This window comes from Rhodococcus opacus B4 (genome assembly GCF_000010805.1).
In the GTDB taxonomy this organism is placed as follows: Bacteria; Actinomycetota; Actinomycetes; order Mycobacteriales; family Mycobacteriaceae; genus Rhodococcus_F; species Rhodococcus_F opacus_C.
Genome location: NC_012522.1, coordinates 5,092,051 through 5,149,721, shown reverse-complemented (window position 1 = coordinate 5,149,721; position 57,671 = coordinate 5,092,051). Strand labels below are relative to the sequence as shown.

Annotated in this window: 52 protein-coding genes (2 of these 52 only partly in view); 24 read left to right on the top strand and 28 right to left on the bottom strand. The window is 67.7% G+C overall.

Going from position 1 to position 57,671, the window contains the following annotated elements; genetic code table 11:
* Both ROP_RS23745 and ROP_RS23740 read right to left on the bottom strand, forming a co-directional pair.
* Positions 1 to 94, bottom strand: partial view of an NAD(P)H-dependent flavin oxidoreductase gene (locus ROP_RS23745; RefSeq protein ID WP_015888551.1) — the beginning only. 1,022 nt of this gene lie to the left of the window's left edge; only the first 94 of its 1,116 coding nucleotides appear in the window; its start codon is at positions 92 to 94; its stop codon lies off the left edge, out of view.
* Complete coding sequence (locus ROP_RS23740) at positions 95 to 1,762, bottom strand: acyl-CoA synthetase (protein WP_015888550.1); 1,668 nt, start codon at positions 1,760 to 1,762, stop codon at positions 95 to 97.
* Between the two features lie 79 nt (positions 1,763 to 1,841).
* On the opposite strand from ROP_RS23740, the gene ROP_RS23735 reads away from it, so the two are divergent.
* Positions 1,842 to 2,666: a crotonase/enoyl-CoA hydratase family protein gene (locus ROP_RS23735; protein WP_015888549.1), complete on the top strand. Its 825-nt coding sequence runs from the start codon at positions 1,842 to 1,844 to the stop codon at positions 2,664 to 2,666.
* A 133-nt stretch (positions 2,667 to 2,799) separates the two neighbouring features.
* Here ROP_RS23735 and ROP_RS23730 read toward each other — a convergent pair whose 3' ends face one another.
* Positions 2,800 to 3,747 (bottom strand): hypothetical protein, encoded by a 948-nt coding sequence (locus ROP_RS23730; protein WP_015888548.1) that lies wholly within the window; start codon positions 3,745 to 3,747, stop codon positions 2,800 to 2,802.
* Between the two features lie 260 nt (positions 3,748 to 4,007).
* Positions 4,008 to 5,045: an LLM class F420-dependent oxidoreductase gene (locus tag ROP_RS23725; RefSeq protein WP_015888547.1), complete on the bottom strand. Its 1,038-nt coding sequence runs from the start codon at positions 5,043 to 5,045 to the stop codon at positions 4,008 to 4,010.
* 79 nt (positions 5,046 to 5,124) lie between these two features.
* Here ROP_RS23725 and ROP_RS23720 point away from each other — a divergent pair, with 79 nt between their 5' ends.
* Genes ROP_RS23720 through ROP_RS23700 form a run of 5 tightly spaced genes read left to right on the top strand, consistent with a single transcriptional unit; the run spans position 5,125 to position 9,663 of the window.
* Positions 5,125 to 6,105 (top strand): Zn-ribbon domain-containing OB-fold protein, encoded by a 981-nt coding sequence (locus tag ROP_RS23720; protein WP_043825217.1) that lies wholly within the window; start codon positions 5,125 to 5,127, stop codon positions 6,103 to 6,105.
* A 12-nt stretch (positions 6,106 to 6,117) separates the two neighbouring features.
* Positions 6,118 to 7,182, top strand: coding sequence for a thiolase domain-containing protein (locus ROP_RS23715; protein ID WP_015888545.1), 1,065 nt, complete (start codon positions 6,118 to 6,120; stop codon positions 7,180 to 7,182).
* Positions 7,182 to 8,357 carry a thiolase domain-containing protein gene (locus ROP_RS23710; RefSeq protein ID WP_015888544.1) on the top strand — a complete coding sequence of 392 codons (1,176 nt, stop codon included), beginning with the start codon at positions 7,182 to 7,184 and terminating at the stop codon, positions 8,355 to 8,357. Before ROP_RS23715 ends, ROP_RS23710 begins: the two co-directional genes overlap by 1 nt.
* 17 nt (positions 8,358 to 8,374) lie before the next feature.
* Complete coding sequence (locus ROP_RS23705; RefSeq protein WP_015888543.1) at positions 8,375 to 9,238, top strand: TIGR03619 family F420-dependent LLM class oxidoreductase; 864 nt, start codon at positions 8,375 to 8,377, stop codon at positions 9,236 to 9,238.
* Positions 9,239 to 9,249: 11 nt separating this feature from the next.
* The gene (locus ROP_RS23700; RefSeq protein ID WP_015888542.1) at positions 9,250 to 9,663 is read left to right on the top strand and encodes a nuclear transport factor 2 family protein; all 414 of its coding nucleotides are present in this window, start codon (positions 9,250 to 9,252) and stop codon (positions 9,661 to 9,663) included.
* 52 nt (positions 9,664 to 9,715) lie between these two features.
* Here the strand turns inward: ROP_RS23700 and ROP_RS23695 are convergent, their stop codons facing one another.
* Positions 9,716 to 11,224 carry a protein adenylyltransferase SelO gene (locus ROP_RS23695; protein WP_050785226.1) on the bottom strand — a complete coding sequence of 503 codons (1,509 nt, stop codon included), beginning with the start codon at positions 11,222 to 11,224 and terminating at the stop codon, positions 9,716 to 9,718.
* A 166-nt stretch (positions 11,225 to 11,390) separates the two neighbouring features.
* Positions 11,391 to 12,647, bottom strand: coding sequence for a cytochrome P450 (locus ROP_RS23690; protein ID WP_015888540.1), 1,257 nt, complete (start codon positions 12,645 to 12,647; stop codon positions 11,391 to 11,393).
* Between the two features lie 160 nt (positions 12,648 to 12,807).
* On the opposite strand from ROP_RS23690, the gene ROP_RS23685 reads away from it, so the two are divergent.
* From ROP_RS23685 to ROP_RS23675, 3 genes are all read left to right on the top strand, one after another.
* A complete protein-coding gene (locus ROP_RS23685; protein WP_015888539.1) occupies positions 12,808 to 13,971 on the top strand; it encodes a steroid 3-ketoacyl-CoA thiolase in 1,164 nt (387 codons plus the stop codon).
* 8 nt (positions 13,972 to 13,979) lie between these two features.
* Positions 13,980 to 14,489, top strand: a complete 510-nt coding sequence (locus tag ROP_RS23680) for a nitroreductase family deazaflavin-dependent oxidoreductase (protein WP_015888538.1) — start codon at positions 13,980 to 13,982, stop codon at positions 14,487 to 14,489.
* Between the two features lie 101 nt (positions 14,490 to 14,590).
* Positions 14,591 to 15,256 (top strand): GNAT family N-acetyltransferase, encoded by a 666-nt coding sequence (locus tag ROP_RS23675; RefSeq protein ID WP_015888537.1) that lies wholly within the window; start codon positions 14,591 to 14,593, stop codon positions 15,254 to 15,256.
* A gap of 43 nt (positions 15,257 to 15,299) precedes the next feature.
* Here ROP_RS23675 and ROP_RS23670 read toward each other — a convergent pair whose 3' ends face one another.
* The 9 genes from ROP_RS23670 to ROP_RS23630 form a co-directional block, all read right to left on the bottom strand.
* Complete coding sequence (locus ROP_RS23670) at positions 15,300 to 16,910, bottom strand: acyl-CoA synthetase (protein WP_015888536.1); 1,611 nt, start codon at positions 16,908 to 16,910, stop codon at positions 15,300 to 15,302.
* Positions 16,911 to 16,922: 12 nt separating this feature from the next.
* Positions 16,923 to 18,179: a hypothetical protein gene (locus ROP_RS23665; protein WP_043825214.1), complete on the bottom strand. Its 1,257-nt coding sequence runs from the start codon at positions 18,177 to 18,179 to the stop codon at positions 16,923 to 16,925.
* Positions 18,173 to 18,721, bottom strand: coding sequence for a hypothetical protein (locus ROP_RS23660; protein ID WP_015888534.1), 549 nt, complete (start codon positions 18,719 to 18,721; stop codon positions 18,173 to 18,175). The genes ROP_RS23665 and ROP_RS23660 overlap by 7 nt, the downstream gene beginning before the upstream one ends.
* Positions 18,721 to 18,936 carry a ferredoxin gene (locus tag ROP_RS23655; protein ID WP_015888533.1) on the bottom strand — a complete coding sequence of 72 codons (216 nt, stop codon included), beginning with the start codon at positions 18,934 to 18,936 and terminating at the stop codon, positions 18,721 to 18,723. The genes ROP_RS23660 and ROP_RS23655 overlap by 1 nt, the downstream gene beginning before the upstream one ends.
* Complete coding sequence (locus ROP_RS23650) at positions 18,936 to 20,288, bottom strand: cytochrome P450 (protein ID WP_015888532.1); 1,353 nt, start codon at positions 20,286 to 20,288, stop codon at positions 18,936 to 18,938. The genes ROP_RS23655 and ROP_RS23650 overlap by 1 nt, the downstream gene beginning before the upstream one ends.
* Positions 20,285 to 21,070 carry an SDR family oxidoreductase gene (locus tag ROP_RS23645; RefSeq protein WP_015888531.1) on the bottom strand — a complete coding sequence of 262 codons (786 nt, stop codon included), beginning with the start codon at positions 21,068 to 21,070 and terminating at the stop codon, positions 20,285 to 20,287. Before ROP_RS23645 ends, ROP_RS23650 begins: the two co-directional genes overlap by 4 nt.
* Positions 21,063 to 22,289 (bottom strand): cytochrome P450, encoded by a 1,227-nt coding sequence (locus ROP_RS23640; protein ID WP_015888530.1) that lies wholly within the window; start codon positions 22,287 to 22,289, stop codon positions 21,063 to 21,065. The genes ROP_RS23645 and ROP_RS23640 overlap by 8 nt, the downstream gene beginning before the upstream one ends.
* 5 nt (positions 22,290 to 22,294) lie before the next feature.
* Positions 22,295 to 22,855 (bottom strand): TetR/AcrR family transcriptional regulator, encoded by a 561-nt coding sequence (locus ROP_RS23635; RefSeq protein WP_043825210.1) that lies wholly within the window; start codon positions 22,853 to 22,855, stop codon positions 22,295 to 22,297.
* Positions 22,856 to 22,917: 62 nt separating this feature from the next.
* Positions 22,918 to 24,135, bottom strand: coding sequence for a cytochrome P450 (locus tag ROP_RS23630; RefSeq protein ID WP_015888528.1), 1,218 nt, complete (start codon positions 24,133 to 24,135; stop codon positions 22,918 to 22,920).
* A gap of 84 nt (positions 24,136 to 24,219) precedes the next feature.
* Here ROP_RS23630 and ROP_RS23625 point away from each other — a divergent pair, with 84 nt between their 5' ends.
* From ROP_RS23625 to ROP_RS23615, 3 genes are all read left to right on the top strand, one after another.
* A complete protein-coding gene (locus ROP_RS23625) occupies positions 24,220 to 24,822 on the top strand; it encodes a TetR/AcrR family transcriptional regulator (RefSeq protein ID WP_015888527.1) in 603 nt (200 codons plus the stop codon).
* Positions 24,792 to 25,316, top strand: coding sequence for a hypothetical protein (locus tag ROP_RS23620; RefSeq protein ID WP_015888526.1), 525 nt, complete (start codon positions 24,792 to 24,794; stop codon positions 25,314 to 25,316). Before ROP_RS23625 ends, ROP_RS23620 begins: the two co-directional genes overlap by 31 nt.
* 495 nt (positions 25,317 to 25,811) lie before the next feature.
* Positions 25,812 to 26,747 (top strand): HAD family hydrolase, encoded by a 936-nt coding sequence (locus tag ROP_RS23615; RefSeq protein ID WP_015888525.1) that lies wholly within the window; start codon positions 25,812 to 25,814, stop codon positions 26,745 to 26,747.
* 109 nt (positions 26,748 to 26,856) lie between these two features.
* On the opposite strand, the gene ROP_RS23610 is transcribed toward ROP_RS23615, so the two are convergent.
* Positions 26,857 to 29,097 carry an NADP-dependent isocitrate dehydrogenase gene (locus ROP_RS23610; protein WP_015888524.1) on the bottom strand — a complete coding sequence of 747 codons (2,241 nt, stop codon included), beginning with the start codon at positions 29,095 to 29,097 and terminating at the stop codon, positions 26,857 to 26,859.
* Between the two features lie 466 nt (positions 29,098 to 29,563).
* Between ROP_RS23610 and ROP_RS23605 the strand changes: the two genes are divergently transcribed.
* Genes ROP_RS23605 through ROP_RS23585 form a run of 5 tightly spaced genes read left to right on the top strand, consistent with a single transcriptional unit; the run spans position 29,564 to position 33,721 of the window.
* Positions 29,564 to 31,033 carry an aldehyde dehydrogenase gene (locus tag ROP_RS23605; protein WP_015888523.1) on the top strand — a complete coding sequence of 490 codons (1,470 nt, stop codon included), beginning with the start codon at positions 29,564 to 29,566 and terminating at the stop codon, positions 31,031 to 31,033.
* An 18-nt stretch (positions 31,034 to 31,051) separates the two neighbouring features.
* Positions 31,052 to 31,801 (top strand): SDR family oxidoreductase, encoded by a 750-nt coding sequence (locus tag ROP_RS23600; protein WP_015888522.1) that lies wholly within the window; start codon positions 31,052 to 31,054, stop codon positions 31,799 to 31,801.
* Positions 31,798 to 32,673 (top strand): NAD(P)-dependent oxidoreductase, encoded by an 876-nt coding sequence (locus ROP_RS23595; protein WP_015888521.1) that lies wholly within the window; start codon positions 31,798 to 31,800, stop codon positions 32,671 to 32,673. Before ROP_RS23600 ends, ROP_RS23595 begins: the two co-directional genes overlap by 4 nt.
* Positions 32,670 to 33,062 carry a carboxymuconolactone decarboxylase family protein gene (locus tag ROP_RS23590; protein ID WP_015888520.1) on the top strand — a complete coding sequence of 131 codons (393 nt, stop codon included), beginning with the start codon at positions 32,670 to 32,672 and terminating at the stop codon, positions 33,060 to 33,062. The genes ROP_RS23595 and ROP_RS23590 overlap by 4 nt, the downstream gene beginning before the upstream one ends.
* Positions 33,059 to 33,721: a class I SAM-dependent methyltransferase gene (locus tag ROP_RS23585; protein WP_015888519.1), complete on the top strand. Its 663-nt coding sequence runs from the start codon at positions 33,059 to 33,061 to the stop codon at positions 33,719 to 33,721. The genes ROP_RS23590 and ROP_RS23585 overlap by 4 nt, the downstream gene beginning before the upstream one ends.
* Here the strand turns inward: ROP_RS23585 and ROP_RS23580 are convergent.
* The 6 genes from ROP_RS23580 to ROP_RS23555 all read right to left on the bottom strand — a co-directional run bounded on the left by ROP_RS23580 (position 33,697) and on the right by ROP_RS23555 (position 39,629).
* Positions 33,697 to 34,785 (bottom strand): prenyltransferase, encoded by a 1,089-nt coding sequence (locus ROP_RS23580; protein WP_015888518.1) that lies wholly within the window; start codon positions 34,783 to 34,785, stop codon positions 33,697 to 33,699. The two genes, ROP_RS23585 and ROP_RS23580, sit on opposite strands and share 25 nt — an antisense overlap.
* Positions 34,782 to 35,522, bottom strand: coding sequence for a class I SAM-dependent methyltransferase (locus tag ROP_RS23575; RefSeq protein ID WP_015888517.1), 741 nt, complete (start codon positions 35,520 to 35,522; stop codon positions 34,782 to 34,784). Before ROP_RS23575 ends, ROP_RS23580 begins: the two co-directional genes overlap by 4 nt.
* On the bottom strand, positions 35,516 to 36,763 hold the full coding sequence (locus ROP_RS23570; RefSeq protein WP_015888516.1) for a glycosyltransferase family 4 protein: 1,248 nt from the start codon (positions 36,761 to 36,763) through the stop codon (positions 35,516 to 35,518). The genes ROP_RS23575 and ROP_RS23570 overlap by 7 nt, the downstream gene beginning before the upstream one ends.
* An 89-nt stretch (positions 36,764 to 36,852) precedes the next feature.
* Positions 36,853 to 37,749, bottom strand: coding sequence for an LLM class F420-dependent oxidoreductase (locus ROP_RS23565; RefSeq protein WP_419789305.1), 897 nt, complete (start codon positions 37,747 to 37,749; stop codon positions 36,853 to 36,855).
* A gap of 162 nt (positions 37,750 to 37,911) precedes the next feature.
* Complete coding sequence (locus ROP_RS23560) at positions 37,912 to 38,826, bottom strand: SDR family oxidoreductase (RefSeq protein WP_015888514.1); 915 nt, start codon at positions 38,824 to 38,826, stop codon at positions 37,912 to 37,914.
* Positions 38,823 to 39,629 carry an SDR family oxidoreductase gene (locus ROP_RS23555; RefSeq protein ID WP_015888513.1) on the bottom strand — a complete coding sequence of 269 codons (807 nt, stop codon included), beginning with the start codon at positions 39,627 to 39,629 and terminating at the stop codon, positions 38,823 to 38,825. The genes ROP_RS23560 and ROP_RS23555 overlap by 4 nt, the downstream gene beginning before the upstream one ends.
* 61 nt (positions 39,630 to 39,690) lie before the next feature.
* On the opposite strand from ROP_RS23555, the gene echA20 reads away from it, so the two are divergent.
* The 4 genes from echA20 to ipdC are packed head-to-tail and all read left to right on the top strand — an operon-like array spanning position 39,691 to position 43,182.
* Entirely contained in the window at positions 39,691 to 40,467 is a 777-nt protein-coding gene (echA20, locus tag ROP_RS23550) for a (7aS)-7a-methyl-1,5-dioxo-2,3,5,6,7,7a-hexahydro-1H-indene-carboxyl-CoA hydrolase (protein WP_015888512.1), read from the top strand.
* A gap of 5 nt (positions 40,468 to 40,472) precedes the next feature.
* Positions 40,473 to 41,366: a cholesterol ring-cleaving hydrolase subunit IpdA gene (gene ipdA / locus ROP_RS23545; RefSeq protein ID WP_015888511.1), complete on the top strand. Its 894-nt coding sequence runs from the start codon at positions 40,473 to 40,475 to the stop codon at positions 41,364 to 41,366.
* Positions 41,363 to 42,124, top strand: a complete 762-nt coding sequence (ipdB, locus tag ROP_RS23540) for a cholesterol ring-cleaving hydrolase subunit IpdB (protein WP_015888510.1) — start codon at positions 41,363 to 41,365, stop codon at positions 42,122 to 42,124. Before ipdA ends, ipdB begins: the two co-directional genes overlap by 4 nt.
* Complete coding sequence (gene ipdC, locus ROP_RS23535) at positions 42,121 to 43,182, top strand: (3aS,4S,5R,7aS)-5-hydroxy-7a-methyl-1-oxo-octahydro-1H-indene-4-carboxyl-CoA dehydrogenase (protein WP_015888509.1); 1,062 nt, start codon at positions 42,121 to 42,123, stop codon at positions 43,180 to 43,182. Before ipdB ends, ipdC begins: the two co-directional genes overlap by 4 nt.
* A gap of 48 nt (positions 43,183 to 43,230) precedes the next feature.
* On the opposite strand, the gene ROP_RS23530 is transcribed toward ipdC, so the two are convergent.
* The 6 genes from ROP_RS23530 to ROP_RS23505 all read right to left on the bottom strand — a co-directional run bounded on the left by ROP_RS23530 (position 43,231) and on the right by ROP_RS23505 (position 53,077).
* On the bottom strand, positions 43,231 to 44,409 hold the full coding sequence (locus ROP_RS23530) for a serine hydrolase domain-containing protein (protein WP_015888508.1): 1,179 nt from the start codon (positions 44,407 to 44,409) through the stop codon (positions 43,231 to 43,233).
* A 119-nt stretch (positions 44,410 to 44,528) separates the two neighbouring features.
* On the bottom strand, positions 44,529 to 45,539 hold the full coding sequence (locus tag ROP_RS23525) for an AraC family transcriptional regulator (protein WP_015888507.1): 1,011 nt from the start codon (positions 45,537 to 45,539) through the stop codon (positions 44,529 to 44,531).
* 118 nt (positions 45,540 to 45,657) lie between these two features.
* Positions 45,658 to 45,948 carry a DUF2277 domain-containing protein gene (locus ROP_RS23520; protein WP_015888506.1) on the bottom strand — a complete coding sequence of 97 codons (291 nt, stop codon included), beginning with the start codon at positions 45,946 to 45,948 and terminating at the stop codon, positions 45,658 to 45,660.
* 49 nt (positions 45,949 to 45,997) lie between these two features.
* Positions 45,998 to 47,239 (bottom strand): glycosyltransferase family 87 protein, encoded by a 1,242-nt coding sequence (locus ROP_RS23515; protein ID WP_015888505.1) that lies wholly within the window; start codon positions 47,237 to 47,239, stop codon positions 45,998 to 46,000.
* Between the two features lie 287 nt (positions 47,240 to 47,526).
* The gene (hutC, locus tag ROP_RS23510) at positions 47,527 to 48,294 is read right to left on the bottom strand and encodes a histidine utilization repressor (RefSeq protein WP_043825206.1); all 768 of its coding nucleotides are present in this window, start codon (positions 48,292 to 48,294) and stop codon (positions 47,527 to 47,529) included.
* A gap of 100 nt (positions 48,295 to 48,394) precedes the next feature.
* On the bottom strand, positions 48,395 to 53,077 hold the full coding sequence (locus ROP_RS23505) for an NAD-glutamate dehydrogenase (RefSeq protein WP_043825204.1): 4,683 nt from the start codon (positions 53,075 to 53,077) through the stop codon (positions 48,395 to 48,397).
* 228 nt (positions 53,078 to 53,305) lie between these two features.
* Here ROP_RS23505 and ROP_RS23500 point away from each other — a divergent pair, with 228 nt between their 5' ends.
* The 3 genes in view from ROP_RS23500 to hutI are tightly spaced (at most 59 nt apart) and all read left to right on the top strand, a layout consistent with a single transcriptional unit that may run on beyond the window.
* Positions 53,306 to 54,742, top strand: a complete 1,437-nt coding sequence (locus ROP_RS23500; RefSeq protein WP_015888502.1) for a purine-cytosine permease family protein — start codon at positions 53,306 to 53,308, stop codon at positions 54,740 to 54,742.
* A gap of 59 nt (positions 54,743 to 54,801) precedes the next feature.
* Complete coding sequence (gene hutU / locus ROP_RS23495) at positions 54,802 to 56,478, top strand: urocanate hydratase (RefSeq protein ID WP_015888501.1); 1,677 nt, start codon at positions 54,802 to 54,804, stop codon at positions 56,476 to 56,478.
* Between the two features lie 47 nt (positions 56,479 to 56,525).
* Positions 56,526 to 57,671 carry the 5' portion of an imidazolonepropionase gene (gene hutI, locus ROP_RS23490; RefSeq protein WP_043826767.1) on the top strand. 78 nt of this gene lie beyond the right edge of the window, so 1,146 of the gene's 1,224 nt are visible here — the first part of the coding sequence; it begins with the start codon at positions 56,526 to 56,528; the stop codon falls past the right edge of the window.

The window sequence follows — 57,671 nt, the reverse complement described above, 5'->3', positions numbered from 1 at the left end:
CGGCCCGGGAGATCGCCGCCGCCACGTGTTCGGACGGCGTGAACCCGAAGACCGGGTATTCGATGCCGAACTTCTCGCTCACACTCGTATGCATCTACGCGCCTTTGCTTTCCATGGTGCCGTCTGCGGGCGAGCCGTTGCCGTTGTGGTCGTCGGCCGGCCGGGTCTCGGTCTGTTCCTTGGCCCACCGGTAGTCGGGTTTGCCCGCCGGCGAGCGCTTGATCTCGTCGACGAACCACAGGCTGCGCGGAACCTTGTATCCCGCGATCTCGTTGCGCGCCGCATCGGCGATCTCGTGCAGGCTCGGACGCGCCCCGCCCCGGGTCTGGATGACCGCGGCGACGCGCTGGCCGAAGCGTTCGTCGGGAATGCCGACCACGAGCGCGTCGAAGACGTCGGGATGCGATTTGAGTGCGCCCTCGACCTCCTCGGGGAAGATCTTCTCGCCGCCGCTGTTGATGGACACCGAGCCGCGGCCGAGCATCGTCACCGTGCCGTCCGCCTCCACCTGCGCGAAATCGCCGGGGATGGAGTAGCGGATGCCGTTGATCTCCTTGAACGTAGCCTTCGTCTTCTCTTCGTCCTTGTAGTAGCCGATCGGGATGTGCCCCTTTCGCGCCAGGATCCCGACGACGCCGGAGCCGGGCTCCACCGGGTTGCCGTCCTCGCCGAGGACGGACGTCGATGCGTCGATCTTCACCGTCGGGCCGCCGCCGTGCGAGTCGCCCTTCGCGACCACACTGAGGCCGCCGAACCCTGTCTCGGACGAACCAATGGAGTCGGTGATCATCCGGTTGGGCAGCAGTTCGAGGTACTTCTCCTTGATGCTGGGTGAGAACAACGCCGCCGAACTCGCCATCAGGAACAGCGACGACAGGTCGTAGGGTTCGCCGCTCGCGGTATTGCCTTCCACCAGCGCGTCGAGCATCGGGCGCGCCATCGCGTCACCGGTGATGAAGATCAGGTTGACCTTGTGCTGATCGACGATCCGCCACACGTCGTGGCCGTCGAATTCCGGGTGCATGACGCACTTTCCGCCGCCGAACAGGCTCTGGAACACCGCCCACTGGCTGCCGCCGTGGATCATCGGCGGGATCGGGAAACGGGTCATGCCGGGGCTCTCGGCGCCCAGCTTCGCGAGGTCCCACTCGTCCTCGACGTATTCCCCGGTCATGAAGTTGATGCCGCCGCCGAGCACCCGCCAGACGTCCTCGTGACGCCACATGACGCCCTTCGGCTTTCCGGTGGTGCCGCCGGTGTAGAGCATGTACAGGTCGTCGTTGCTGCGCTCGCCGAAGTCGCGGTCGGGAGAACCCTGCGCCAGTGCCGCCTCGTATTCGACCCCCTCGTAGTCGAGATCGGTGCCGTCCTCGACCACGACGGTGGTCTTCAGGAGCGGCGTCTCGGGGAGTACGTTCGCCACCTTGTCGGCGTATCTGCGTTCGTGAACGAGCGCGACCATGTCCGAATTGTCGAAGATGTATTGCAACTCGTTCTCGATGTACCGGTAGTTGACGTTCACCATCACCGCACGGATCTTGAAGACCGCCACCATGGCTTCGATGGCCTCGATGCGGTTCCGGCAGTAGATGCCCACCTTGTCACCGGGCCGAACACCCTGTTCGCGCAGGTAGTGGCCGAGGCGATTGGCCCTCTCCTCCATCTGCGCGTACGTCACTTCCCGGTCGTCGGACACCAACGCGACGCGGTCCGGAACGAGGTCGATTGCGTGCTCTACGAGGTCTGCGATATTAAGGGCCACGTCAACAAAGTAGAACGTGTTACCGTTTCTGGCAAGACCTAATTTGAGAGCCAGCTCACACACCCTTCGGGAGACTTCAGTGTCCTCTACAACGACCGAGAAATCCGACATTTCGGCACAGTCGCCGCACTGCCTCGTCGAGAAACGCGGGCACGTTCTGATCGTCACCATGAACCGCCCCGAGGCAAAGAACGCGCTGTCCGGCGAAATGATGGCGATCATGAAGGACGCGTGGGATCAGGTCGACTCCGACCCGGACATCCGGGTCGCCATCCTCACCGGCGCCGGCGGTGCCTTCTGCGCGGGCGCCGACCTCAAGGCCATGACGTCGCAGCACCCGGGCGACTCGTTTTCCGGAGGTGGCTGGGACCTGTCGAAGATCGAGGCGCTGCTCAAGGGACGGCGCCTCACCAAACCCCTCATCGCGGCGGTCGAGGGTCCCGCCATCGCCGGCGGCACCGAGATCCTGCAGGGCACCGACATCCGCGTCGCCGGCGAGAGCGCCAAATTCGGTGTGTCCGAAGCAAAATGGGGACTCTTCCCGCTCGGCGGCTCCGCCGTGCGCCTCGTCCGGCAGATCCCGTACACCGTCGCCGCCGACATCCTGCTCACCGGACGCCACATCAAGGCCCGCGAGGCGAAGGAGATCGGCCTCATCGGGCACGTCGTCCCCGACGGTCAGGCCCTCGACAAGGCCCTCGAACTCGCCGACCTCATCGCCGCGAACGGCCCCCTCGCCGTCCAGGCCATCCTGAAGACCATCCGCGACACCGAAGGCATGCACGAGGAGGAGGCCTTCCAGATCGACGCCGCCCTCGGCACCGAGGTCTTCAAGTCCGCCGACGCGAAGGAAGGCCCCCGCGCCTTCTCCGAAAAACGCGCGCCGAAGTTCGAGGGTCGCTGACCCGCCGGCTCCCCTCCGCCCCTCCGCCCCTCCGCCCCTCCGCCCCTCCCCCTCCCCCTCCGTCCGGACGAACGGGACGCTCGTTGCGTTAGATCGAACGAACGTCCCGTTCGTCCCACGGGCGGCGGGGCGGCTAGGGCAACATCCGAACGCCCGGCCGCGGACGCGACGCGGCGAGTTCGAAGTGAGCCCTCAGGTCGGCGATGACCTGCGCGGGCTTGTCGCGGACAGCGCTCGGCAAGGTCGGCAGCACGATGATGCCGGCGTTCTGCATGCGCGTCCGCCGCTCCACGGTGTGCTTGTACTGCTGAGGTGCGAGGTGCCAGTCGAGCGAATCGATGTCCCACGCGAGCGCGACCTCGTCGATCCACCCGTCCGGCATCGCAATGAATCGTCCGTCGGTGTCGACGATCTTCCTGTTGAACACCATCTCGGGAAGTCCACTGCGCAGCCACAACCGGCGGGCGCTGGCCTCGGCGACCGAGTGAACGTTGGCCTTCATTTCCCGCAGGACGATTCGCGGGAGGGCTGATCCACGACCACTTCCTGCGTCGAGTTCGACGGCGAGTTCTTCCGCCGTGACCGCTCCGCGCTGGACGACTTCCGCGATCGTCGCGCGCGCCGCGTCCAGCGTCGTGCACCTCCGCGCGGCGTCGAGTAGGGCCCTCGGCAACGGTGCGCAGGCGATATTTCCGCGCAACTGGGCCTCAGGCATGCGCGACGTGCGCTCGACCTTGACGAAGCCTGTGGATTGCACCCGACGATCGACCGCGACGAGAACATCCACGTCACCGGAATAGCTCCCGAAGCCGTGACATCGCAGGGCCGAACGTCCCGTGACAAGCGAGTTCCTGCCGCAGAACAGAAGCGCTGCGAGCACTCTGTGCTGGAACGACGGCTGCCCGTTCTGGAGAAGCACGATTCCCGGTAGGAGGCGCTGCCACGGTCCACCCGACCGACACCGCGCCGAGATCGTCGATCGAGCCAACCCGAGGCGTTCGAGTTCCGACGTCCGGACGACGCCGGCCACCCCTACCTGATCGAACAACTCCGGCCGCTGACCCCAATTCCCCCGTCGCATCAGCTCATGCTGCCAGCGAAGGGCCAGTCGCAACAGGCCGAATCTGCCCCCTGTGGATAACCCACCTTCCCGGCTGGGACGAACGGGACGTTCGTTCGATCTGACGCAACGAGCGTCCCGTTCGTCCGGAAACGGGGGGCGCGCGACGGGAGGCGGGGTGACGCCCGAGCGCGGGAGGGCGGGGGTAAGGGGGCGGAGGTAAGGGGGCGGGGGTAACGGGGCGGGGGTGAGGGGGCGGGGGTCAGCGGGGTCAGCGGCGGTCAGCCGAGGACCGCCCCGGAGAGTTCGCGGACGTGGCCGGCGTCGCGGCAGGAGACGAGGAGCATGGTGACGCCGGCGTCGGCCCAGCGTTTGACGTCGGCGCGGACTTCGTCGACGTTGCCGATGATCATGGTCTCGGTGACCATCTCGTCGGGAACGACGGCGGCGGCTTCGTCTTTGCGGCCTGCGCGGAAGAGGCGGCCGATTTCTTCGACCTGCTCGCCGTAGCCCATGCGGGTGTAGACCTGGGCGTGGAAGTTGAGTTCGGGGGCGCCCATGCCGCCGACGTAGAGCGCGGTGATCGGTTTGAGTCCGGCGATGGCGGCGTCCCGGTCGTCGGTGACGATGACCTGGCAGGTGGCGGCGACTTCGAAGTCTTCGCGACTGCGCCGGGCGCCGGGGCGGGCGAAGCCTTCGTCGAGCCATTCGTTGTACATGGGTGCGAGTCGGGGTGAGTAGTAGATCGCGAGCCAGCCGTCGGCGATCTCGGCGGTGAGCGCGACATTCTTCGGGCCTTCGGCGCCGAGCCAAATCGGGATGTCGGCGCGGAGTGGATGGGTGATCGGCTTGAGGGGTTTCCCGAGGCCGGTGCTGCCGGGACCGGTGTAGGGCAGCGGGAAGTGCGGGCCGTCGCTGGTGACGGGCCCCTGCCGCGACAGCACCTTGCGGACGATGGAGACGTACTCGCGGGTGCGGGCGAGCGGTTTGGTGAACGGCTGCCCGTACCACCCCTCGACGACCTGCGGTCCGGAGACACCGAGGCCGAGGATCGCGCGGCCGCCGCTGAGGTGGTCGAGGGTGAGGGCGTGCATGGCGGTGCTGGTGGGTGTGCGGGCGGAGATCTGGACGACGGAGGTGCCGAGGCGGACGCGGTCGGTGGCCGACCCCCACCAGGCGAGGGGGGTGAAGGCGTCGGATCCCCACGATTCGGCGGCGAAGACGGCGTCGAATCCTTCGGCCTCGGCCGCGGCGATCAACTCCGGGGCATTCGCCGGCGGCTGTGCGCCCCAGTACCCCAGTTGCAACCCGAGCTTCATGATGTGCCTCCGCATCGACCGTCGTCAGAAGTGACCCTTGCCACAAACACTAGAACCTGTTCTACTCGAAGTTGTGAGCATGGGAAAGAGCGCGGTGGCCGAAAAATTCTCGAACGAACCGTTGAGCGCCCCGCTGAAACTTCAATTCGACTACACCCGATCGGTGGGTCCGACCATCGGAGCGTTCGTGACCGCGCTGCGCGACCGCAAGGTCATCGGCGCCCGCGGCTCGGACGGGCGCGTCTACGTCCCCCCGCCCGAATTCGACCCCACCACCGCCGAACCCCTCACCGACTTCGTCGGGGTGTCCGACGCCGGGACCGTGGTGAGCTGGACGTGGATGCCGGAACCGATTGCCGGACAGCCACTCACCTCCCCGTTCGCGTGGGCGCTGATCAAGCTGGACGGCGCCGACACCTCCATGGTTCACGCCGTGGACGTCCCCTCCCCCGCCGGGATGAGCACGGGCATGCGGGTTCGGGCGCGCTGGGCGCAGGAGCGCGCCGGGCACATCCAGGACATCGTGTGCTTCGAGCCCGGGGAGTCGGCGGGCGCACCCGAACCGTCGACGGAATCGGAACCGGTCACGATGATCACGACGCCGGTCGACCTCGACTACATGCATTCCGCCTCCGCCGAGGAGAGCTACTATCTCCGAGGGCTGAAGGCGGGCAAGCTGATCGGCGGCCGCACCGGGCCGGGCGGCAAGGTGTACATCCCGCCGCGCAGCGCCAACCCCACCGACGGCATCCCGACGAAGGAGCAGGTGGAACTGCCGGACACGGGCATCGTCACGACGTTCTGCATCGTGAACGTTCCGTTCCTCGGGCAGCGGATCAAGCCGCCGTACGTCGCCGCCTACGTGCTGCTCGACGGCGCGGACATCGCGTTTCTGCACCTGATCCTCGACTGCGACGCTGCCGACGTGCGGATGGGCATGCGCGTGGAGGCCAAGTGGAAGCCCCGCGAGGAGTGGGGCTACACCCTCGAGAACATCGAGTACTTCAGGCCGACGGGCGAGCCCGACGCCGAGTACGACACCTACAAACACCACCTGTGAGGGCGCGGAACAATGACAGATATCGCAGTCGTCGGGTTCGCGCACGCACCACACGTGCGTGAGACCACCGGCACCACCAACGGCGTCGAGATGCTGGTTCCCTGTTTCCAGCTGCTGTACGAAGAGCTCGGGATCACCAAGTCCGACATTGGTTTCTGGTGCTCCGGCTCCTCCGACTACCTCGCCGGCCGTGCGTTCTCCTTCATCTCCGCCGTCGACTCGATCGGGGCGGTTCCGCCGATCAACGAGTCGCACGTCGAGATGGACGCGGCCTGGGCGTTCTACGAGGCCTGGATCAAGATCATGACCGGCGAGGTCGACACCGCGCTGGTCTACGGTTTCGGCAAGTCGTCGGCGGGCAACCTGCGCAAGATCCTGTCGATGCAACTCGACCCCTACCTGGTCACGCCACTTGCTCTGGACTCGGTGTCGCTCGCCGGACTGCAGGCCCGCCTCGGGCTGGACGCCGGGAAGTGGACGTCCGAGGAGATGGCGGCCGTGGCCGCGCGCAGCCGGGCCGCGGCGGAGAGCAATCCGAACACGCAGCTGTCGGGACACGTGGACATCAACGAACTCCTCGCCAGCCCGTTCGTCGCGGACCCGTTGCGCGCCCACGACTGCGCACCGATCACCGACGGTGCCGCCGCGGTCGTGCTCGCGTCCGGCGACCGCGCGCGTGAGCTGTGCGAGCGGCCGGCGTGGATCACCGGCATCGAGCATCGGATCGACTCCCCGAACTTCGGCGCCCGCGACCTCACGGTGTCGCCGTCGACGACCGCCTCCGCCCGCGCCGCCACCGGCGGGGACGTCGGCGGAATCGACGTGGCCGAACTGCACGGACCGTTCACCCATCAGGAGCTGATCCTGCGCGAGGCCATCGGACTGTCCGACGCGACGACGATCAACCCGTCGGGCGGCCCGCTGAGCGGGAACCCGATGTTCTCGGCAGGTCTGGAACGCATAGGTTACGCAGCCAAGGCCATCATGGACGGCAACGCCGGGCGCACGCTGGCGCACGCCACGAGTGGAGCTGTGCTGCAACAGAATCTGGTCGCAGTCTTGGAGGGACGCAACTGATGGCGAATCAATTGGCCGCCGTACTGGGCACCGGTCAGACCCATTACGTGGCGAAACGGCACGACGTGTCCATGTCCGGTCTGGTACGCGAGGCGATCGACCGCGCGATGGAAGACGCGCGGGTGGGCTGGGACGACATCGACGCCGTCGTGATCGGGAAGGCCCCCGACCTGTTCGAGGGGTCGATGATGCCGGAGCTCGCGATGTCGGACGCACTGGGCGCCAACGGCAAACCGCTCCTGCGTGTGCACACGGCGGGCTCGGTCGGTGGATCGACCGCGTGCGTGGCGTCGAGCCTCGTGAAGTCGGGGGTGCACAAGCGGGTGCTGACGGTCGCGTGGGAAAAGCAGTCCGAGTCGAACGCCATGTGGGCCCTGTCGACGCCGATTCCGTTCCACATGCCGGTCGGCGCCGGCGCGGGCGGATACTTCGCGCCGCACGTCCGCTCGTACATCCGGCGGTCCGGCGCACCCGATCACATCGGCGCCATGGTGGCCGTGAAGGACCGGCTGAACGGCAGCCTCAACCCGTACGCCCACCTCAGGCAACCCGACATCACCCTCGAATCCGTGCAGGCCTCTCAGATGCTGTGGGATCCCATCCGCTACGACGAGACCTGCCCCTCCTCGGACGGCGCCTGCGCGCTGGTGATCGGCAACGAGGAGGCCGCCGAGCAGGTCGTCGCGGACGGCCGTGAGGTGGCCTGGATTCACGCGACCGCGATGCGCACCGAGCCCACCACCTTCGCCGGACGCGACCAGGTGAATCCGCAGGCCGGCCGGGACGCTTCGGCCGCACTGTGGAAGGCCGCGGGCATCAAGGATCCGCTCGACGAGATCGACGTCGCCGAAATCTACGTCCCCTTCTCCTGGTTCGAACCGATGTGGCTCGAGAATCTGGGCTTCGTCGCCGAGGGCGAGGGCTGGAAGCTGACCGAGGCGGGTGAGACGGCCATCGGCGGCCGGCTCCCGCTCAACGCGTCCGGCGGCGTCCTGTCGTCCAACCCCATCGGCGCCTCCGGGATGATCCGGTTCGCCGAGGCGGCGATGCAGGTGATGCACCGGGCAGGCGACCATCAGGTGAAGGACGCACGCAAGGCACTCGGCCACGCCTACGGCGGCGGATCGCAGTACTTCTCGATGTGGGTGGTCGGATCCGACCGGCCGAACAACTAACAGTAGGGACGTCACCAGTGAAATTCACCGTCGGCATCGCCATGAATCCCCTCGACCAGTTGCCGGCTCTCGCGAAAACAGCCGAGGAGTGCGGTTTCTCGTCCATCGCACTCCCCGACTCGCTGTTCTTCATGGAGAGGCAGAGCGCCGACTACCCGTACACACCGGACGGCTCGCGGATGTGGACCGAGGAGACGCCGTGGGTGGATCCGCTGATCGCGGCGGCCGCGATGGGCGCGGTGACGTCGAAGATCGAGTTCTACACCCAGGTCCTCAAGCTGGGGTCCCGCAACCCGGTGCTCCTGGCCCGCCAGGTGGGATCGGTGGCGAACCTGATCGGGAACCGGTTCGGGTTCGGAGTCGGGATCGGCTGGGCACCGGAGGAATTCGAATGGTGCGGGGTGCCGTACGCGAAGCGCGGTGCGCGCGTGGACGAGATGATCGACGTCATCAAGCTGATTCTCGGCGGCGGGATGGTCGAGTATCACGGGAAGTTCTACGACTTCGATCGCCTGCAGATGAGCCCGGCTCCGACGAAGCCGGTGCCGTTCTACGTCGGCGGGCACACCGATGTGGCCCTGCGCCGTGCTGCCCGGGTGGGCGACGGCTGGACGTCGGCGATGATCAAGTTCGACGATCTCGTCCAGGTCATCGCGCGATTGCGGGAACTCCGCGAGGAGTACGGCCGAGCCGATCTGCCCTACGAGATCCAGACCGTCTGCATCGACCGTTTCGGCACGGACGGCTACGCCGAATTGGCGGACGCCGGGGTGACCGACACGATCGTCGTCCCGTGGGTGTTCGACGGCATCGGCTTCGACGGACCGCTCGAGGCCAAGCAGGAGTCGCTGCGCAAGTTCGCCGACCAGTACATCGGATAGGAGCGAAGAACATGACGACGACCGACCATCCGGCCCGCCTCGCCGGGCAGGCGTCCCGCGAGGCGGCCAGCGGCAGGCGCAAGGACGAGTGGCTGGCCCTGTTTGCCGAGGACGCGTGCGTCGAAGATCCCGTCGGCCCTTCGGGTTTCGACCCCGAAGGAAAGGGTCATCACGGCCTCGACGCCATCTCCCGGTTCTACGACATGACGATCGCCACCACCGAATCGCTCGAATTCCTCATCACCGATTCACTGGTCTGCGGCAACGAGAACGTGAACATCGGGACCATCCGGTCCACGGTGGCAGGATCGCAGATCGACGCCGAGGGCGTGTTCGTCTACCGGGTGAACGACGAAGGCAAGATCACGTCGCTGCGGGCCTTCTGGGAGGTCGAGAGGGCGATGAAGACTTTGCGCAAGGTCTGAGCGGTTCGGACGCAGCGCACTCGACACGGAGTTCCGCCCCGAGCACGCAACACTATGTGCCGCAGAAGGTTTGGAACGTCTCGCTGAACACCCGCGGGGCGGGGGTGGTGTAGTCGGACCACTCGTCGCGGCGGTCGAACGGATGCGTGACAACCTCGAGCAACTTCTCGAACGGTGCGAGCTCCCCGTCGGTCGCGGCGCGTAACGCGGCATCGAGCTGATGATTGCGCGGAATGTACACCGGGTTGACGCAGTCCATCGCGTCCGCAACCTGAACCGCGGCGCGCCCCTGCCGCTCCACGACACCGCGCCACCGCTGCAACCACGGACCGATGTGCTCGCGCGGGACGAGACCGTCGAGCGGAACCGGATTTCCGCGGAGTTCGTCCGCGAGAGCACGGAAGCTGCCCGTCCAATCGGCACCGCGCTCGGTCATCAGCGTCAGCAGATCGTCGACCAACGTGCGATCGACGGGCCCACCCGCCACACCGAGCTTGGCCGCCATACCCGCCGTCCAGTGGGCGTCGTATCGCGCGTCGAAGGTGTCGAGAACTGCCGACACCGCCGCGATCGCGTCATCCGGCGTGGAATCGATCAGCGTCAGCAACGTCTCCGCCAAGCGCGCGAGATTCCACTTCAGCACCGCGGGCTGATTGCCGAACGCATAACGCCCGCCGTGGTCGATCGAACTGAACACCGCGGCCGGATCGAACGCGTCGAGGAAGGCGCACGGACCGTAGTCGATCGTCTCCCCGGAAATGGTCGTGTTGTCGGTGTTCATCACCCCGTGCACGAATCCGGTGAGCATCCACTGCGCCACCAGCGACGCCTGCGCCTCGACCACCGCCTCGAAGAACGCCACGTAGCGTGAGCTCTCCCCCGTCGCCGGCCGGTCGATCAGCTCCGGGTAGTGGCGGGCGATCGCGTAGTCGGCGAGCGGCGCCAACACCGCACCCTGCCGGACCGCGTACTCGAAGGTCCCCACCCGCAGATGGCTGGACCCGACGCGGGCGAGCACGGCACCAGGCTCGGCACCGCCCCGGAGAACCTGCCGACCCGTCGCGACCACCGACAGCGCGCGGGTGGTCGGGATGCCGAGGGCATGCATCGCCTCGCTGACCAGATACTCGCGCAACATCGGCCCGACCACTGCGAACCCGTCGCCACCCCGCGAAAACGGCGTGCGCCCCGAGCCCTTGAGATGCAGATCCACTCGCCGGCCGTCGTCGTTCACCAGCTCGCCGAGCAGCAATGCCCGACCATCCCCGAGCAACGGTACATACCCACCGAACTGATGACCCGCGTACGCCATCGCGACCGGCTTGGCGCCGGCGGGCGTCGCCGATCCGGACAGGACCGCGACCCCGTCCCCGCTGCGCAGTGCCGCCGCGTCCAACCGCATCGACGCCGCAAGCTGATCGTTGAACACGAGCAACCGCGGGTCAGCCACGTCCGCACCTCGCCACGGCACCGTGAGGGCGCCCAGCTCATCGGCGAACGTGCTCTCGAGGCCGGGCAACGTTGTGTTCGTACCCACTGCCGAATCCGGGATTGCCACCATCACTCGAGGATAGCGGCCGCACGAACCCGAGTCGGATCGTGAGACGGCCGGGAAGGCGCCGAGGGCGGTGGGCTGCGCGGTTCCGCCGGCTTGCATTCGCATCCAGAAAGGGAACAGCGGCGTCGGAGAGGATGAGGGTGCCCTCCGACGCCGCTGAATCAGGGGGTCAGTGTCTGACCGGGCAACCGCCTGACGCAGTCTTGTAATCGACCTGAAACTCTTTGATACCGTTGAGCCAGCCCGAGCGCAACCGGCGCGGATCTCCCAGCTTACTGATATCGGGCAGGTGATCCGCAATCGCATTGAAGATCAGGTCGATCTCGAGGCGCGCCAGGTTGGCGCCGAGGCAGAAATGGGCGCCCGTGCCACCGAATCCCACGTGCGGGTTGTTCTCCCGCAGGATGTCGAACGTCTCCGGATTCTCGAACGCGTCCTCGTCGAAATTGGCGGAGCCGTACAGCATTACGACTCGCTGGCCCTTCTTGATCTGCACGCCGCCGAGCTCGGTGTCTTCCAGTGCGGTGCGCTGGAACGAGTTGACCGGGGTCGCCCACCGGACGATCTCGTCGGCCGCCGTCTTGGGACGCTCCTTCTTGTAGAGCTCCCACTGATCGGGATGGTCGAGAAACGCGATCATGCCGTGCGTGATGGCATTGCGGGTGGTCTCGTTGCCGGCGACCGCCAGCAGGATCACGAAGAAGCCGAATTCCTCGGGAGAGAGCTCATTTCCGTCGATGTCCGCTTCGATCAGCGTCGTGACGATGTCTTCGGCGGGGCACTTCTTGCGCTCGTCCGCCATCTGGTACGCGTAGCCGAGAATCTCCATCGATGCGGCCTGCGGGTCGATGTCCAGTTCGGGGTCGTCGTAGCCCGTCATCTGATTCGACCAGTCGAACACCTTCTGTCGATCCTCCTGCGGCACACCCAGCAGTTCGGCGATCGCCTGCAGCGGGAGTTCACACGCCACCTGGGTGACGAAGTCGCCTGCGCCCGATGCCGCTGCGTCCTTGACGATCTTCTCGGCGCGCTCGGTGAGTTCTTCGCGCAGGCTGTTGATCGCGCGGGGTGTGAAGCCGCGGGAGACGAGTTTGCGGAGTTTGGTGTGCTCGGGCGCGTCCTTGTTGATGAGGATGAACCGCTGCATCTCGATGTTCTCACGCGGGATGTCGTCGGCGAAGCGCACGATCGCGGTGTTCTCGTGGGTGGAGAAGACGTCGCTGCGCCGCGACACCTCCTTGACGTCCTCGAGCTTGCTGACGACCCAGTAGCCGTCGTCGTGGTAGCCACCGATCTCCGGCGGCTGCGGGTTCCACCAGATCGGCGCAGTCTTCCGCAGTTCGGCGAACTCCTGGTAGGGGATGCGTTCTGCGTAGATGTCCGGGTCGGTGAAGTCGAAACCCTCTGGAAGATTGGGCTGCGCCACTGCTGTCTCCTGCCCTAGGCCATACACCACTCAGTGATGTGGAACACGTTCTACTAGCATTGAAGCACAAGCCGGGCGACGAGCAAAGGGAAGCTTATTCAGACCTTGCCCAGATAGCAGAACCTGTTCTATTTTCTGAGAACAAGGAAAGGAGCCCGCCGTGGGCACACCCGTCATCGTCGAGGCAGTTCGCACCCCCATCGGAAAGCGCGGTGGCTGGCTGTCCGGATTGCACGCCGCCGAGATCCTCGGCGCCGCTCAGCGGGGCATCCTCGACCGCTCGGGCATCGACCCCGAACTGGTGGAGCAGGTGATCGGCGGTTGCGTCACCCAGGCCGGTGCGCAATCGAACAACATCACCCGCACCGCATGGCTGCACGCCGGACTGCCCTGGCAGGTCGGCGCCACCACGATCGACTGCCAGTGCGGCTCCGCCCAGCAGGCCAACCATCTGATCGCGGGCCTGATCGCCACGGACGCGATCGACGTCGGAATCGCCTGCGGCATCGAGGCCATGAGCCAGGTGCCGCTCGGGGCGAACGTCGGGGAGAACGCCGGCCCCCGCAGGCCCGCCGACTGGGACATCGACATGCCCAATCAGTTCGAGGCCGCCGAGCGTATCGCCCGCCGCCGCGGAATCACCCGCGCCGACGTCGAGGCTCTCGGGGTGCGTTCGCAGGCACGCGCCAAGCAGGCGTGGGACGAAGGACGATTCGACCGGGAGGTGCTGCAGGTGACGGCACCCGTCGTGGACAAGGACGGCAACCTCACCGGGGAAACCCGGGTCGTCAGCCGCGATCAGGGTCTGCGCGACACCACCGCGGAGTCCCTCGCCAGGCTGAAGCCCGTACTCGAGGGCGGCATCCACACCGCGGGCACGTCGTCGCAGATCTCCGACGGCGCCGCCGCCGTCATGCTGATGGACGAGGCCAGGGCGCGCGCCCTCGGCCTGAAACCTCGGGCTCGCATCATCTCCCAGGCGCTCGTCGGTTCCGAACCCGAATTCCACCTCGACGGACCCGTCCAGGCCACCGCACGCGTCCTCGAACGCAGCGGCATGAAGATCGGCGACCTCGACCTGTTCGAGGTGAACGAGGCCTTCGCGTCGGTCCTGCTGTCGTGGGCCTCAGTACACCAGCCCGACATGGACAGGGTCAACGTCAACGGCGGAGCGCTCGCGCTCGGACACCCCGTGGGCAGCACCGGGTCCCGGCTCATCACCACGGCGCTGCACGAACTCGAGCGCACCGACGGGTCGACGGCACTGATCACGATGTGCGCCGGCGGAGCACTCGCCACCGGCACCATCATCGAGCGGATCTAGACCCGCCGATGAATGCCCCCGCTCGACCCGAGCCAGATTCCCCTCGCTCCGCTCGACCGCCGGGCCTCGACTCGAGGTGGACGGTCTCCTTCATCAAGTGGATGTCGAAGATCAACGTCGTCCTGTACCGGCGGACGGGCGGGCGACTGGGCAGCAAGTGGCGGGTCGGCAGCGCGTTCCCTCGCGGTCTGCCCGTCTGCCTGCTCACGACCACCGGACGCAAGAGCGGCGACCCCCGGATCAGCCCGCTGTTGTTCCTCGAGGACGGCGACCGCATCGTCCTCGTCGCGTCGCAGGGCGGCCTCCCGAAGCACCCGATGTGGTACCTCAACCTGCGCGCGAACCCGCAGGTGACCGTCCAGGTGAAGTCGCGGGTCCGCCCGATGACCGCCCAGGTGGCGGATCCCGGGGAACGCGCGCGCCTGTGGCCGCGGCTCGTCGACATGTACGCGGACTTCGACAATTACCAGGCCTGGACGGACCGCACGATCCCCGTCGTCGTCTGCACGCCCCGATAGAACTGTATGTACCGTCGGGTAACGGGTGCCATGCCGGAGCACTTCTTGCAGTATTGACGCGTACGGACTTGTAGGACGGCCGAGGGCGAGGAATTGCAGACATGAGTACACAGGTTCAAGATCGGATCCACGACCGTCGCGAGCTCACCGCGGTCCTGCTGCGCGCACTCGAGCAGCGCCATGCGGTTCTCGACGCCATCGTCGACAGTGAGGACCACGCCGAGGCCCTCACCACCGTCGCCGGACTCCTCGACACCACCGAGGCGTACGCGGAGGCCGTCCTCAACCTGACGTTCCGGCGGCTCACCAAGGTCGAGCGGCTGCGCATCCAGACGGAACTGAAAGACCTCGATGCCACGCTGGAATGGACCGCGAGCGATCGGCCGGCGAGCACCGGCCGGAATTTCCGTCTCCGCCCGTTCACGCAGACCGAGGAGGACGCCGCACTGTTCCGGCGCCGCTGCGTCGAGCAGGTCGACGACGCGGGCGCGCAGTGGTCCGAGGAGCGGGTCGAGAAGGAGCGTGCGGAGGGCCTGAGCCGGGTCGACGACGAGTCCGCGGCGTGGTTCGTGTGTGAGGACACCGAGGCGAACACGGCCGTCGGCATGGTGTTCGGCGAGTTGTCCGGGCGCGAGGTCGACGTCGCGATCTGGATCTCCCCCGACGCCCGGAAGAAGGGCTACGGCACCGCGGCCGTGAAGCACAGTCGTCAGGAACTCGCCGCGGAGTTCCCGGGAACGGTCCTGGTCGTCCGCGCTCCCGCCTGACCCCCAGGTGAGTGGCAAAGCGTGCGCGAGCACACTTTGCCACTCACGTGCGGTGGTCGGGGTCGCGCTGCTTGGTGACGCCCTGGGCCCAGCGGTAGTCGGGTTTGCCACTGGGCGTGCGCTGCACGGTCTCCTCCACCCACAACAGCCGCGGAATCTTGTAGCCGGCCAGACTCTGCCGCACGTGGTCCTCGAGGCCGGCGAAGTCGACGCCCCGGCCGTCGCGCGCCTGCACGACCGCGGAGACCCGGTGCCCCCACCGCTCGTCGGGGACGCCGACCACGATGGCGTCGTAGACGTCGCGGTACGCCTTCATCGCGCTCTCGACTTCTTCGGCGAACACCTTCTCGCCACCGGTGTTGATCACCATGTTGCCGCGACCGAGCAGGGTGATGGATCCGTCGGCCTCGATCCGCGCGCGGTCACCGGTGACGACGACCGATCGACCGTCGACCTCCCGGAAGATCTCCCGGGTCTTCTCCGGGTCGTTGTAGTACCCGAGCGGAACGTACCCGCCCTTGGCGAACCAGCCGTCGATCCCGGAGCCGGGTTCGACGGGACGACCCGCGTCGTCGATCACCAGCGCGTACCGCCCCGCCGGCACCCGGGGACCACCCACCTGCGTCTCCCCCTTGGTCGCGAATCCGATTCCCCCGAAACCGGTCTCGGACGCACCGATCGAATCGGACACCAGCAGCCCCGGGAAGGCGTCGAGGAACGCGTCCTTGATCACCGGGGAGAACAGTGCGGCGCCCGACGCGACGACACCGAGGCTCGACGTGTCGGTCCGGGCCGGGTCGAGGGCCTCGATCAGGGGCCGACCCATCGCGTCGCCGGTGATGATGAGGATCTGCACCCGGTGCCGCTCGACCAGCTCCCACGTCCGGTCGGCGTCGAACTTCGATTCCAGCAGCACCGTGTTTCCGCTGAACAGCGCGGTGAACGTCGGCATCATCGCGGCGGCGTGGATCAGCGGCGGCAGCGCGAACCAGAGCGTCGGCTCACCCTGCGAGCCGACCCGCGACTGCTGGAACTCGTCGTCGATCGCCTCACCGGTGTAGAAGTCCAGACCACCGGCGAGGACGCGCCAGATCGCCTCGTGCGTCCACACCACACCTTTCGGACGTCCGGTGGTGCCGCCGGTGTACATGATGAACAGGTCGTCGGCGCTGCGCTCCCCGAAGTCGCGGTCGCCGCTGCCGGACAGCGCCTCCTCGTACGGGACCGAGTCGCTGGGCAGACCGGCGCCGCCGAGATCGTCCTCGACGACGACGGTGTGCCGGATCCTCGGCAGCGAGGGCAGGACCTCCGCGATGCGCGGGGAGTAGATCCGGTGGTGGACCACCGCGTCGAGTTCCGCGTTGCCGTACACGTAGGCGAGTTCGTCGCTGGTGTACCGGTAATTGATGTTCACCGGCACCGCACGAATCTTGTACGCCGCCAGCAGCGTCTCCATGGTCTCGATGGAGTTGTGCAGGTGGACGCCGACGTGGGAACCGGCGGTCAGCCCCGCGTCCAGGAAGTGGTGGGCCAGCCGGTTGGCGCGGTCCTCCAAATCCCGGTACGTGACGCGGCGAGCGCCGCAGATCAGTGCCACCCGCTCCGGCATCACGTCGACGGAGTGCTCGAACAGGTCTGCCAGGTTGTAGGCCACGGGAGTGTCCTCTCAGACGACTGTGAGTGGGAGGGGAACTCCCCGATCGGTGAAGGCGAAGTCGGCCCCGGTGCTGAACCGGGTGAGCGCGACCTCGGGCGCCTCCTTCGCGGGCGGCTCACCGATCACGACCTCCACCGTCAGCGCCGTGTCCGTCTCCTCGACCACCCGCACGGCGAACCTCGGCGACACCCCGCGGACGAGGGCGGTCAACGGCCCGAGGTGCTCGCCGTCGATCATGGACGGCCACGCCCCGTCTTCCGACGCTCCGCACTCGCGGCCGAAGGTCACCAACAGCCGGTGGTCGAGGGAGATCGTGATGTCCACGTACTGACGGGGATTCAGTGCCGGATGCACGGCGAGGACGACGGCCAGGCCCTCGAGATCCGCGGGCAGGCCCAGCGCGTTCCGAATCCGCTCCGACGTGAGTCCCGAGATGCCGGTGAGTTGCCTACGGGCTATTGCGAGCGCGCCCGCGGCGTCGGTGCGCGCCCGCACCGCGAGCAGAAAGCCGAGGGTCAGCAGGTGCTGCTGCATACACACCTCTTCCGCGATCCGGGTGAGCGCCGAATGGGAGAAATCCGGGAACCGCAGGTCGGCGAGGAGAGCGCCCGCGTAGTCGTGCCGTCCCGGACCGCCGGTGACGATCGGCGACAGCCCGACCGTCGCCGCCCGCGACTTCCCCACCGTCACCAGCCCTTCCGGAACCGGCGGCGGCTGGTGCGCGTCGTCGATGGTGACCGTCCAGAGGCAGTGCGGTGTCCGGTCCGCCGGCCGTCGCGGCGGACGGTGCACGGGACGCACCTGCGCGTGCGGGTTGGTGGCCAGGGCGGTGGCGTCGAACGTCGGGTCCTCGATGTCGTGGCACATGGCCGTGACGTACTCGTCGCCCATCGGTTCGACATCCATCAACGCCCCGCAGTGATCCAGCCAGAACTCGCCGTGGTCGTGATCGGTGACGCGGTACCGGAAGTCCATGAACTGGGGCGGCGCGCCGATGTCGAGTTGCAGGCCCTTGAAGATCGTGACGACACCGTCGCCCTCGAACCCCAGCGCACGTTGCATCCGCCTCGCGTAGATCGGGCTCGACGCCATCCACTCCTCGATCGCGACCTGCGTCATCCCCTCGCGGCCGAACGCCCCGATCAGGTGCGGCATACCCGAGCGGTCGATGAGGTGACCGCACAGCAGCAGTTCCGGCACGAGGATCGCGAGATCCTCGCGGGACAGATTCGCGAACGACGCCGGAACCTTCACGGTGCTCACCACAGCGAGACCGGGGCCTGCCCGACCGGATACCACCCCGGCAGCCGACCGGACGTCGCGCGCTGGATCCGCGCGTTCATGCCGTCGGACATCGCGTTGTTCGTGATCATCTCGAGGAACAGGCTCGAGACGTTGCCGAAGTCGAAGAAGTCACGCTGCCAGGACCATTGGAAGTTGCCGCCGTAGCGGAACCAGCTGCCGCCGATCCCGGTGACCTGGTAGTGGGTGCCGTCGTCGCGGGTGCGTTCGGATACCTGCTTCCAGAATCCGATGACGTCGCCGCTGCGATCGTCTATGACGAACTGCTGGTACGGATACTCCCAGCCCTCGAGGCCGTCCATTTCCTGCCCGAGCGCCAGGTCGCGGATCTCGTCCCGGCCGACGGCCATGAAGTCGTCCTTCGGCCCGTAGTTCCACCCGTATGTAGCGTCCTCGGTGTACATCTCGGCCAGCGGTTTCCAGTCGCCGAGCGACTCGCACCGCTTGTTCTCGTCCACCCAGCGCTGCACCATCTCGTCGAGTTCGGCGCGGTCGAAAGGGGCCATCAGGAATCTCCTTCTGAGTCGTTGTCCGCGAGGATCCGCAGGGCCTGGGTCGGGCAGAAACGCACGGCGCTCTCGACCTCGGCGCGCAGGTGCTCGGGTGGGTCGCTGTGGAGGATTTCGACCTTGCCGTGCTTGGGGACGACGAAGACGTCGGGCGCCTCCATCTCGCACACGGCGTGGCCCTGGCACAGGTCGAGATCGGCTTCGACTTTCATCACGTGCTTCGCTTCCGGTACCTCACCGTGCAGGGCTGCTGCAGCTGCACCACCATCTTGCTGTGATCGTTACGGTACGTCTCGGACGGTTGCGCCATCTCGAACTCCCAGTCCTGCAGGAGGATCGAGAAGATCGCCTTCAGCTGCATCAGCGCGAACGCCGCTCCGACGCAGCGGTGCCTGCCTGCGCCGAACGGGATCCACGTCCAGCGGTTGACGATGTCTTCCTGGTTGGGGTCGATGTACCGTTCCGGGTCGAACGTGTCCGGGTTCGGGAAGTCCTCCGCGATCCGGTTGGAGATCGCCGGCGTCGCCGCGACGAGATCGTTCTCCGCGATCCGGTAGCCGCCGACCTCGAACTCGCCCCGCGCGACGCGTAGCAGGATGATCAGCGGTGGGTGCATCCGCAGCGTCTCCTTCAGTACCGCTTCGAGTTTCGGGATCTGGCGGAGCGCCCCGAAGCTGATGTCGGAGCCGTCCGAATAGAGGTCGTCGAGTTCGGCGACCACCTGCTTCGCGTAGTCCGGGTGGCGCAGCAGTTCGATCAGCGTCCAGGCCGCGGTGCCCGACGTGGTGTGGTGCCCCGCGAACATCATCGAGATGAACATGCCGGTGATCTCGTCGGCGGTGAAGCGCTCGTCGCCGTTCTCGTCCTTGATCGAGACGAGGACGTCGAGCATGTCCCGATCCTCCTTGCCCTGAGGTGGGTTCGCGATGCGCCCGGTCATGATCTCCTGGACGAGCGCCACCAGCTGCACCCGCGCCTCGTCCCGCCGGCGGAAGCTTTCGATGTCGGCGTACGCGTCGACATACGCGATGGGGTCGGTGCCCTGCTCGAGCTCGTGATAGAGGTGCGCGAACCGGCCGTCGAGCTGTTCCCGGAACTTCTTCCCGATCAGGCAGGCCGAGGACGTGTAGATGGTCAGCTCCGCGAAGAATTCGAGCAGATCGATCTCGCCCTCGTCTCCCCACCGCGCCACCACCCGATCCACCTCGTGGGCGATCGTCGCGGCGTGCCCCTTCATCTGCTCACCGCGCAACGCCTGATTGTGCAGCATCTCCTTGCGGCGCTCCGGGCTCGCGTCGAACACGACTCCCTCGCCGAAGATCGGCTTCATGAACGGGTAGGCGGCCTGCTGGTCGAGATCCTCGTCGGTGGAGCGGAAGAAGAACTCGTTGGCCTCGGCGCCGGACAGCAGCACCACCTTCTTGTCGGCGAGCTGGAAGACGCCGACGTTCCCGCATTCCTCCCGGACGCGGCGCATCAGCGCGATCGGGTCGGTACGCAGTTCTTCGAGGTGCCCGTGCTCGTGCTCACCGCCGGACACCCGTTGCGGAGTAACCAGATTCATTCTCCATCCTTTCGCAGGGGCGCCTCGGGCTGCACCTCGATCAGCACCATGTGCGCGCCGCGGGGCGCACCGACGGCAGCGACGACGGCGTCGGCGATCGCGGAGGCGCGCAGGAAGTACGAGTGCCGGGCGAATCCCCATTTCGCCCAGTCTTCGAGGACGGGTCCGATGACCTCCTCGGTGGTGTTCATCCCCATGGATGTCTGGGTGGGGCCGGGACGCACGACCGACGCGCGGACGCCGGTGCCCTCCAATTCCATTCGCATCTGCCGGCCCATCATCTCGACACCGGCCTTGGCGGCGTTGTAGGCGCCCATCCGGGGCCGGGGCATGTCCGCGCAGTCGGATCCGATCAGGACGAAGTCTCCGCGCGTGCGTTCGATCATGCCGGGAACGATGCGGTGCGCGAGGCGCTGCGCCCCGACGAGGTGGACGTCGACCTGCGCGAGGAACTGGTCCGGGTCCATCTCGTGCGCGACGGAGAACTCCAGGTCGCCCGCTCCCGACAGCGCGATCTCGGTGGGGCCGAGGGCTTTCTCCGCCGCGGTGACGAAGTCGTCGACCGACGCGGTGTCGGTGACGTCGAGGAAGTGCGCGAACGCTTCTCCCCCGTTGCTGCGGATCTTCCTCGCGATCTCCTCGCACTCCGCCACCCGGCGGGCACCGAGCGCGACGGGGTGACCGGCCTCGGCCAGCGCGTAGGCCGTCGCCGTACCGATTCCGGACGACGCCCCGGCGACGATCGACGGCCGACGCTGCGGATTGGGCTCGAACCTAGGCATCGCGGACCTGCACTTTCAGCGGGAGGGTGGCGAAACCGCGCACGTTGGTCGAGTGGACCCGCACACTGTTCGCCTCGTCGATGTCGTAATCGTCTATGCGGGACACGAGTTCGGTGAGGGCGATCCGCGCCTCCAGCCGCGCCATGTGGGCGCCGAGGCAGAAGTGGGTGCCGCCGCCGAAGCTCGCCAGCTTGTTGGACGTGTCCCTGCCGATCCGGTATTCGTCGGCGTCGTCGAATACCGCCGAATCGCGGTTCGCGGAGCCGATGAGGATCAGCACTTTGTCGCCGGCCGGAATCGTGCGGTCGTGGAAGTCCAGGTCGACGGACGCCGTCCGCGCGACCATCTGGCTGGACGTGTCGAACCGCAGGGTCTCCTCCACCCAGTCCGGCACCCGGCTCACGTCCTCGAACACGTGCCTGGCCTCGCCCGGATAGCGGAACCCCCAGTACAGCGCGTTGCCGAGCAGTTTGGTGGTGGTCTCGTTGCCCGCCACCACCATCAGGAACATGAAGGCGATGATTTCGTCGTCGGTGAGCCGGTCGCCGTCGATCTCCGCCTCGAGCAGGGCGGACGTGAGATCCTCGGTCGGCTTCCTGCGCCGCTCCGCCAGCATGTCGGCGTAGTAGCCGACGAGGTAGAGCGACGCCTCCATCGCCGCGTGCGGCACGTCGAGGACGCCCTCCTCGCGGTGCACCACCAGATCGGCGAGCCTGCGGAGTTCGCCGCGGTCGGCCTCCGGCACCCCCATCAGTTCCGAGATCACGTCCATCGGCAGTTTGCCCGCGAATTCGGCGATCCAGTCGAATTCGCCCGCATCGAGCGCTGGGTCGAGGTACTGCCGGGTGAGGTCGAGAATCCGGCCCTCGAGTTCGTTCACCCGCCTCGGGGTGAACCCGCGGGACACCAACTGCCGCATCCGCATGTGCCGTGGATCGTCCAGCGCGAGAAAGGACATCGTCTTGTGGGCGTGCGGACCGTAGGCCGCCGGGTCGAGCGACACCCCGTTCGCGCTCGACAGGCGCTGGTTGTCGCGGAAGGCGGCGACGACGTCCTCGTGCCGGGACAACGCCCAGAAGTCGAGTTCCGCGTTGTAGTAGACCGGTGCTTCTTCCCGCAGTCTTCGATACGTGACGTACGGATCTTCGTGGAAGCCATAGTCGTACGGATTGAACGTCACCGGATTGTGTGACACCCCGGGCATCGAGGCTGCGGTCATGGCATCTACTCCAGAATCAGTTTGGCGGAAGTTTCGAGTCGATCGGCGAATTGGGCGTAGGACCCGTATCCCATTCCCGCGCGGACCAGGCCGCCGGCGTACAGCAGCTCGAGCGCCTCGAGGACGTCGGGATCGTGGCCTTCGCCCAGCGCGGTGGCGAGACGATCACGGATCTCCAGCCCGATGCGGGCGCGGAGGTGCTCCACGTCGGGGTCGCGGCCGAGCAGCGCGTTGGTGACGGCACCGGCGAGTTCGGGTTCGTCCGCCACCAGGAGGGCGATGTGGCGGAGCACGGCGACGACGCGTCCGGTGCGATCGAGTCCCTCGTCCGCCGGTTGCGGCGAGGCGGCGAGACGCCGCCAGAAGACCTCGGCGACGAGGTGCTCCTTCGACGAGAAGTACGTGTACGCCGTCGCGGGCGCCACCCCGGCGATCCCGGCCACCGAACGAACAGTGAGCCCGGCGAAGCCCTCTTCGCGCAGTACTTCGACTGCCGCCCGGGTGAGGCGGTCGACGGTGTCGGCCTGCTTCTCGGTCAGACGGCGGCGGGTGGACTCGAAATTCATACTACTGGACACGTGTCTGGACGCTACTACAGTTATCGGCGGCTGGCAACGAAAATGGGGTCTCACACCGGACTGCGCGGGTGAATCCGCACGGGCATCGTCTTGATGCCGCTGATGAAATTCGACCGCAGCCGGGACACCGGCCCAGCGGGTTCCACGCGGTCGATCCGCGCCGCGAGGGTCTCGAACAGGATCCTCAATTCGAGCCGCGCCAGGTGGGCGCCGAGGCAGAAGTGCACCCCGCTGCCACCGAACGCGATCTGCGGGTTGGGACTCCGGCCGATGTCGAACCGGTACGGTTCGTCGAACACCGCCTCGTCCCGGTTCGCGCTCGGGTAGTAGATCACCACCTTGTCGCCGGCCCGCACCAACTGGTTGCCGATGTACGCGTCCCGGGTGGCGGTGCGCCGGAAATCCATCACCGGGGTCACCCACCGCAGGACTTCCTCCACCGCGCGGGGCGCCAGTTCGGGTTCCGACTGCAGCCGCCGCCACTGATCGGGATGATCGATGAACGCCTGCATCCCACCGGCGGTCGCGTTGCGCGTCGTCTCGTTCCCCGCCACCACGAGCAGGACGAAGAACATGTTGAATTCCATCTCGGTGAGCGTGTCGCCGTTCTCGTCCGGCTGCACGAGTTTGGTGACGATGTCATCCCGGGGCTCGATGCGACGTTGCGCGGCAAGCTCGTTCGCATACAGGAAGATCTCGGCCGCGGCCATCTCGCCGTCAGCCTGGGTGGTGCCGTACTCGGGATCGTCGAATCCGATCATCCGGTTGGACCAGTCGTACAGCCTGTCGACGTCCCCGGCAGGCGCACCCAGCAGCGCCGCGATGACCTCCAGCGGTAGCGGCGCCGCCGCCGCGGGGACGAAGTCGACGTCGCGCGCCTCGAGGAGACGATCCACGATCCGGGTGCAGATGTCGCGGATGTGCCCCTCGAGCACCTTCACCGTGCGCGGGGTGAATCCGCGACTGACCAGTTGTCGCAACCGCGTGTGGTCGGGCGGGTCGAGGTTGACGAGCATGGCGGCCTGCTTCGCGCGGGTCTGCTCGTCGAAATCGTCGATCTGGGTGGTGCCCACCGCCGACGAGAACGTCGCGCTGTCGCGGGACACGGCGACGACGTCGGCGTGCCTGGTCACCGCCCAGAATCCGGTGCCGTTCTCCTCGGGTTGCCAATAGACGGGTTCGCTCGACCGCAGGTGGTCGAAGAACGCGTAGGGCACCCCCTCGGCGTAGACGTCGGGGGATTTCAGATCAATCCGAGACGCGGTCATTCACTGCTCCTCGATCGATAAACGAATGGGATGCGTCTTAAACTACACAGTTTCATTTAGAATGGAAGACCGTATGCTGAGGCCATGGCGAAAGGACAGAACGCACCGATCCGACGTCGCACCCTCACCCGCGACAAGGTCGTCGACGCCGCGATCGAGATCATCGACGAGCTCGGCTGGGAGCAACTGTCGATGACGAGCCTCTCGGCCCGGCTGAACGTCGTCACCGCCTCGCTGTACAACCACGTGCGCAACCTCGACGACATCCGCGGCGCCGTTCAGGTACGCACCATGACGGAACTCGGTGCGCACCTGCGCGAGATCGCCATGGGCCGAACCGGTCCCGACGGCCTCCGCGCGCTCGTCGACGCGCACCGCGCCTGGGCGACCGCGCATCCGCACCGGTACCAGACACTCACCACCAGCCCCGTCGACCGCGACGCCTTCATCTCCGCCGCACTCGACGCCAACACGGCACTGCGCACGATGCTGGCGTCGTGCGGACTGCCGCCCGAGGACACCCTCGACGCCGCCGTCAGCGTTTTCGCCGCCATGCACGGCTTCGTGATGCTGGTGAACACCGACTTCCTCGGCGACGAACTGGACCTCGACGCGATCTACGAATCCGTACTGCGCGGAGCACTCGCCAGCGTCGGGTGGCCGGAGCGCACGCCCACACCGTCCTGACCGCAGCGACCATCCCCCTCCCCATTGCCGCCGCGCCGGTATCTGCCGCCGAGGCCACCGACGTCACCTACTCCTTCGGCGTCGACGGATCGACCGTCACCAACACGATCACCAACAACACCGGCGCCACCATCGGCTGCGGAACGTCCCTCGCTCCCGCCCCTGACGGGGTGCTGCCGCCTGTCCGAGACGTCCTGAGCGCCGGTCAATCCCTTTACGAGACAGGCGACATACCACCCGGGACCACCACACAGTCGGTGCTCGACGTCCCCGACGGCTCCTATGTCGCACTGGCCTCCTGCTCTCGACACGACACAGACCCGGCGATGTGGGTATCCGCCTATCCCGGACTCGAGGAATACCTGGCGCAATGGCCTGGCACCAAGTTCACCGTGGAGCAAGCGTCCACGGTCGTCGCCGTGCCCAGCATCGCTCCCGCGCCACCCGCCGCCATCCCCGACGCGAGTGATCTGGGCAAGATCTTCGGCAGCTGAGCGCATTCGTCGTCGAGAGCAAGCACCCGGCTGTGCCTGCTGGGTTTTCGTACCTTCCGCGGCTGTCCTGCCGCCTGTTCGACCTGGTCGACGGCGACGACGTCCTGCTAACGTTCGTGCAGGTCATGCAGGACGCCTGCACGCGCTGGGCCGCTGTCGGCGCCGGCAGCAGGAGGAAAAATGAGCAGCCCCGAAAATCCTGTTGCGCAACAAGACTCGGCGACAGCGACACGTCACCACGGGAGTCGCGACGACAACCTATCTGGACGAGATGCTGGGCGAACCATTCGAGGCGTTACGTTTTCACCCGCCGGAGCTGCGATCGACCAGCTCGGCACGTTCGGGACCGCCCAGAAGGAACTCAGGGATGTGCCGCTGATCCGCTGAGACTTTTCCGCCTGGGCGCGGACATTACCGCCACTAACAACCCTGGTCACGTCCTGGTGACGGTGGTGTAGTGGATGCGGAGGGGCCACCCGGCAGGAGGAGCAGGCTATGGCCGACGATCCACTCCCCGGCTGGCGGGACGGGGCGAGCAAGCAGGCGATACTGGATTTCGTCGGGCGGGTGACGGGCGCCGGCGGGTCGGGCGCCGTACCCGCCGAGGAGCGGATCGCGGTCTTCGACAACGACGGCACGCTCTGGTGCGAGAAGCCGATGCCGATCCAGCTCGACTTCATCCTGCGCCGCCTCGTGGCGATGGCGGAGGAGGATCCGGCTCTGCGTACCCGGCAGCCGTGGCAGGCGGCCTACACCCGCGACTACGACTGGCTCAACGCCGTCATCACCGATCACTATCGCGGCGACGACAGTGGAGTGAAGGTGTTCGCCGTCGGTGTGCTGACGGCGTTCGCCGACATCACCGTCGAAGAGTTCGAGGCGCAGGCGGACCGATTCCTCCGCACCACCGGCCATCCCACCCTGGGCCGCAAGTATCTGACGTGCAGCTATGTGCCCATGCGCGAGCTGCTCGACTACCTCGGAGCAAACGGGTTTCACAACTACATCGTCTCCGGCGGCGGCCGCGATTTCATGCGCCCGATCAGCCTGGACGTGTACGGCGTGCCCCGTCAGCGGGTCATCGGCAGCACCGCGTCGCTGGCGTGGACGAGCGACGGCCCCGGTGGAACGCTCCTGCACAAACCCGAGATGGACGTGCTGGTCGACGGTCCCGAGAAGCCGATCCGGATCTGGAGCCGGGTCGGCCGGAGACCTCTGCTCGCCGCCGGGAACAGCAATGGGGACGTCCCGATGCTGCAGTTCTCCGAAGGACCGGCCCGCCCTTCGTTGCAACTACTGATACGACACGACGACCCCGATCGCGAGTTCGACTATCCGGCCGGCGCCGAGCAGGCCTTCGATCTCGCGGCTACGAGGGGATGGACCACGGTGAGCATCGCGAACGACTGGGCCACCGTGTTCTCGATCTGAACGTCACGGCTACCCGCACCACCGTGCGGTCGTGCGGGTAGCCGTGACACGCGTACATCTCGACCATCAGCCACACCAGTGGCAGACAGCATGAGATCTACGCGGACGCTCAGCGCTGCACAGCCTCCAGCGTGGTGTTCAGCGTCGCGCTCGGACGCATCACGGCGGCTGTCTTCTCGCCGTCCAGCTTGTAGTAGCCGCCGATGTCGACCTGGCTTCCCTGCACCTCGATGAGCTCGCGCACGATGGTGTCTTCGTTCTCGTCCAGCGCCTTGGTGAGCGCGGCGAAGCGTTCCGCCAGTTCCTTGTCGTCGCTCTGCGCGGCAAGTTCCTGCGCCCAGTACCTCGCGAGGTAGAACTGGCTGCCCCGGTTGTCGAGCTCGCCGGTCTTGCGCGAGGGGCTCTTGTTCTCGTCCAGCAGCTTGCCGGTGGCCGCATCGAGCGTCTTGGCCAGGATCTTCGCGCGCTCGTTGTCGGTCTTGACGCCGAGTTCCTCCAGGCTGACGGCCAATGCCAGGAACTCACCGAGCGAATCCCAGCGCAGGTGGTTCTCCTCCACCAACTGCTTGACGTGCTTGGGCGCCGAGCCGCCGGCACCCGTCTCGTACATGCCGCCGCCGGCCATCAGCGGCACGATCGACAGCATCTTGGCGCTCGTGCCGAGTTCCAGGATCGGGAACAGGTCGGTGAGGTAGTCGCGCAGGATGTTGCCGGTCGCGGCGATGGTGTCCATCCCGCGGATCAGCCGCTCCAGCGTGTACCGCATCGAGCGCACCTGCGACATGATCTGGATGTCGAGGCCCTCGGTGTCGTGATCCTGCAGGTACAGTTCGACCTTCTTGATCAGCTCGTTCTCGTGCGGGCGGTACGGGTCGAGCCAGAACAGAACCGGCATGCCCGAGTTGCGTGCCCGGGTGACCGCGAGCTTGACCCAGTCGCGGATCGGCGCGTCCTTGACGGTGCACATGCGCCAGATGTCGCCGGACTCGACGTGCTGGGTGAGCAGCACCTCACCGGTCTCGACGTCCACGAAGTTGGCGTCGCCCTCCTCCGGAATCTCGAAGGTCTTGTCGTGCGAGCCGTACTCCTCGGCCTTCTGCGCCATGAGCCCGACGTTGGGGACGGTGCCCATGGTCGTCGGGTCGAATGCGCCGTTGGTCTTACAGAAGTTGATGATCTCCTGGTAGATGCGCGCGAACGTGGACTCCGGCATCACGGCCTTGGCGTCCTTGGGTCGCCCGTCCGCGCCGTACATCTTGCCGCCGGAGCGGATCATCGCGGGCATCGAGGCGTCCACGATCACGTCGCTGGGCGAATGGAAGTTCGAGATGCCGCGGGCGGAGTCGACCATGGCCAACTCGGGGCGGTGCTCGTGGCAGTCGTGCAGGTCCTGGATGATCTCCTCGCGCTGCGTGCTGGGCAGCGACTCGATCTTGTCGTAGAGATCGCCGAGGCCGTTGTTGACGTTGACGCCCAGCTCGTCGAACAGCGCCTGGTGCTTGGCGAAGGCATCCTTGTAGAAGGTCTTCACCGCGTGCCCGAAGACGATGGGGTGCGATACCTTCATCATCGTCGCCTTGACGTGGAGCGAGAACATCACGCCCGTCTTGCGCGCGTCCTCCATCTGCTCCTCGTAGAAGTCGAGCAACGCCGTCTTGCTCATGAACATGCTGTCCATGATGTCTCCCTCACCCAGCTCAACCTCGGGCTTGAGGACGATCGTCTCGCCGGCCTTCGTCACCAGCTCCATCCGGACCTTGCGCGGCCGGTCCAGCGTCATCGACTTCTCGGAGTGGTAGAAGTCGCCGTGCCGCATGTGTGCGACGTGGCTGCGCGAGGCCATCGACCACTCCTCCATGCTGTGCGGGTGCTTGCGGGCGTACTGCTTCACAGCCCGGGGCGCGCGCCGGTCGGAGTTGCCCTCACGCAGGACGGGGTTCACCGCACTGCCGAGGATCTTGCCGTAGCGCTGCCGGATCTCGCGCTCCTCGTCGGACTTGGGGTCGTCCGGGAAGTCGGGAATCTTGTAGCCCTTGCCCTGCAGTTCCTTGATGGCGGCCAGGAGTTGCGGCACGGACGCGCTGATGTTGGGCAGCTTGATGATGTTCGTCTCGGGCAGCTGCGTCAGGCGACCCAGCTCGGCGAGGTTGTCGGGGACGCGCTGCTCTTCGGTGAGGTTCTCGGGGAACTCGGCCAGAATCCGCGACGCCACCGAGATGTCGCTGGAGTCGATCTCGATGCCCGCGGCACCCGCGAAGGTGCGCACGATCGGCAGGAAGGCGTAGGTCGCGAGCAGCGGCGCCTCGTCAGTCAATGTGTAGATGATGGTCGGCGGCTTATGGGCGCTCATTAGTTGTTGTACTCCCGCGTCAGTTCGGTTAAATTTCACAGGTTCAGCGTGCAGTTATCGGATCGCGACGAGTATTAGGTTACGTTGCGACATCGCCGGGGACTTGTTCGAGGACCGGTATCGCGAACGACGCCGCCGACCCCGCAATCGCTACCCGCGAGTAACTAACCCGACCCCGCCCGGGGTCCACGTGCACCGCCGACGGCGTCGGTCGGCGAGTGCGCCCCTTGCCCGCCGGAGCCCCTTCCAGGCGGGCGGCCGACCTGACCGCTCACACACCGTGCGATGCCGAACCCACCCGCTCCGCCAGCTCGTCGAGCGACCACGGCGGCGCATTTCTCGCGTGTCCGTATCGCACCTCCGGGAACTCGTCGTTGCGGCATCCAGTTGTTCAAACTATAGTCCAGACACATGTCCAGTTTTCAGAGATCGCTGTGACACTCATCCGACTCGGAAGCGAAAATCCATGACTCTGCGCCCCACCGACAGCTCTGCTCTCCTGATCGACGGCAAACTGGTTCCCGGTTCCGGCGGCACGTTCGACGTGATCAACCCGGCCACCGAGGAAGTGCTGGGGCGGGCCACCGACGCGACCGAGTCCGACATGGACGCCGCCATCGCCGCGGCCCGGCGGGCCTTCGACCACACCACGTGGTCCCGCGATCACGCCTTCCGCGCCCGCTGCCTGCGACAACTGCGCGACGTACTGCAGTCCTACATCGAGGAACTGCGCGACATCACCATCGCCGAGGTCGGCGCGCCTGCCTTCCTCACCAGCGGACCACAGCTCGAGGGCCCAGTCGCCGACCTCGGCTATTTCGCGGACCTCGCCGAAAGCTATTCCTGGAAACAGGATCTGGGCGTCGCCGAACCGATGGGCATCAGAACCCGCCGACGCGTCCTCAAGGAGGCCGTCGGTGTGGTCGGAGCCATCACGCCGTGGAACTTCCCGCACCAGATCAACTTCGCCAAGATCGGTCCCGCACTGGCAGCAGGCAACACGGTGGTGCTCAAACCCGCCCCGGACACTCCCTGGTGCGCCGCACTCGTCGGGCACCTCATCGCGGAGGAGACCGATCTCCCGGCGGGCGTCGTCAACATCGTCACGTCGAGCGACCATTCCCTCGGCGCGCAACTCTCGACCGACCCCCGGGTGGACCTGGTGTCGTTCACCGGGTCGACCACTACGGGGAAGGCCGTCATGGCGGCGGCGTCCGAGACGTTGAAAAAAGTGTTCCTCGAACTCGGCGGCAAATCGGCGTTCATCGTGCTCGACGATGCCGACCTCGCCGGGGCGTGCGGGGTCGCCGCGTTCACCGTGTCCACCCACGCGGGGCAGGGGTGCGCTATCACCACCCGGTTGCTGGTGCCCCGCGAGAAGTACGACGAGGCAGTCGAGGCCACGGCGCGCACGCTCGGCGGGCTGAACGCGGGCGACCCTACGAAACCCGGCACCATCTGCGGGCCACTCATCTCCGCCCGGCAACGTGCCCGCGTCGAGGAGTACCTGCGACTCGCCCGGGAGGAGGGCGGCACGATCGTCGTCGGTGGCGGCCGCCCGGCCGATCGGGACCGCGGATTCTTCGTCGAACCCACCCTGATCTCCGGTCTCGACAACACCGCGAGGGTGGCACGGGAAGAGATCTTCGGGCCGGTGCTGGTGATCATTCCCCACGACGGCGACGACGACGCGATCCGCATCGCGAACGACTCGCCGTACGGCCTGTCCGGTTCGGTGTGGGGCACGGATCCCGCACGGGTGCAGCACGTGGTCGACGGCGTGCGCACGGGGACGCTCAGCGTCAACGGCGGCGTCTGGTATTCCGCCGACGCCCCGTTCGGCGGATACAAGCAGTCCGGAATCGGCCGCGAGATGGGCGTGGCCGGTTTCGAGGAATACCTGGAAACCAAGCTGGTCGCGGAACCGGCCCAATAGGACAGGGAGTCAATCGGTATGGGACGTTTCGACGGCAAGACGGCCATCGTCACCGGTGCCGCACAGGGTATCGGCGAGGGCTACGCGCGCGCCCTTGCCCGTGAGGGCGCCAACGTGGTGGTGGCCGATCTCAACGCGGAACTCGGCGAGACCGTGGCCAAGCAGATCAGTGCCGACGGCGGGACCGCGGTGTTCAAGGACGTCGACGTCGCCGACGAGGATTCGGCGAAGGAACTAGCGGAGTTCACGGTCGAGAAGTTCGGCGGCATCGATCATCTGGTGAACAACGCCGCGATCTACGGCGGCATGAAACTCGACCTCCTCATCACCGTGCCGTGGGACTACTACAAGAAGTTCATGGCCGTGAACTTCGACGGCGCCCTCAATGTGACTCGCGCCGTGTGGCCTGCGATGAACGAACGCGGCGGCGGCTCGATCGTCAATCAGTCGTCGACGGCGGCGTGGCTGTATTCCGGTTTCTACGGTCTCGCGAAGGTCGGTATCAACGGCCTCACCCAGCAACTCGCCCACGAGGTGGGCGGCATGAACATCCGGGTCAACGCCATCGCGCCCGGACCGATCGACACCGAAGCCACCCGCACCGTCACGCCGGGAAATATGGTGGCAGACATGGTCAAGACGTTGCCGCTCAAACGGATGGGCACCCCCGACGACCTCGTCGGCGCGTGTCTGTTCCTGCTCTCCGACGAGGCGAGCTGGATCACCGGGCAGATCTTCAACGTCGACGGCGGACAGATTTTCCGATGACCACGACAGAACAGGTGTCCGTCGGCTACATCGGCCTCGGCAACATGGGTGCGCCCATGGCGAAGCGGCTGCTCGGCCGGCCGGGCGGACTCATCGTGTGTGACACCCGGCCGGAGGCGCTGGAGCCGTTCGGCAGGGCGGGCGCGAAGGTCACCTCGAGTCCGCGGGAGGTGGCGGAGAACGCGGACGTCATCTCGGTGACCGTGCTGAACGACGAGCAGGTGCGCGCGGTGGTCACCCAGATTCTCGACGCCGCGCGGCCGGGAACCGTCGTGGCGGTGCACTCCACGATCAGCGACGTCACCGCCGTCGAACTCGCCGACCGCTGCCGGGTGCACGGCGTCGACCTGATCGACGCACCCGTCAGCGGCGGCGCACCAGGCGCGCACCAGGGGAAGCTGGCGGTGATGGTCGGGGCGAGCGACGCCGCGTTCGAGAAGGTCCGGGAACCGTTCGAGCACTGGGCCGAACTCGTCGTGCACGCCGGAGACGTGGGCGCGGGCACCCGGATGAAGCTGGCGCGGAACCTGCTGCACTTCGTCTCGTTCACGGCTGCCGCCGAGGCGCAGCGGCTCGCCGAGGCCGCCGGTCTCGACATCACCGAACTCGGAAAGGTAGTCCGCCACACCGACGCGATCACCGGTGGTGCCGGAGCGATCATGCTCCGCGACACCACCGACGCGCTCGACGAGAACGACAACTGGTACCCGATCATGACCCACGTCCGCGACCTCGGGGAGAAGGATTTGTCGCTGGCGATCGGGCTCGGCGAACGACTCGACGTCGCGCTGCCGCTCGCACGACTCGCGCTCACGGGCCTGGGACCGGGACTCGGCGTCGACAGCACCGTGGACAAGAAGGAACAACCATGACCGACGACACCCGCGCCCGCGGCCTGGCCATGATGGAGAAGGTCTACGGATTCGAGATGCAGGACGGCCCCGGCGCGCATTTCGCCGTCACCGCCGACCACCTGTTCGCCGACATCTGGTCGCGGCCGGGACTGAGCATTCGCGACCGCCGGCTTCTGCTCCTCGGCGCGCTCACCGCGCAGGGACTCGTCGACGTCGCCGAGATCCAGGTGGGGGCGGCCCTGCACAACGAGGAACTGGACGACGATCAACTCCGGGAGATCGCCCTGTTCCTGTGCCACTACGTGGGCTGGCCGTTGGGGACGAAACTCGACGCGATGATCGGCGGGGTGCTACACAAGCGGAAGAAAGCGGCCAGAGCGGCCGCCCCGGACGCAGAGGCCACATGAGCACCGAACATCTGACACCAGAGCTACTTCGACTCGCCAACTCCGTCCCCGGCTTCATGCCGGAGGACGAGGGGACGGCCCTGCACGAGGCCGCGATGCAGTACCTGACGCCCGGTGGCGTGGGCGTCGAGATCGGCACGTACTGCGGTCGTTCGACGATCTACCTCGGGGCGGCGGCTAAGGCACGTAGGGCCCGCGTCGTCACCGTCGATCACCATCACGGTTCCGAGGAGCACCAGCCGGGCTGGGAGTATCACGAACCGGCGTTCGTCGACCCGCACACCGGTCTGCTCGACACGGTCGGCCGGTTCCGGCACACGATGGCCGATTCCGGGCTCGAGGAGTACGTCGTGGCCGTGCTCGGCCGGTCGTCGACTGTCGCGGCGTTCTGGCGGACCCCGGTGAACTTCGTGTTCATCGACGGCGGTCACACGTCGGAGGCGGCATCCGCGGACCTCGAGGGGTGGGCGCCGTGGGTGAACGTGGGCGGCGCCCTGGTGATCCACGACGTGTTCCCCGACCCCGCGGACGGCGGGCGGCCGCCGTTCGAGATCTACGAACGGGCCCTGGCGACAGGACAATTCAAGGAGACATCCGTCACCGGATCGCTGCGGGTTCTCGAGCGGGTCGGCGGTCAGACGGGCGAACCGCTGGCGTGACAGTAGTCGCCGCACCGATCGAGGCCGATCGGTAGTCCCACGGGCAGCGCCGCGTCCCGGAAGATTCCGTGTCCGGGCGTGGTGCGGGACAACGCGTCCGCGGCGAGGATCATCGCACCACCCGTCCACGTGGTCTGCTCGACCGGCCACCGTTTACCGTCGCTGTAGACGAGGCCGGTCCAGTACGAACCGTCCGGATCCCGCAGGTGCTGCATGGCGGTGAACTGCGCGAGCGCCCGGGTGCGCTCCCCCATCGCGTCGAGTGCCAGCACCAGTTCGCACGTTTCGGCGCCGGTCACCCACGGCCGGTGGTCCACGCAGCGGATGCCGAGTCCCTCGACCACGAAGTCGTCCCACCGCGAGTCGATGCGATCCGACGCCGCCGCACCGCGGACGGCGCCTCCGAGGATCGGGTAGTACCAGTCCATGGAGTATTCGTCCTTGATCGCGAACGACTCCGGATGCTGCCGGATCGCGTGGCCGAGCGTGTATTTCGCGAACTCCCATTCCGGCTGCGGGTCGTCGACCAACCGCGCGAGCAGGAGACCGCAGTGCAGGCTGTGGTGAATGCTGGAGTTCCCGGTCAGCAGCGCCTCGGTGCAGTCCTGACCGTTCTCGCCGCGGGCCCACCAGATTTCGCCGCTGAGCGCCTGCATGTCGACGACGAAGTCGAGGCCGCCCTGCACCGACGGCCACAGCCTGTCGACGAAGTTCCGGTCACCGGTGATCAGGTAGTGATGCCACACCCCCACCGCGAGGTAGGCGCAGAAGTTGCTGTCGGAATCGTGATTCTCCACCGCCCCGTCGCGGAACTTCATCGGCCACGACCCGTCCGGGCGCTGCACGCGCCGCGACCACTCGTACGCGCCCTCCGCCTCGTCGAGCAGTCCGGCGGCGGTGAGGGCCATGGCCGATTCGACGTGATCCCACGGGTCGGTGTGCCCGCCCGGAAACCACGGCAGCGCCCCCGACGACTCCTGCGCTGCCGCGATCGACCGTGCCGTCTGCCTGACCTGGCTCTCCGACAACACGTTCGGTACCGACGGGACGCCGGCGGCTCTCACCGCGGCGCCTTCACCACGCTCGGCTCCCTCGGCTTCTCGAGGTAGAACACGACGCTCTTGCCGACCACCGGGTTGAGGACCTTCTCGGCGGTGCGCGTCAGCCAGGGGGCTTTCATCATGTCCCACACCAGAACCTGGTGATAGGCCTTCGCCAGCGGGTTGTCGTTGTTCTCCACCCCCACCGCGCACTTGAGCCACCAGTACGGGGAATGCAGGGCATGAGCATGGTCCCGGCCCCGGACCTCCAGACCGGCCGCCGTCAGCTTCTCCGCCAGTTCGTCGGCGCGGTAGATGCGGACGTGGCCGCCCTCCACCTCGTGGTACGCGTCGGACAGCGCCCAGCAGATCTTCTCCGGCAGCCACCGCGGAACCGTCACGGCCGCAACGCCACCCGGTTTGAGGATGCGAGTCAGCTCGGCGATGGCGCGGCCGTCGCGGGGCACGTGCTCGAGGACCTCGGAGATGAGGACCACGTCGAACGACGCGTCCTCGTACGGCAGGTTCAGCGCGTCGCCGACCTCCACTCGCGCCGACGCGCCTGCGGGGACCTCACCGACCTCGGCCATCGCCACGAACATCTTCTCGACGTCCGCGAGTTCGTCGGCGTTCTGGTCGAAGGCGATGACGTCGGCGCCGCGTCGATACAGCTCGAACGAGTGCCGTCCGGCACCGGCCCCGATGTCGATCACCTTGTCGCCGGGCTTCACACCCAGCCGGTCGAAGTCCACGGTCAGCACGGTCGGCCTCCTTCACGGGTCTGCTCTATCGCTTCGGCATACGTCTGCGCGGTTCTCGCGGCCACCGCCGCCCAGCTGTAGCGGTCGAGCACGCGTCGCCGGCCACCGTCCCCGAGCCGGGACCGGCGTTGCGGATCGTCGAGCAACGCGCCGAGGACGTCCGCGAGTTCCTGTGGGTCACCGGGGGTCACCAGCACACCCGCCTCCTCATCCGTTCCCACCACCTCGGGAATGGCGCCGGCGCGGCTGGCGACCAGCGGGGTGCCGCACGCCATCGCCTCGACGGCCGGCAGCGAGAAACCCTCGTACAGCGACGGGACGCACGCGACGTCGGCGGACGCCAGCAGCGCGGCCAGTTCGGCGTCGTCGATGCCCGACACGGTGCGGACGACGTCGCCGATGGCCAGTTCCTCGATGAGCTTCTCCGTCACTCCCCCGGGTGCGAGCTTGGTGACGAGCACCAGTTCCACGGCTCGCTCGGTGTGCACCTTCGCGACCGCCTCGAGGAGCGTCGACACGCCCTTCAGCGGCATGTCGGCGCTGGCGACGCACACGATGCGGCCCGGAACCCGCGCGGCGGCCGGGGGTCGGAAGACCTCGGTGTCCACACCCAGCGGGATGGTCTTCAGGTTCGCGGCGGGAACGTCGAACGCCGCACTGATGTCGTCGGCGGAGGACTGCGACACCGTCAGCAGCGCGGGGATCGCGCGCGCCACCCGTTTCTGCATGCGCAGGAAGCCGTACCAGCGCCGGACCGTCACCTTCCGCCACCACTTCGCCGACGCCAGGTCCAGTTCGCGGTCGCGGGTGATCGGATGGTGAATGGTGGCGACGACGGGGAGCCCGGCCTTCTGGAGTTGCAGCAGCCCGTACCCGAGGCACTGGTTGTCGTGCACCACGTCGAACTCGCCGGCGCGCTCCCTCAGCAGTCGCGCGGCCCGGAGGCTGAACGTGAGCGGCTCCGGGAACCCGGCCGTCCACATGGTCGCGACCTCGAGCACGTCGACGGCGTCGCGGATCTCGCGCGGGTGCGGCGTTCGAAACGGATCCGGCTCGCGGTACAGGTCGAGGCTGGGGACCTTCGTCAGCGTCACCCGGGGGTCGACGTCCGGGTACGGCTGACCCGAGAACACCTCGACCTGATGGCCGAGTTCGACCAGCTCACGGCTGAGATGGCGGACGTACACACCCTGCCCACCGCAGTGGGGCTTGCTTCGGTACGACAAGAGTGCGATGCGCACGGACTTCGACCTCTCCTCGAGCAACTGGCACGCAATACTAGAACACGTTCTTACCCGAGTGTGTCCTCATTCCATCCAACCGCACTCACTCACCCCACCGCGGTCGACTCGCGCAATCCCTCGAGTTTTCCCGCCAGACGCCCGAGGTAGGCAAGGACCGCCTCCTCGCTGCGGTCGGGCACTCCGTACACCACTTCGGTGACGCCGAGGTCCTTCCAGCGGCGCAACTTGTCGACGTCCGGTTTGCCGTCGAGCACGACGATCCGCGGTTCGCCGTCCCGGCCCGCGTCGTGCCACATCCGTCGCAGCGCGGCCACGCGGTCGTCGATGTCCTGCTCGATCGGGGTGGTCATCCAGCCGTCGGCCGACTTCACGATCCATCTGAAGTTCTTGTCGTTTCCGGCGGCGCCGACGATCACCGGAGGCACCCGCACCGGCTTCGGCCACGCCCAGCTCGGACCGAAGCTCACGAACTCGCCTTCGTACGACGCCTCGTCCTGCGTCCACAGCGCGCGCATCGCCTCGAGGTACTCCCGCAGCATCGTCCGGCGCCGGCCCGGCGGGACGTTGTGATCGGACAGTTCGTCCAGATTCCACCCGTACCCGACGCCGAGGATCACCCGTCCACCGCTGAGGTGGTCGAGCGAGGCGATCGTCTTGGCCAGCGTGATCGGGTCGTGCTCGACGGGCAGCGCCACCGACGTGCCCAGTTCGATCCGCTCCGTGACCGCTGCCGCCGTGGCGAGGGCCACCCACGGGTCGAGGGTGCGCATGTACCGGTCGTCGGGCAGCGACGCGTCTCCCGTCTGCGGATGCGCCGCGTCGCGTTTCACCGGAATGTGCGTGTGCTCGGGCACGTAGAAGGAGTCGAACCCGTTGGCCTCCGCACCCCTCGCGGCCGAGGCCGGCTCGATCCCGCGGTCACTCGTAAACAACGTTATGCCGAATTTCACGAATTCTCCTTGGCCGAGAGCCTTTTCCTCCATGCACATTAACTTCTGGACACCTGTTTATCAATGTGTCCAAACATGTCTCCAGTTCGCCGCGCAGCCGGACGAACGGGACGCTCGTTCGATCTGACGCAACGGGCGTCCCGTTCGGCAGGTGAGCGGCAAAGCGTGCCCCGGCACACTTTGCCGCTCACGTGCTCAGGCGCCGTAGACCGGGACCGGGGGTTCGGCCTTCGCGAGCAGGTCGGCGACGACGGGCCCGATCTCGTTCGGCTCCCAGCGCGCCCCCTTGTCCTGGGTGGGGCCGTGCCGCCAGCCCTCGGCGACGGTGATCTTGCCGCCCTCGACCTCGAACACGCGTCCGGTGACGTCCTTCGACTCCACGCTGCCCAGCCACACGACGAGCGGGGAGATGTTCTCCGGCGCCATCGCGTCGAAACCCTCCTCGGGCGCGGCCATCGCCTCGGCCATCGCGCCGCCGGCGCCGACCGTCATCCGGGTGCGCGCGGCCGGGGCGATCGCGTTGACGGTGACCCCGTAGTTCCTCAGTTCCGCTGCCGCCTGGATGGTCATCTCCGCGATCCCCGCCTTCGCGGCGGCGTAGTTGCCCTGCCCGATCGAACCCTGCAGTCCGGCACCGGAACTGGTGTTGACGATCCGGGCGTCGACGGCGTTGCCCGCCTTCGCCTCGGCCCGCCAGTACGCGGCGGCGTGGCGCAGCGTCGCGAAGTGACCCTTCAGGTGGACGCGCACCACGGCGTCCCACTCCTGCTCGCTCATCCCGACGAGCATGCGGTCGCGCAGGAACCCGGCGTTGTTCACCAGCACGTCGAGGCGCCCGTACGTGTCGATCGCCGTCCGGATCAGATTCTCCGCCCCAGCCCAGTCCGCGACGTCGTCGCCGTTGACGACGGCCTCGCCGCCCGCGGCCACGATCTCCGCGACCACCTGCTCCGCCGGACTCTCGCCGGTGGCGGAACCGTCGATTCCGGCCCCGATGTCGTTGACCACGACCTTCGCACCCTCGGCGGCGAAGGCCAGCGCGTGGGCACGTCCGATTCCGCGTCCGGCGCCCGTCACGATGACGACGCGACCGTCGACCACTCCACTCATGCGTTCTCCTTTGTCGATGCTGTAGTTGACGTAGATGGTGTTGCCGCCGCCAGGAAGGCGGGGCGTTCGCCGCCGCCGTGGACCGTGAGCGTGGACCCGCTGACGTAGGACGCGAGCGGGGATGCGAGAAAGACTGCACAGTTCCCGACGTCCTCGGGGACCGCCATCCGGCCCAGCGGGACGGTCTCCCCGACCGCGGCGATCCCGGCGTCGTCGCCGTAGTGCAGGTGCGCGAGTTCAGTCTGCACGAGGCCCACGACGACCGCGTTGACCCGGACCTTCGGCGCCCACTCGACCGCGAGGCTGGTGGTGAGGCTGTCGACCCCCGCCTTCGCCGCGCCGTATGCCGCGGTGCCCGGCGACGGCCGGGAGCCGCTGACGCTGGAGATGTTCACGATCGCGCCGCCCGAGGCCTGTGCCTGCATCACCGCGTTCGCTGCCTGTGAGACGAGGAGCGGGGCGAGCAGATTCAGTTCGACGATCTTGGAGTGAAACTTCGGGCTCGCCTCCGCGGCGAGCGCGAAGGGTGCGCCACCGGCGTTGTTGACGAGGACGTCGAGTCGGCCGTGCCGCTCGACGATCCGGTCGACGAGGCCCTGCACCTGCTCCGGATCGCGGATGTCGCACGGGAGGAACTCGGCGGCGCGACCGTCCACCTCGACCGGTTCGTCGCCCGGTCTCCGGGCGCAGGCCACCACCGTGGCGCCCGCCCGGAGGAAGGTGCGGCTGATGCCTGCACCCACCCCGCGAACACCGCCGGTCACCAGCACGACTGCTCCGTCCAGATTGAAACGCGTTTCCATCGTGCTACCCTACCAAGCAATTGCTTGGTGCGTGAAGTGCGGATCTGACGAGGAGAAAACAGTGGGAATTCGGAGCGAGACAGATCCGGGGGGCATCGCCACGGTCACCGTCGACTACCCGCCCGTGAACGCCATCCCGTCCCGGGGCTGGTTCGAGTTGGCCGACGCCATCCTCGACGCGGGCCGGAACCCGGACACTCACGTGGTGATCCTGCGAGCCGAAGGGCGCGGGTTCAACGCCGGCGTCGACATCAAGGAAATGCAGGCCACCGACGGGTACGGCGCACTGGTCGACGCCAACCGGGGCTGCGCGGCCGCGTTCGCCGCCGTCTACGACTGCGCCGTCCCCGTCGTCGTCGCGGTCAACGGATTCTGCGTCGGCGGGGGCATCGGCCTGGTCGGCAACGCCGACGTGATCGTCGCGTCCGACGACGCCGTCTTCGGACTGCCCGAGGTCGACCGCGGCGCGCTCGGCGCCGCCACGCACCTCGCCCGCCTCGTCCCGCAGCACATGATGCGCACCCTGTACTACACGGCGCAGAACGTCACGGCCCGGCAGTTGCAGCACTTCGGGTCGGTGTACGACGTGGTGCCGCGGGAGAAACTCGACGACACCGCCCGCGACATCGCAGCCAAGATCGCAGCCAAGGACACCCGGGTGATCCGCTGCGCCAAGGAAGCCATCAACGGCATCGACCCCGTAGACGTGAAGACCAGTTACCGCCTCGAGCAGGGCTACACCTTCGAACTCAACCTCGCCGGAGTGGCGGACGAGCACCGCGACGAGTTCGTCGAAACCGGGAAGCCCCGCTCCAACTCGAACAACAGGAAAGGCTGACATCCATGGCGAACAGGCGCGACAAGAGGATGTCGCTCGACGACGCCGTCGGGGAACTCCGCAGCGGAATGACCATCGGCATCGGCGGCTGGGGTTCGCGCCGCAAGCCGATGGCGTTGGTCCGGGCGCTGCTGCGCTCCGACGTCACCGACCTCACCGTCGTCACCTACGGCGGCCCCGACCTGGGACTGCTGTGCTCGGCGGGCAAGGTCAAGAAGGCGTACTACGGTTTCGTGTCCCTCGATTCGGCCCCGTTCTACGACCCGTGGTTCGCGAAGGCGCGCACCGCAGGCGAGATCGAGGTCCGCGAAATGGACGAGGGCATGGTCAAGTGCGGACTGGAGGCCGCCGCCGCCCGCCTGCCGTTCCTGCCGATCCGTGCCGGGCTCGGCTCCGACGTCCGGAACTTCTGGGGCGACGAACTGCGCACCGTCACCTCCCCGTACCCGGATGCGTCCGGCAAATCGGAGACCCTGATCGCGATGCCGGCGCTGAATCTCGATGCGGCACTGGTACATCTGAACCTCGGTGACAAGCACGGCAACGCCGCCTACACCGGGGTCGACCCCTACTTCGACGACCTGTACTGCGCGGCGGCCGAGAAGCGGTTCGTCTCCGTCGAGCGGGTGGTGGAGACCGAGGAACTGGTGAAAACCGTTCCGCTGCAGAATCTCATCCTCAACCGCATGATGGTCGACGGCGTCGTGGAGGCACCGAACGGCGCTCACTTCACCCTGGCCGGCGACAGCTACGGCCGCGACGAGAAGTTCCAGCGCCACTACGCCGAAGCGGCGAAGACCCCCGAGGCGTGGCAGCAGTTCGTCGACACCTACCTGTCCGGCAGCGAGGACGACTACCAGGCCGCCGTGAAGAAATTTGCAGAGGAGTCCAAGGCATGACCGAGACGATCACCGAAGTCACCCGCGCGGAGTACTGCGCGATCGCATGCGCCGACATCTTCTCCGGGGCAGGCGAAATCATGGCCAGCCCGATGGCCACCCTGCCGCTGATCGGCGCCCGGCTCGCGCGACTGACCACCGAACCCGACCTGCTCATCACCGACGGCGAGGCCCTGATCTTCGCCGACACCCCGGCGGTCGGCGCGAAGGCCCCGATCGAGGGCTGGATGCCGTTCCGGAAGGTGTTCGACGTCGTCGCGTCCGGTCGACGCCACGTGGTGATGGGCGCCAACCAGATCGACCGGCACGGCAACCAGAATCTGTCGGCCTTCGGTCCCCTGCAGCAGCCGACCCGGCAGATGTTCGGCGTCCGCGGCGCGCCCGGCAACACGATCAACCACGCCACCAGCTACTGGGTGGGCAAGCACACGTCGCGGGTGTTCTGCGATCAGGTCGACATCGTCTCGGGTGTCGGCTACGACCGGATCGATCCGGAGAACCCCGCCTACCGCTTCCATCACCTGCACCGGGTGGTGAGCAACCTCGGGGTGTTCGACTTCGGCGGGCCCGGGCACACGTTCCGGGCGCTGTCGCTGCACCCCGGTGTCGCCGCCGAGCAGGTCGCGGAGAACACGTCGTTCGAGGTGGCGGGATTGGCCGACGCCCCGGTGACCCGGGAGCCGTCCGAGGAAGAACTGCGGCTGATCCGTGAGGTCCTCGACCCCCGCAGCCTGCGCGACCGGGAGGTGTCGCTGTGAGCACGCTTCGCACCGCACTGACCGAGCTGGTCGGTGTCGAACACCCTGTGGTGCAGACCGGAATGGGCTGGGTCGCCGGACCGCGACTCGTCGCCGGCACGGCCAACGCCGGCGGTCTCGGCATCCTCGCGTCCGCGACGATGACGTACGAGGAACTCGAGGCGGCCGTCGCCAAGACCAAGACGCTCACCGACAAGCCGTTCGGCGTGAACATCCGCGCCGACGCCACCGACGCCCCGCAGCGCATCGACCTGCTGATCCGGGAGAACGTGCGCGTCGCCTCGTTCGCGCTGGCACCGAAACAGGAACTGATCGCGAAGCTGAAAGATGCCGGGGTGGTGGTCATTCCGTCGATCGGCGCCGCGAAGCACGCGAAGAAGGTGGCGTCGTGGGGCGCCGACGCCGTCATCGTGCAGGGCGGGGAGGGCGGCGGGCACACCGGCCCGGTGGCCACCACCCTGCTGCTGCCGTCGGTGCTCGACGCCGTCGACATTCCCGTCGTCGCGGCCGGCGGTTTCTACGACGGCCGCGGACTCGCCGCCGCCCTCGCGTACGGTGCCGCAGGGGTGGCCATGGGCACCCGCTTCCTGCTCACCCAGGAATCCACGGTCCCCGATTCCGTCAAGCAGGAATACCTCGCCCGCGGCCTGCAGGACACCACCGTCTCCCGCAAGGTCGACGGCATGCCCCACCGTGTCCTCAACACCGAACTCGTCGACAGCCTCGAGCATTCCGGCAACCTGCGTGGGCTTGTCGCGGCCGCCCGCAACGCCTCGAAATTCAAGGCCATGACCGGCATGAAATGGTCGACGCTCGTCAAGGACGGCCTCGCCATGAAGAAGTCCAGCGACCGCACGTGGCAGCAGATCATCATGGCGGCCAACACCCCGATGCTGCTCAAAGCCGGTCTGGTCGAGGGCAATACCCACGCCGGCGTCCTCGCGTCCGGACAGGTCGTGGGGCTTCTCGACGATCTGCCCACCTGCAAGGACCTCATCGACGGCATCGTCGCCGACGCGATCAAGCGGATCGACGCGCTGGGAGCCCTCCGCGCCTGAACGAACGGGACGCTCGTTCGATCTGACGCTACGAGCGTCCCGTTCGTCCTACAGCGCGCGGTACACCGCGGTCTCGAAGTCGAGGTAACCGCCGAACGAGGCGGCGTCGGCGAAGGGCAGGATCTGCGTGGCCCAGAACCCGGCGATGCCGTTCTCCCGGTCGATCCAGTAGAACAGGTTCGCCAGACCCGCCCAGCCGAGAGCGCCGGCCGGGCGTCCCGTCGGGGCGGGCTCGTCGTTGACCATGAACGTGTACGCCCAATTCTTGGGCAGGCCGGGGAAGAACTCGGCATCGTTCGACAGCGCCGGGATCACACCCCGCAGCCCGGTGACCTCCTGCCCGTCCAATCCGCCACGCACCGCCTCGGCGACGGTCGCGGCCGCGAGCACCCGGCCGCCGGGTGCCTCCCCGTCCCGCAGCCACATCCGGAGGAACTTCAGGTAGTCGGGAACGGTGGTGTAGAGCCCGTGGCCGCCCATGTGGACCTCCGGGTCCTGCGGCAGCACCATCTCGGGCAGCGGCACGAGGGTGCCGTCGTCGGCGCGCTGGTGCACGACGGCGAGCCGGTCGCGCATGTCGCCGGTGAGCGTGAAGGCGGTGTCGTTCATCCCCAGCGGTTCGAAGATGCGCTCGCGCATCACCTCTCCCAGGCGCTGCCCACGCACGGCCTCGACGACCAGACCGCACCAGTCGATGTTCGAGCCGTACATCCACCGCTCGCCGGGATCGAACAGCAGCGGCGTGGTCAGGGCCTTCTTCGTGCCGGTGATGACGCTCGGCCAGCCGTGTTCGTCGGCGAGGCGTCGGTACTCCTCACTGAAGAACGGGTAGCCGAAACCGGCCGTGTGCAGCAACAGCATCCGGGTGGTGATGTCTCGCTTCGGCGCGCGGAGCACCGGTTCGCCGTCGTCGTCGAAGCCGTCGAGGACCTGCAGTTCCCCGATCTCCGACAGGTACCGGGCGGCCGGCGCGTCGAGATCGAGCAGGCCCTCTTCCACGCACTGGAGCGCCGCCGTTCCGGTGACGGCCTTCGTGGTGGAGAAGGCGGCGAACACCGTATCGGCGGTCATCGCCACACCTGAGCCGACGGACCGCTCCCCGGCCACCCCCGAGTACACGACGCCGTCGCGGTCGGTGAGCATCGCCACCACACCCGGGACGCCGGCGTCGTCCTGCGTCAGTTTCTGCAGGTCCGTGTCGGTGACACTCGCGAAATCATCTCTCATGGTTCCTCCTGTGTTCGGTTCCGGCGTCGGCACCAGGGCCGAGGATCGGAACGGACACTACGGAGCACACTGTGACGTGGACCACCTCGATTCGGCGGCACGGCTGTCGGATTTCGGCACTACCGGCGACGGGCGCGGGCGAGCGCGCGGGACGGGTTCTCCCCGAACCGGCCCCGGTAGGCCGCGGCGAAGACACCCATGTTCACGTAACCCCAGCGCGCGGCGACGGACGACACGGTGCACTCGTGCGTCGCGGCGATGAGTTCGTCGTGGATTCGCTGCAACCGCACCTCGGTGAGGAAACGGTTCGGAGTGGTCTCCCGGTAGCGGCGAAACGCCCCCGACAACGCCCGCACACTCACCCCCACCGCCGCTGCGACCTCGCTGACCGTGGGCAGTTCCGCGGCGTGCTCACGCATGTAATGCTCTGCGCGCCCGACGTATTCGGGGGCCACGTCGCTCCTGCCGCCGTCGAGTGCGACCCCCGCCGCCGCGGCCCATTCGGCGAGCAGGTGACCGAGGAGCATCTCCTGAAGGTGAATGCCCGGGCGGCCGTGAGCGATCCGGTCGGGGTCGGCGGCGATCGAGCGCACGGCGTACGCGAGGAGCGCGTTCCACGCCGACTGCTGCCCGTCCCCGATCACGCATTTGTGTTGCCACAGGCGGTCGTCGGGCCGGTATCCGAACCACCGATCGGCGGCGTCGGCGACCAGGCGGTGCGGCACCGTCAGATTCAGCTGCAGATCCGACTGGTCGAATTCGATGTAGTGCTCGATGCGGCTGCAGTCCACCAGGAACGTGCCACCGGAGCCGACCTCCACCTCCGCCGCGCCGACCCGGTGCCGGGCGCATCCGCGGATCGTCGTCAGGACAAGGATGTTGCCGGCGTCGGCGGAGATGTCGTCGACGGTGACCGGGATCCCGTACCGGAAACGCGTAAGGGTGATGTCGCCGATGGACGCCGAGAACATGCTCGACTGCGGCTGCAGGAGCCGCCCCGAGGCCCGCACGCGGTACGGCATGTACACCTGGTCGGACCAGGCCCGGATCTCGTCCCAGTCCGAAGACGACGCGGCCGACGGCACTGCGACGTCGGACAGCGGATCCAGCGAGTGCACGACCTCCACCATCCGGAGCGTAGAGCACACCGGCCGGTCCCGACACTCCCCGATCGGCCGGGCCACCCAACCCCCTCGGACGAACGGGACGCTCGTTCGATCTGACGCTACGAGCGTCCCGTTCGTCCGGCTAGGAGGAGGCGGCGGCGGACGCGGCCTTCGCGGCGATGCGCGCCCGGACCTCCGGTCGTCGCAGCGGCGGCACCGTCTGCGGCGGTTGCTTGCGCGCCGGCAGTGCGGCGAGGAGTTTCGTGGTGGCCTCGGTGACGACGGCAACCGCCTCCTCGAACGGTTCACGGTTGGCGTCGGAGAGCTTCTGGATTCCGCTGACCTTCCGGACGTACTGACGCGCCGCCGCCTCGATCTCCTCCGCGGTGGCCGCCGGTTCGAGTCCGCGCAGCTCGGTGATGTTTCGGCACATGACTCGACGATAGCGCCGCCCGGTCCTCCGCGCGGCTCGTCGGCGGCCACTAGCTGCGAGCCGACTCCAGCGCGTCGGCGTCCGAAGGCACGGCGTCCGCGGGCACGGCGCCGGTCTCGACGTCCGGGAGCGGGGTGCGGGAGCGCGCGGCCAGGACCGCGGCGCCGAGCAGGACCAGCGCGACGAGGCACTGCGAGCTGCCGATGACCTCGCGGACCGCGGCCTCCACCCATCCGGACGAGGACGATTGCAGCACGAAGTTCGGGCCGATCAGGAAGATGAGCGTCGCGGCGCCGACCACCGGCCGCCAGCTGCGGTACTGCGGTGCGATCAGGATCGGAATCAGCAGGATGCTGTACGCCCAGTGGTGGGTGACGGCGAACGGCGCGGCGAGCAGCGAGGCCAGGGCCACGATCGACAGCGCGATCAGGTGTTCACCCGACCGGGTGAACCGGTACGCCGACCACGCGGCGGCAGACACGATGACGGCCGCGCTGAGCACCCAGAGGATGCTGGCCAGCCGGCCCTCCGCCCCGAGCCGGGCGATGACACCGGTGACGGCCTGGTTGCGGAAGAAGTCGGGCGCGCCCGCGCGGCCGGTGGCGAAGAATTCGGTGGTCCAGAACCACACCGACGACTGCGGCAGCAGCCAGAAGCCGAGTCCGACGGTGACGAGGATAGTGGCGAGCGACCGTCCGATCGACCGGTAGTCGCGACGGACGAGCAGGACCAGCAGAAAGGCTGCCGGGGTGATCTTGATTGCCGCGGCGAGGCCGATCGCGATTCCGCGGAACCGCTTCGGGATCACCCCGGTGCAGTCGGCGACCACGAGCGCCATCAGGATGATGTTGATCTGACCGAAGTCGAAGTTCGAGCGCATCGGCTCGAGGAGAAGGACCGGCCCCATCGACAGCAGGGCGAGAAGTTCGGGGCGGCCGACGTCGAGTTTCGACAGCGCCACCTTGACCATCCACCACACGAGCCCGAGGTTGAGGGCGCACCACAGCGCCTGCAGGACGGCGGGGTCGATCTCCGCCATCGGCGCGAAGAGGATCGCCGCGAACGGTGCGTAGATGAACCTGAACCCGGAACTGCTCGGGAAGTCCGCGGAGTAGAGCGGCAGCCCGCTGACGAAGGCGTGGCCGGCGTCGCGGAACACCGAGAGGTCCATCAGGTAGCCCGTTGCCGCATCGAACTCTCGGTAGGCCACCACCCCCACGGAGAGGACGCCCACGAGGAGCGCGACGGCGGGCAGACGATAATCCCTGAACTTCGATTCACTCTGTAACAAGAATTTGTTCTTTCATGATCGGCGTCGTGGTCAACGATCCACCGTAGCGGGCCGTGACCCAATCGTGACAAAGCCGAGGTCGTGGCGCCCGAATCGCGAGGTTCGTCCCAGTTTGTATAGACCGGTACGGTGCAATTGTGCCCGGACGCCCTCACCGACACCGGGCACACCGAACTCGTGCACCGTCTCGACGCTCAGATCCGCAGTGCAGCACGAGAGTTTTCACCGTTCTTCGCCGCGATCTGCTGCCTCGGCGCACTGGGGCGCGTGGCCCGCCGCGCAACGCGTCAGCCCGTCCCGAACGTCCCCTCGAGCCGGTTCCGCGACCCGGGGTGCACGAGCCGGGCGGCGCTGACGAGTCCTCGCGAGGACCAGGTGCGGCGCCGGATCAGCAGGCAGGGTTCGGAACGCTCGATGTGGAGGAGCCGGCATTCGTCGGGCGATCCGAGGATCGCTTCGACGACGTGCTCGCCCCTCGTCAGCGGGGCTTCCACGCTCAGATAGTGATTGGGCGTCTGCTGGGTGAAGTCCTGATCTAGATACCCTGGCGCCTCGGCGGGATTGACGAACCGGTCTTCGAGCTGGATCGGCGTGTCGTCCTCGTAGTGGATCATCAGGGAATGGAACACCTTGCCGCGGATGGAATCCCGGATGAAGGCGTTAGCCGGATCGGCGTCTTCCTCACGCACGTACACCACTTCGGTTCGATGCCGATGTCCGCGCTGCTGGATCTCGTCCGCGATGTTCTTGACCTCGAACAGCGGCGACGCCGTCTTCGTGGCCGCCACGAACGTGCCCACCCCCATCAGGCGCACCACGAGACCCTCGGCGCTGAGTTCGCGCAGCGCGCGGTTGATGGTCATGCGGGACAGCCCCAGAGCGCCCACGAGCTGATTCTCCGAAGGCAGCTGATCGCCCTCCTGCCAGCGGCCGGCGTTGATCTGCGACACGATCAGATGCTTGACGCGTTCGTACGCCGGGGCCGACTCCGTCCCCGGTCCGTTGTACAACGCAGCAAGCTCCGCGTCGACTACTGCGATCTCTACCACTGACACCCATTCCTCTGCGGCACCGACGAACTTCCCGTGCAGTCGGCCGTCTGCAGTCTATCGGCCGACTGCACGGGTAAGCCGCAATCGCGCGGTGCGCCCGGCGTCACCTCACCATGCTGCGGAGTTGCCTGGTCGCGACGGAGAGGGCGGCCAGGTCGTGCTCACCAGATTCCGTGACGGCGTCGAGGGTGTGACGGGCCCGCGCCAGCCGGGCCGCGTTGCGGTCCTCCCACTCCCCGATCTTCTGTTCCGCCGTGTCCGCGATTTCGCTGCCCGCGATCACGTCGAGGCACAGCGCCCGGATCGTGTCGTACAACTCGTCACGCAACGACAGCCGGGCCAGCGCGTTCCACCGGGTGCCCCTGCCGAGCTGCGAGACGCCGACGAGAAGGTGCACCAGCCCGAGGCACTCCCCCAGCCGGTAGTACACCTCGGCGACCTCGCGGGGGTCGCGTGCGGTGATGTCGGCGATCTCGACGATGTCGAGGAGCGCGAACCGGTCGAGGAGGAGTTGCACCCGCCCGGCCAGGTCGACGGGAACACCGCGGGCCACGAGCGCGGCGGTGCGGCTCCGCAGGCTCTCCGCATCCTCGCCGCACAGCCAGCCCGCGACGTGCGGGGTCAGGTCCGCGACCCGGTCACGGAATCGGCTGATCTCCGCCCCGACCGCCAGCGGCTGGGGCCTGCGGGTGAGCATCCACCGCGACGCCCGGTCGAGCAGCCGACGGGTGAACAGCGTCAACTCGTCCGACAGCGCGGCGTCGAGTTCGGCGTCCCGGATGTCGCGGCGCAGCGACGGCAGGTCGAACACCTCCGAGACCACCGCGAACGCGCGCACGGCGTCGGCGCCGCTCGCACCGGCCTCCTCCCCCAGCCGGAAGGCGTACGTGATGCCGCCGTTGTCGACGACGTCGTTGGTGAGGACCGTCGCGACGATCTCCCGGCGCAGCGGGTGTTCGCCGATGGCGTCGCCGAACGACTCCCGGAGCCGGCGCGGGAAGTACCCGGCGAGGGCGTCCGCGAACGCCGGGCTGTCGGGCAGGTCGCCGGACAGGAGATCCGATTTCAGGGCCAGCTTGACGTGGGCCATCAGCGTCGCGAGTTCGGGTGAGGTGAGTCCCGTTCCGGCGCGCTCCCGGGCGGCGAACTCCTTTCGGGACGGCAGCACCTCGATGGCGCGGTCCAGCCCGTAGCGCCCTTCGAGGTGGCCGACGAGCCGTCCGTGCACCGCGACCGACGCGGCGGCGTCGGCGCGGCCCGTGCCCAGAACGTCGTTCTGGGCGATGTTGTCGGAGAGCACGAGAACAGACACCTCCTCGGACATCTCGGCGAGCAGACCCGCGCGATCCTCCGCGGCGAGACGGCCTCCGCTGACCAGACCGTCGAGCAGCACCTTGATGTTGACCTCGTGATCGGAGCAGTCCACCCCCGCCGAGTTGTCGAGAGCGTCCGTGTTGATGCGCCCGCCGTTGCGGGAGAATTCGATGCGTCCCAGCTGGGTGAGGCCGAGGTTGCCGCCCTCACCGATCACCCGCGCCCGGACGTCGGCGCCGTCCACCCGCACGCCGTCGTTGCCCTTGTCCCCCACGTCGAGGTGGATCTCGGCGCCCGCCTTCACGTACGTCCCGATCCCGCCGTTCCACAGCAGGTCCACCGGCGCCCGCAGGATCGCGCGCACCAATTCGGGTGGTGACAGTTCGGTGGTCCCGGGTGCCAGCCCGAGCGCGCGCCGCGCCTCCTCACTGACCGGAACACTCTTCCTCGATCGTTCCCACACACCGCCGCCCGCGCTGATCAGGTCGGGTGCGTAGTCCGCCCACGACGAGCGCGGCATCGCGAAGAGGCGTTCCCGCTCCGCGAAGGACGCGGCCGCGTCGGGATTCGGATCCAGGAACACGTGCCGGTGATCGAACGCGGCGACGAGCCGGATGTGCGGGCTGGCCAGCATTCCGTTGCCGAACACGTCGCCGCTCATGTCGCCGATCCCGACGGCCGTGAATTCCTCCGACTGGGTGTCGACCCCCATCTCCCGGAAGTGCCGTTTCACGCTCTCCCACGCGCCGCGTGCGGTGATGCCGAGCGCCTTGTGGTCGTAGCCGACGGACCCGCCGGACGCGAATGCGTCACCGAGCCAGAATCCGTACTGTGCGGCAACGTCGTTCGCGATGTCGGAGAAGGTCGCGGTGCCCTTGTCCGCGGCGACGACGAGGTACGTGTCGTCGCCGTCGTGGCGCACCACCCGCGGCGCCGGGATCACGGCACCGCTCGCGAGGTCCACGTTGTCGGTGACGTCGAGCAGTCCGCTGATGAAGCTGCGGTAGCAGCGCACCCCCTCGGCGCGCTGCGCGTCCCGATCCCGTGCCGGGTCGCCGGTGGGGGCCGGTGGACGCGTAACGACGAACCCACCCTTCGCGCCGACGGGCACGATAACCGAGTTCTTGACCGCCTGCGCCTTCACCAGGCCGAGCACCTCGGTGCGGAAGTCCTCCTTGCGGTCGGACCACCGCAGGCCGCCCCGCGCGACGGCGCCGAAGCGCATGTGCACGCCCTCCACCCACGGTGAGTAGACATAGATCTCGAAGCGCGGCCGTGGCTGGGGCAGTTCCGGGATCCGCTGCGGATCGAATTTGAACGACAGGACGCTGCGTTCGCGCCCCCGGTGCGCGTAGCGGTTGGTGCGCAGCGTCGCCAGCACCACGTTGAGGTAGGCACGCAGGATGCGGTCGGCGTCGAGACCGAGCACGTCGCCGATCGCCGCTTCCAGCGAGCCGGCCAGGTCGCCGGAATCCCCTGCGCAGTCCGGGTCGAATCGCGCGGCGAACAGCCGGATCAGTGCCTGCGAGATCTCCGGGTGATCCCCGAGGACAGTCGCGATGTGGTTCTGGCTGTACGGGAACCCGCCCTGCCGGAGGTAACGCGCGTAGGCCCGCAGCACCTCCACCTCCCGCCAGTCGAGGCCCGCCCGGAGCACGAGTTCGTTGAAACTGTCCGTCTCCGAACGCGATTCCCACGCCGCGGCGAACGTCTCGGTGACCCGTCGCGGCAGTCCGTCGTCCACCCGCCCCGCCGCCGCGTGGCAAATCCCGAATTCGTACATCCAGCAGTCTGTTCCGCGACTGTTCACGACCGTGTACGGGCGCTCGTCGAGCACGGCGACACCGAGGCTCTGCAGGATCGGAAGCACGTCGCCGAGTGAAGCGGGCGCACCGCCGACGAAGAGGGTGAAGCGCCAGTCGGCGGCGTCGCTCGCCTCGAGCCGAGTGTCGATCGCGCCGTCCGTCAGACTCTCGAACACCGCCAGATCCGCATGGGCGCGCCGGGTGTCGAAGTCGTGCTTGTACCCCTCGGGGAAGTGGTCCGCGTAGTGCGCGAGGAGGTCTCGTTCGACCGCACCGGAATGACCGCGGAACCGGTCTTCCCACGTCCGGCAGGCCCGGGAAATCCGGCGCTGAATCTCCAGGCGCCTCGTGTCCGTCACCTCGGTGCCCGCCGGGACGCGCATCGTGAAGTGCACCATGGCCAGCGGGTACTCGGACACGTTGGTGGTGTATTCGACGGCGGTGCCGGTCAACTCGTCCAACAGGACCCGCTGGGCCGCCAGACGGGTGCGGGTGTTGTACCGGTCGCGGGGAATGAACACCAGCGCCGACATGCTGTCGCCGACGGCATCCGCACGCAGGAACAGGTGGATGTGTTCGCGGGCGGTGATCCCGGCGACCTCGGTGAGGGCCGAATGCAGCGAGTCCGGGCTCGCCGCGAACAACTCGGTCAGCGGCAGCGCCTGCACGACCTGCAGCACGGCCTGCCCGGAGAAGGAATCGATGTCGAAGCCGGCGCGGTCGAGCAGCGCCCGCACCCGGCGGCCCGCACCCGGAATGTCCAGGACGTTCTCGTGTCGGCCCGCGGGCGTGAAAACGCCGACGAAACGGTGCTCGACATCTGCGGCGCGGACACCGACGACGGACGGATACGACGACCGGTGCACGGACACCGGAAGCGCCGCCTGCCCGATCGCGAGTACGGGCCCGGATCCGGTGACCTGCGGGCGATCATCCTCCCGGTCGTGGAGCACGCCGAGACTCTCCCGTGATGCGCCGTCGTCGCCGTACCGCGCATATCCGAGAACGGTGAAGTTGCCGGCTTCGCACCACCTCAGGAAGTCGGCGGCCTCCCCGAGTTCTTCGGACAGCGGGTCCTGCCCGGCCTGCGCGTCGAGTTGCTCGGACACCTGGATCTGCAGTTCGCGCATGCGCGCCAGATCCGCGTTGACGCGGCGGACGTCGGCGAGGACGGCGGTCAGGGATTCGACGAGTGCCCCGACGACGGAGTCGGTGGTGTCGGAGCGCAGACCCACATGAATCCAGGACTCCGCCGTCCCCGCGTCGGCGGCCGGACGCACGTCGCTGAGGGTGCCCGACTCCGTGCGGCGGGCGACGAGGACCGGATGCAGTGCCTCCGCGATGGGGGCGCCGACCCTGGCCGCGGTCAGGAGCACCGATTCGACGAGCAGCGCCATGTCGTCGGTGACGATCTGCACCGCGGGTCCGATCCCGCTGGGGTCTGCGGCTTCGAGGCCGCGCACGACCGCGGTGCCGGGGATCCGGTGCCGCCCCGTCTCGAGATGGGTGTTCGCGATTCGATCGCGCACCTCGGGATCCGCGTTCTCGGCATAGGGGTGACCTGCGGTGCGGAGGTAGAGGTCGAGGAAGCGCTCACGCGTCTCCTGGTCGGAAAACAGCTGCTCATCGCCCTCGAGCGAGTGTGAGGACGTCGAAATTACTCTCATGTCAGTACCTTCCGTCGGGAGCATCGGGACTCCCGGCTGGTGCAGTGGCGGGCCGGCACGCTTCTCGGCTGGGTCCTTGGAGAACGCTTGACAGGGGGTTGTCTATACAGGACTATACATCTAAGGCGATAAAAAACGTGAGTCAGAGCACACTGGATTCAGGACATGGGACAGAGCACCCGGGACCGACCAGCAGCTGCCGGACTCGTCACAGAGAGACACAGGCCTATGACACACGAGGGACCTCCCGAGATCAGCCTCGCGCCGGAGCGTCGCACCATCGACGTCGTCCCGGACGACGAGCGCCACGGATCTCCGCGCAGCCAGTTCACGCTCTGGTTCGGCGCCAACATGCAGATCACCGCGATCGTGGACGGCGCCCTCGCGGTCGTCTTCGGCGCCGACGCACTGTGGGCCATCGTGGGCCTGCTGATCGGCAATATCTTCGGCGGCGCCGTCATGGCCCTGCACTCCGCTCAGGGACCGCGCCTCGGCCTGCCGCAGATGATCTCGAGCCGGGCCCAGTTCGGCGTTCTCGGCGCCGTGCTCCCGCTCGTCCTCGTCGTCCTGATGTACCTCGGGTTCGCCGCGACCGGCAGCGTCCTCGCCGGTCAGGCCGTGAACGAAATCCTCCACATCGACAACGCCACCGTCGGCATCCTCATCTTCGGCGCGATGACCGCGTTCGTGGCGGTGACCGGGTACAAGCTCATCCACGTGGTCGGCAAGGTCGCGACCGTCGTCGGCATCATCGGCTTCACCTACCTCCTGTTCCGCCTGTTCGCCGAGTACGACGTGGCCGCGTTCGTCGGGATCAAGGGCTTCGACATCGTCACGTTCCTCCTCGCGATCTCGCTCGGAGCCGGCTGGCAGCTGACGTTCGGACCGTACGTCGCGGACTACTCCCGCTACCTGCCGCGCTCGACGAGCGAACGCAAGACCTTCTGGTCGACGTTCGCGGGCAGCGTGATCGGCTCGCAGTGGTCGATGACGCTCGGCGCGCTCGTCGCGGCCGTCGCCGGCGATGCGTTCCTCAGCGACCAGGTCGGCTTCATCGGCGAACTCGCCGGACCCGCCGTGATCGCCCTGATGATCTACCTGGTGATCCTGGTCGGGAAGCTCACCGTCAACTGCCTCAACGCGTACGGCGGATTCATGTCGATCCTCACCACCGTGACCGCGTTCAACGGGCAGTCGCGCATCTCGTCCCGGGCCCGCACCCTGTACATCATCGGGTTCGTCGCCGTGTCGATGCTGATCGCGATCGGTGCCAGCGCCGACTTCCTCAACAACTTCAAGAACTTCGTCCTCGTGCTGCTGATGGTCTTCACCCCGTGGAGCGCCATCAACCTGATCGACTACTACCTCATCTCCAAGGAACGGGTCGACATCCCGGCCCTGTACGACCCCGCGGGCCGCTACGGCCGCTGGAACAAGACCGCGATGAGCTGCTACGCCCTCGGCGTCGTCGCGCAGATCCCGTTCCTCGCACAGAAGCTCTACACCGGCCCGGTGACGGACATGCTGGGCGGCGCGGACATCTCGTGGATCGTCGGCATCGTCTTCACCGCCGCGATCTACTACCCGCTCGCACGGCGCAGCAGCAACCCGCCCCCGGCCATGATCTACCCCGAACACACCGCCATGGCTGATTCGCGACAGTGAATTTCGCTGAACCCCAGACTCTTCCACCTCTCTCGTTCGACCATCAAGGAGTACACGCCATGACCACCACGACGCCTCCGGTTTCCGGACCCCGCCACGTGTCGGCGCCCCGCGGCACCGAACTGACGACCCTCGGCTGGCAGCAAGAAGGCGCCCTGCGCATGCTGATGAACAACCTCGACCCCGAGGTCGCCGAACACCCCGACTCCCTCGTCGTCTACGGCGGCACCGGCAAGGCCGCGCGCAGCTGGGAAGCATTCGACGCGATGGTCCGCACGTTGAAGACCCTGAAGTCGGACGAGACGATGCTGGTGCAGTCCGGCAAGCCGGTCGGTGTGTTCCGCACCAGCGAGTGGGCGCCCCGCGTGCTGCTGGCGAACTCGAACCTCGTCGGCGACTGGGCCAACTGGGAGGAGTTCCGCAAGCTCGACGCCCTCGGACTCATCATGTACGGGCAGATGACGGCCGGGTCCTGGATCTACATCGGCACGCAGGGCATCCTGCAGGGCACGTACGAGACGTTCGGCGCCGTCGCCCGCAAGCGCTTCGGCGGCTCGCTCGCCGGCACCATCACCCTGACCGCGGGACTCGGCGGCATGGGCGGCGCGCAGCCCCTCGCCGTGACGATGAACGACGGCGTCGCGATCTGCGTGGACTGCGACGTCACCCGCATCGACCGCCGGATCGCGCACAAGTACCTCGACACCAAGGCCACCGACATCCACGACGCCCTGCGCCTGGCGATCGAGGCCCGCGACGCGAAGCGTCCGCTGTCCATCGGCCTCGAGGGCAACGCCGCCGAGATCTTCCCCGAACTGCTCGCCATGAACGCCCCCATCGACATCGTCACCGACCAGACGTCGGCCCACGACCCCCTGTCGTACCTGCCGCTCGGCATCGATTTCGCCGACATGAAGGCGATGGCCGACAAGGACCCGGTGAAGTTCACCGAGGACTCCCGCGCGTCGATGGCCCGCCACGTCGCCGCGATGGTCGGCTTCCTCGACAAGGGCGCCGAGGTGTTCGACTACGGCAACTCCATCCGCGACGAGGCCCGCAAGGCCGGCTACGATCGCGCGTTCGACTTCCCGGGATTCGTGCCCGCCTACATCCGTCCGCTGTTCGAGGAGGGCCTCGGCCCGTTCCGCTGGGCCGCGCTGTCGGGCGACCCGAAGGACATCGAGGCCACCGACAAGGCGATCCTCGAACTGTTCCCCGAGAACGAGCACCTGAAGCGCTGGATCACGATGGCAGGCGAGAAGGTCGCGTTCGAGGGTCTGCCCGCTCGCATCTGCTGGCTCGGCTACGGCGAGCGGCACAAGGCCGGCCTGAAGTTCAACGAGATGGTGGCGTCCGGTGAGCTGTCCGCGCCCGTCGCCATCGGCCGCGACCACCTCGATTCCGGATCGGTCGCGTCGCCGTACCGCGAGACCGAGTCGATGCTCGACGGCTCCGACGCGATCGCCGACTGGCCGCTGCTCAACGCGCTCGTCAACACCGCCTCGGGTGCGTCGTGGGTGTCCATCCACCAGGGCGGCGGCGTCGGCATGGGACGCTCCATCCACGCCGGTCAGGTGTGCATCGCGGACGGCACCGACCTGGCCGCGGAGAAGCTGGAGCGGGTCCTGACCAACGACCCCGGCATGGGCGTCATCCGGCACGTCGACGCCGGCTACGACCACGCCGCCGACGTCGCCCGCGAGCGCGGCGTCCGCGTGCCGATGTCCGAGGGATGACCATCCGCCCGAGCGACCGTATCTTCGAACCACTGGAAGGAACAGCAGTGACAGCGAACACCTCCCGCTCCACAGCGCTGACCGGCATCGGCACCCTGGTGACCAACGACCCGACAGTGGGGGAAGGTCCGCTCGGGCTGATCCGCGACGCCGCCGTCGTCTTCGACGGCGGCGTGGTGGCCTGGGTCGGCAGCACCGACGCGGCGCCGGCCGCGGACGCCGGGCACGACCTCGGCGGCCGGGCCGTGCTGCCGGGCTTCGTCGAAAGCCACTCGCACCTGGTGTTCGGCGGGGAACGCGCGGAAGAATTCGCCGCCCGCATGGCCGGGCAGCCCTACGCGGCGGGTGGCATCCGCAATACGATCGAGGCGACACGGAACGCCACCGACGAACAGCTGCAGGCGAACACGCGGCGGCTGCTGGACGAGTCGCTGCGGTCGGGCAGCACCACCGTCGAATGCAAGACCGGCTACGGCCAGACGGTCGAGCACGAATTGCGCAGCACGCGGATCGCGGCATCCCTCACCGACGAGGTGACACTGCTCGCCGCGCACGTCCCGCCGCCGGAATACGCGGGCCGCGCCGACGACTACGTCGCGATGGTGTGCTCGGAGATGATCGATGTCTGTGCACCGCAGGCGAAGTGGATCGACGTGTTCTGCGAGACCGGTGCGTTCGACCGCGACCAGGCACACGCCGTGCTCACGGCCGGAATGGCCAGGGGGCTGATCCCCCGCGTCCACGGCAATCAGCTCCGCGAGGGGCCGGGCGTGCAGCTCGCCGTCGAACTCGGCGCCGCGTCCGTCGACCACGTCTGCTACACCACGCAGGCCGACATCGACGCGCTCGCGCAGAGTTCGACGGTGGCCACCCTCCTGCCCGGCGCGGACTTCTCGACCCGCAACAAGTACCCCGACGCCCGGGCCCTGCTCGACGCGGGTGTCACGGTCGCGCTGGGCGCGGACTGCAACCCCGGTACCAGCTACACCACCAGCCTGCCGTTCTGCATCGCGATCGCGGTGCGGGACATGCACATGACCCCGGACGAAGCAATCTGGGCGGCGACGGCGGGCGGCGCCCGCGCGCTGCAACGTGCCGACGTCGGGGTCTTGCGTCCCGGAGCGCGGGCCGACGCCCTCGCCCTCGACGCGCCGTCGTACCTGCACCTGGCCTACCGGCCCGGCGTCCCCCTG

Coding starts and splice junctions, on each gene's coding strand:
- ROP_RS23730 (WP_015888548.1), bottom strand. CDS start 3,747: ATGCGACGGGGGAATTGGGGTCAGCGGCCGGAGTTGTTCGATCAGGTA.
- ROP_RS23725 (WP_015888547.1), bottom strand. CDS start 5,045: ATGAAGCTCGGGTTGCAACTGGGGTACTGGGGCGCACAGCCGCCGGCG.
- ROP_RS23720 (WP_043825217.1), top strand. CDS start 5,125: ATGGGAAAGAGCGCGGTGGCCGAAAAATTCTCGAACGAACCGTTGAGC.
- ROP_RS23715 (WP_015888545.1), top strand. CDS start 6,118: ATGACAGATATCGCAGTCGTCGGGTTCGCGCACGCACCACACGTGCGT.
- ROP_RS23710 (WP_015888544.1), top strand. CDS start 7,182: ATGGCGAATCAATTGGCCGCCGTACTGGGCACCGGTCAGACCCATTAC.
- ROP_RS23700 (WP_015888542.1), top strand. CDS start 9,250: ATGACGACGACCGACCATCCGGCCCGCCTCGCCGGGCAGGCGTCCCGC.
- ROP_RS23695 (WP_050785226.1), bottom strand. CDS start 11,224: ATGGTGGCAATCCCGGATTCGGCAGTGGGTACGAACACAACGTTGCCC.
- ROP_RS23680 (WP_015888538.1), top strand. CDS start 13,980: ATGAATGCCCCCGCTCGACCCGAGCCAGATTCCCCTCGCTCCGCTCGA.
- ROP_RS23675 (WP_015888537.1), top strand. CDS start 14,591: ATGAGTACACAGGTTCAAGATCGGATCCACGACCGTCGCGAGCTCACC.
- ROP_RS23660 (WP_015888534.1), bottom strand. CDS start 18,721: ATGGCCCCTTTCGACCGCGCCGAACTCGACGAGATGGTGCAGCGCTGG.
- ROP_RS23655 (WP_015888533.1), bottom strand. CDS start 18,936: ATGAAAGTCGAAGCCGATCTCGACCTGTGCCAGGGCCACGCCGTGTGC.
- ROP_RS23650 (WP_015888532.1), bottom strand. CDS start 20,288: ATGAATCTGGTTACTCCGCAACGGGTGTCCGGCGGTGAGCACGAGCAC.
- ROP_RS23645 (WP_015888531.1), bottom strand. CDS start 21,070: ATGCCTAGGTTCGAGCCCAATCCGCAGCGTCGGCCGTCGATCGTCGCC.
- ROP_RS23640 (WP_015888530.1), bottom strand. CDS start 22,289: ATGACCGCAGCCTCGATGCCCGGGGTGTCACACAATCCGGTGACGTTC.
- ROP_RS23635 (WP_043825210.1), bottom strand. CDS start 22,855: ATGAATTTCGAGTCCACCCGCCGCCGTCTGACCGAGAAGCAGGCCGAC.
- ROP_RS23630 (WP_015888528.1), bottom strand. CDS start 24,135: ATGACCGCGTCTCGGATTGATCTGAAATCCCCCGACGTCTACGCCGAG.
- ROP_RS23625 (WP_015888527.1), top strand. CDS start 24,220: ATGGCGAAAGGACAGAACGCACCGATCCGACGTCGCACCCTCACCCGC.
- ROP_RS23615 (WP_015888525.1), top strand. CDS start 25,812: ATGGCCGACGATCCACTCCCCGGCTGGCGGGACGGGGCGAGCAAGCAG.
- ROP_RS23610 (WP_015888524.1), bottom strand. CDS start 29,097: ATGAGCGCCCATAAGCCGCCGACCATCATCTACACATTGACTGACGAG.
- ROP_RS23605 (WP_015888523.1), top strand. CDS start 29,564: ATGACTCTGCGCCCCACCGACAGCTCTGCTCTCCTGATCGACGGCAAA.
- ROP_RS23600 (WP_015888522.1), top strand. CDS start 31,052: ATGGGACGTTTCGACGGCAAGACGGCCATCGTCACCGGTGCCGCACAG.
- ROP_RS23595 (WP_015888521.1), top strand. CDS start 31,798: ATGACCACGACAGAACAGGTGTCCGTCGGCTACATCGGCCTCGGCAAC.
- ROP_RS23590 (WP_015888520.1), top strand. CDS start 32,670: ATGACCGACGACACCCGCGCCCGCGGCCTGGCCATGATGGAGAAGGTC.
- ROP_RS23585 (WP_015888519.1), top strand. CDS start 33,059: ATGAGCACCGAACATCTGACACCAGAGCTACTTCGACTCGCCAACTCC.
- ROP_RS23565 (WP_419789305.1), bottom strand. CDS start 37,749: ATGGAGGAAAAGGCTCTCGGCCAAGGAGAATTCGTGAAATTCGGCATA.
- ROP_RS23560 (WP_015888514.1), bottom strand. CDS start 38,826: ATGAGTGGAGTGGTCGACGGTCGCGTCGTCATCGTGACGGGCGCCGGA.
- ROP_RS23555 (WP_015888513.1), bottom strand. CDS start 39,629: ATGGAAACGCGTTTCAATCTGGACGGAGCAGTCGTGCTGGTGACCGGC.
- ipdA (WP_015888511.1), top strand. CDS start 40,473: ATGGCGAACAGGCGCGACAAGAGGATGTCGCTCGACGACGCCGTCGGG.
- ipdB (WP_015888510.1), top strand. CDS start 41,363: ATGACCGAGACGATCACCGAAGTCACCCGCGCGGAGTACTGCGCGATC.
- ROP_RS23530 (WP_015888508.1), bottom strand. CDS start 44,409: ATGAGAGATGATTTCGCGAGTGTCACCGACACGGACCTGCAGAAACTG.
- ROP_RS23525 (WP_015888507.1), bottom strand. CDS start 45,539: ATGGTGGAGGTCGTGCACTCGCTGGATCCGCTGTCCGACGTCGCAGTG.
- ROP_RS23520 (WP_015888506.1), bottom strand. CDS start 45,948: ATGTGCCGAAACATCACCGAGCTGCGCGGACTCGAACCGGCGGCCACC.
- ROP_RS23505 (WP_043825204.1), bottom strand. CDS start 53,077: ATGAGAGTAATTTCGACGTCCTCACACTCGCTCGAGGGCGATGAGCAG.
- ROP_RS23500 (WP_015888502.1), top strand. CDS start 53,306: ATGACACACGAGGGACCTCCCGAGATCAGCCTCGCGCCGGAGCGTCGC.
- hutU (WP_015888501.1), top strand. CDS start 54,802: ATGACCACCACGACGCCTCCGGTTTCCGGACCCCGCCACGTGTCGGCG.